Below are 57,026 nucleotides of genomic sequence, written 5' to 3' on the forward strand. Positions count from 1 at the left end.
TATCCTCGTTGTTAGCAACGTGGCGATACCGCTCACCTCAGCAAAACATCGCTATCACCGTGACAAAGCAAGGCGGTCCTCGGCGTGGGGATACGTCGAGATCGAGATTGGCGTTTTGAAAAGCCAATGCCTCGACCGCAGGATCGACGACAAACACAGGATGATTGCAGAGATCAATGCTTGGCAGCAGCAGAGAAACGCGCAAAGGGCACAAATCCAATGGATGTTCACCACCGAAAAAGCCCGTGAAAAACTCCACAAGGCCTATCCAGTCAAAGAGTCATAATCTCTGCGGAGGGGTACTAGGCCTGTGCGACGAGCACAACGGCATTGACGGTGGTGGTGTGGGATGGATCGGCGCAGATCGTCTCGACGCCCGCGTAGGCGGCGCCTTCCTTGGAAACAGTCGCTGGCTTGATCTTGCCGGTGGCAGCGACCGCGGAGAACGCCACATGGGCGATTTCGAGGGCCGAGCACATGCCAGAGCGCCGGTGCCGCAGTTGAAGACGACGGACGTTGCGCCATCGAATATCCGAAGGCTTCGATGCTCCCGACAGTGCGGCGCGGGTAATGACCGACTTGACGAATGCTCGCAACGCTGAAGCAAACCAGCTCTACGGCGCCGCTCGCGGGCAGGCCACACCGGTCGATATCTCGCCGGTGCTCGATACGATTGACCAGACGCTTTCTCCCGGCGTCACACGAACGGCATCTGATCCGAAATCCATCCGTATCGTTTCCGACGAAGGGGAATTCTTCGTCGCAGAGGACAATCAGATCATAGTCGATTGGGTAAATGGCGGGGGCATGATCGCCGATTATGTTGCGCCAATCGTTGTCCCTGAGATGGTTTCAGCGCGCCAATTCAAACTGCAGCTCCTCGCTGCAGGCCTTCTCGACCAGGTCGATGGATGGGTGAAAACGCAGGACCGATCGGTGCAGATCGCCTATGAATATTCCGGCTCGTTCGTCAAATCGTCGCCGATGATGCAGGAGGGCTTTCAGGCGATGGGCTTCACGCCCCAGCAGATCGACGACTTCTTCACCGGGGCGGCGAAGCTGTGACGTTCTGGAGCGGTCTTTAGTGAAATGGCCCCACCTCAAGGCAGTGAGGCAGGGCCGAGGAACCGGGTGTGGTTCATTGTGCGCGAGCAAATTTCCGGGGGGCGTTTTGCTCGCGCAACGGTCCGTTACCACACGATGAAACCAAACTGAATGCCGGTTGCTGCCGAAGCTATCCAAAAAAGGAAAAGACATCGTGGATCGCGCGAAATTCTTCGCCGCGGTGCGCCCACGGTCGTCAGTCGCGGATAGAGCAGTTCCAGCGATCTTCAACGGTTTCGCCTTCGGTCAACTCGCGATATTCAATGGCTGAGCCGTTGCTCGCTGATCGAGACCGCCATTGGGGGATACAAGTCCATCATCGGAAAACGTTTTGCGCGCAAGATCGTCTCCCGTGCAGCAGACCGAAGTCGCTATCGGCTGCGCCGTCCTCAACCGCATGCTTGCTTGCGCACGCCCGAAATCCGTCCGCCGTAGGGCAGCCACGCCATAGACAGCCGTTTCAAAGATCGCCATCCCCTCAAATCCCAATCCATGCACCAACGCCCCAAACACGGGATTGCATTCCGCGACGGGCCGACGAGATAATCTTTTCTTGCTGCCGCTAGCATTGTGTCACCTCCGCATTTAACCTTCGGATTTAGCAATGCTTAAGATTACCAGCAATGCGGTTGGCTACGTTGATCTGGGTCAACACCGCGGCGTGCTGCATGCTTGGGGAAGTGGGGCAGAGCGACGGTAGGTGCTCCAAACCTGCTGATTTAAGTTTGGCTGGTTTCGCGAGTGCCGCAGCATGGCGCACCGATCTCACTGTGTCGCCGACTTCCTGAACTCAAGAATGACAACCTATCTTGTTATCAGCCGAGCAGCCGGCTCTGCCGCTTTTATGCGGCTCCTAAATGCTACAGAGAACAAGCGGCACGAGAGACGCGTTCGCGTGCGCGCTCTAAGAACACAATATCGATTTCATCGTTGACAACCTGCTGGCAACGGAAATTACAAGATGTCCGCGAAATGCATAGTTGAGACGGCGGGAGCATCTCATTTGACGCGTCTGCACCGGGTTTGCGACACAGTTTTGTTGAGCAAACTCATTTTGTCTCAAGTTAAATAGCTGAAAAGCTGACAGGAAGTCTTTCGGTGTTTTTGGCACGAGCCTTGCAGCCCTGTAGCGAAACGGCGGGAGCTGCCGGCGAACATTCCTTTCTCGGCTAAATCCAGCGGACGGACCGGGGGCTACAAGAGCAACATGTCAGATATCTACCAGAGTACATTCTACCGGAGAAGGCATTGACCACAGGGTCAATCCCTTCCGCCATAGAGCGGATTATCCCGCGACTGAGGAGGACTTCTGATCCATAACGTCTTTAGCAATCCTCGACGCACACGGAAGCGAAGCAGTCGGTTCGAGGTCGGCATTGACACCGAATGTGTGCCCGAAATCCATATGCCCCAGCAAGAAGTGCGATTCACAGTGCTCAACAGTGGAAATAAGCTTGGGAATGCGAGCTCGTATCTGAACGGCAGCACGCCCTATTGGAGGACGAACCTTATTGTTTGTGCTGCCGGTTCGTTCACCACGACCGTTGCCATGACAATGTTACTTCCCTTCTTACCCCTATATATCCGGGAATTAGGCGTCAGCGACCAAGCATCCATAGCGCAGTTTTCGGGCGTGGCGTACGGCGTGACTTTCCTTGCGGCCGCACTGGTTGCCCCGCTCTGGGGAAGACTTGCCGACCGCTACGGTCGGAAGGCGATGATGGTTCGCGCAAGCTTGGGCGTGGTCGCAGCGATGGCCTTGATGGGTGTAGCTCAAGATGTATGGCAGTTGCTGGCTATGAGATTTTTAGCCGGTCTACTCGGAGGCTACTCGTCTGGATCATATGCTTTGGTAGCGACACAGGTTCCCAAAGACCGTATTGGCTGGGCGTTGGGGTTCTTGGCCACGGGGATTATGGGGGGCAACCTCGTCGGCCCGCTGATCGGCGGATTTCTACCAACATTAATCGGCATTCGAGAAACGTTCTTTTTGACTGCGGCATTAGTCTTCCTCACTTTTGTTGCCAGCGCATTTTTGATCAGAGAGAATTTCAATGCTCGAACGACAGAGCGTGAACACTCCAACAGTTGGTCGACGATCCCAAGCAGGAGGCCTGTCTTGGCAATGCTGGCGACGGGCTTGCTTCTGATGATCGCCAATCTGTCCATTGAACCAATAACAGCGATTTACATTTCGCAACTCGTCGAGCCAAATCGTCATGTTACCCTTTGGGCCGGTCTGGTCATTTCGGGTACAGCGTTTGGGAGTGTTCTTTCCGCCTCGCACCTTGGAAGACTAGCAGATCGCGTCGGGCACTGGAAAGTTATCGTTGTCGCAATGTGCATCGCTGCGGCACTCCTTCTGTCACAAGCTTTCGTTACGAACGTTTTGGAGTTGGTGGGGCTGCGAATATTGATGGGGCTCGTTTTAGGGGGCTTGCTACCTTGTATCGGCAGCGTGATACGCCACAGCGTCCCCGAGCAAGCCGTCGGCGCGATCCTCGGCTGGTCGACATCGGCGCAGCACGCGGGTCAAGTGCTCGGCCCGGCCATTGGCGGCGTATTAGCTGCTCATGCCGGTATACATTCAGTGTTCTTTTTTACGTCATTCCTAATGCTCGTCGGAGGTTTTATTGCTTGGAGCAATCGACCTTAAGAGACAGGGCTAAGGACCGCGAGCCCATTAGCCAATCTGCACGAATTGCAGCGAGCCAGCCCGCAGCGGCTTAGCCTTATGGCCTGTAGACGCCGGATTTGGCGTGGCGCCGAGCTTCGAGCAGTTCGTCACTCTACGGCCACTGCGATCACTGTCCGCGGTCCATTCCGCAATGTGACGGCGCAGTGCTGGGCTATATGCGCGGTCATCGCCCGTTCAGGCGATACAAGACGCTCGCCCTTTCATGTATGTTTCCTTGCAATACACGCGCCGTCTCGGACACCAATGTCCAGGCGAGGCGTCGCAATTCGGCTGCTCCGGAGGGAAAAATGCGCAAGGCAATTCTGGTGGTAAGCGCGGCGGCCGCTCTCGCATGCTCGGGCGCCGCATCGGCGCAGTCGCTCCCCCAGCCCGTTCAGGCGGCGATCGACGAGTCCAAGAAAGACTGCGGAGGGCCTGCCAAGCTTGAAAAGGGCTTCGTCAGCATCAAGGACATCAACGGCGATCAGGTTCCGGATTACATTCTTGATTACGCTCATTTGAAATGTGTCGGCATGCCTTCATCCTTTTGCGGTTCGGCTGGATGCGAGACGCAGATTTTCGTGGCCAAACCCAACAAAAGTTACAAATCCATCTTTGACGACTATGTGCAGGGCATAGGCTTTGTCGAGATCGCAGGGCGACCGGCGATCAAGCTTGCCCTGCATGGAAGTAGCTGCGGCCGCGCCGGGTCCGACACCTGCTATTCGACCCTGTACTGGAACGGCAGGGATTTCAAACCGGAGCAAGGAAAAAGCGATCAGCCTGCCACGGAAAAAGCGACGGCCGCGGGCGGTGACCTGGACGTCCAAATTCTGGAAGAGGGCGGAGACGGTCAGGTGGCAAACTGCTCGAGCAACATGGTTGCCGGACTAAAAGCCAACGGGGACGGCTTTCTCGCAATAAGGTCCGGGCCTGGCAGCCAGTACCGCCAGCTTGGCGAACTTCACAATGGCGATATGGTCATCGCCTTCCAGCAGCGCGGACAGTGGGCCGGTGTCGTCTACGGGAGCGAGACCCCCAATGTGAGATGCCATTCAACGAAAACGCACCCCCTGCCCTATAAGAACAAGGGCTGGGTCAACGCGAATTGGCTCAAACTCGTTGCCAACTGACCGGGCGTTGTGTTGGCATTCGTTCGCATCTGCCAAACATTGGGCGGCGCAAATATGGGCACAGGATGGTTCGCATTTACTGTATCCTGAAGCGTACGCGACAGTGCCGTATCGCTCTGAGGTAATTGCCTCTTTTGTTTTTGAAAATGTCGGGTCACCAATCCACTTCGTCGACACATTTTGACGACCAGTCGTTGTGGACGATGAATGGTCGGTTCTTCGGCAAAGGCCCCAGGCAAGCGCCGGAACTCGATCAGCCCGCCCCTCCCAACCGACGCCTGAATATACCGCAACTTGTCCCCGCCAGAGTGAGTACCTTCACGCTCTGCTGCGACTCATTGACATGGCGGGGCTCGCCCATTATGTTACATGTAACAATCACATTGGAGTTTGATCATGGCAAGCTCGGTCAACGAACGAGTTCAAAAGCGCCGTGAGACGTTGCGCGCCGCTGGGCTGCGTCCTGTGCAAATATGGGTTCCCGATACTCGTCGCCCTGGTTTTGCCGCCGAATGCCATCGTCAGTCCGTTCAGGTAGCCCTTGCCGATGCCGCCGATCCCAGTCTGCAAGACTTCCTTGACGCCGCTCTCGATGACCTGGACGACGAGGGTGAAGCGTGAGGCGCGGTGACATTGTGACCGTCGCAATCAGCGGTGATTTCGGCAAGCCGCGTCCAGCACTAATCATCCAGGCCGATCAGTTTGATGCAACTGGAACGATCACTGTCCTGCTGATCTCCAGCACACTGGTCGACGCGCCGCTCATTCGACCAACCATTCAGCCGACAGTGCAAAGCGGATTGCGAAAAGCCTCGCAAGTGATGGTGGACAAAGCCATGTCCGTGAAACGGGATAGAATTGGCACAACGATCGGTCGCCTGGAAGATGATGCGCTCCTGGCGGTCACAAGATCGCTCGCCGTTTTTTTAGGTGTTGCTTAAAGATGAACCCATCCGGGGTGCTGGTAGCCCGGCATAACTGCATCCGCGTCCCCGTGTACCACGCCGGAAAGTGCCTACCGGCGCTCGGATAGCTCCATCTGGCGGAGATCGTGGCCATCGAAGTACAGAAGATCGAAGGCGTAGAAAATCGCCTCCCCCGAACTCCGTTTACCGCCGCGACCGCCCAGCGCCTGCTGAAGGGCACGGAAGTCTGACCGTCTTACCTCATCAAGAACAACCGCCTCGCGATCGAGGATGGCGTTCCCACCGATCTCACCTGCTGCCGCGGCAATCGATGGAAAGCGATGTGTCCAATCATGGCACCACGCGTAAGGATGCGAACACGCTGCGGCTCGATATGGACGGCCAAGCGGGATCCGTCCCATTTGATCTCATAGACCCAATCGGCACCCTTCGGCGGCTTCGAGCAGTGCAAGGCATGGCTCGACCCGTTCCGGCATTGGGTCAAATGGAAAGCGTGGCTGGCCCTGCCGCTTCTCGCGCAGCGGACTAACCCCTATTCCTTCCGTTATCCAAGATTAAAGTTTGTGTTTAATAGCCTGGCTGAGGCGCTTTGCGCCCTCAACAAGAGTGGTGGGGTGGCCTGCGAAAGTTAGCCGCAGGAAAGAGCCTTCTGGGTCCGCAGGAAACCATGGGCGACCAGCGCCAACGATAACGTCGTTCCGGGCCAGGTCTGCAGCGAGTGCGACATCGCAGACGTGATCCGGCAAGCGTAGCCAAAGGTGCATGCCTCCGGTCGGGACCTGGAACGTCACGCAATCCCCAACTTCCTCGCGCAGCACCCCGACGAGGACATCGCGCCGCTCGATTAGGGCAGCGCGGACGGCCTTGAGATGAGGCTTCCATCTTGGCGCGGAGACAACGGCCAAAGCCGCCGCTTGCAAGGGACCGGAAACAAAAAAGTCTTGACTCGCGCGAGCCACCTTCAGCCGTGCCAGGGCAGCTCCCCTTGCGATAACGGCTGCGACCCTCAAACCGGGTGCAGCCGATTTGGCAAGGGACCTAATATAAACAACGTGTCCATGGCGATCAGCCGTCGCAAGCGGAGCCGGTGCGTTGCCTGCCAGATCGAGATCGCGCGCCCAGTCGTCCTCGATGATGAAGGCGCCCGCCTGCCTTTGCAGCAATGTCGAGGACAGCAGCTCGCCGCTCATTCGACATGACGACGCCCGAAGGATTGGAGAAGGTTGGTTGGCTGTAAAAGACCCGGGCCCCCGTCTGTTCGAAGGCGTCCTCCAGCAGTTCCGGTCGCACTCCGTTTTCGTCAATGGCTACGGGAATGACTTCAAGACCCGCCGCCCGGGCAGCCGACATAGCGCCAGTATAGGTCGGCGTCTCCACAAGAATGGGACGTCCAGGCGGCACAAGTGCCCGTAGCGTCGCAGTGATCGCCGCCTGTCCGCCGTTGCATATGATGACATCGTGGGGTGAGAACACGGCGCCGTTTCCGATCTCGCGCGCGAACCACGCCCGCAATGACTGAAGACCCTCGATCGGCAGTCTATCCCAAAGATCGACACGACCTGCGGCTCGACGGAGCGCGTGTGCCAAAAGGCCAGACGCCTGTAGATCAGGCGGCAGGTAGCCCATGCTCAAGATCAAGCCGTCGGCTGGTGGAAGCGTCAATGAAGTTTCCAAAAAACCACCGTCTCCCCGCGCAGCTCCAAGCGCGACAGATTGCCAAGATAGGTCGACAACCTCGGCGGGACTTGCGGGCCCCTCGCGAACGAAGGTTCCTTTGCCCGGGCGAGCCTCGATCAGGAGCCACCTCACTTCAACGGGAATCCGGGCCGCGCCTCCGTTGCGATGGCACGCGGTTCGAGTTTTTTGAGGATGCGATATCGGCCGGTCGCCTGGAGTTGCTGCACCATATCGTCCTCACTTAAAGCAGCTGACCGTTGGCGCTTGGCAGGCAATGAAGCAGCTGCCTTCGCGGAAGGTGTCTCACTTGAAACAAACAAATCGAACTGCTGCGTCACTCAGTCCCCGACGTTATCTTAGAACGAACTCTCCAGACTGCTGTCCGGCAAATCGGTTAGGCCATCTCCTCCAAAAAATCAGGAGAAAAAGCACAGGATAACGGCGATGTAGCTGATCTGACATGCGTCACAGCCCGACCGTAACGCCTCTCACACAATGATGCATGTTGGTCTACTCAGTGAGTCCAAGACAGGATCGCCGGTCCAGTCTTCATGTCTATGGCGTATTCGGATCACGAAAATTGCTCCGTTTTCCTCGATCTTGTAGACAATAGGATGGGCCTCGAACGGATGAATTCTAACGGTGGCGAAATCTCTTCCAGCTCACGTGCCATTCGCGGGTTGGCGGCAATGAGGTCAAGCACAGCGAACAAGTCATCATGATATCGCCTCGCCTGTGTGGATCCGAACATGCTTACACCTTGTTCGGCGATCGCAATGATGTCCTCTTCCGCCTCAACTGAAAGGCTAAAATTAAAATGCATTATCTGCTGCCGCGCATAGTATCCACACGCGCGACTGCCGCAACAAAGAAGGCGCCGAGCTTCGCACTTGACCGCAGGAGGCAATATCAATGACAGGCCGAGGGTTGGAATTCGCGTGATTTGATCGACAACGAGAAGCGTTTGCCAAAAACGCCTCCAGTCCCGATCAAGGTGTGGGTTCGATGACTTTATGCTGAGATGGAGTCATCTCTAGGGATTTCCCTGTATCGCCGCCGAGATCGCCTGGCAAATTACTGAACTCCGTCTCTCGCCCGCAGGTCGCATGGCGTCGAAGCGCTCGGCGATTGAACGATTTGAGCAAATTTTGCAGGTCGTCGACGAAGGTGAAGATGACCGGGATAATGATGAGGCTGAGCAGCGTTGATATCATCACGCCTCCGATCACCACAATGGCCATCGGCTGCCGGAAGCTGGAATCCCCACCCGACAGGCTGAGCGCGGCCGGCAGCATGCCCGAGGCCATGGCTATGGTGGTCATGACGATCGGCCGCGCCCGCTTGTGGCAGGCATCGACGAGCGCATCGAACCGGGACATGCCTCGGCGACGTGACATGATCGCATATTCGATGAGAAGGATGGAGTTCTTCGTCACAACGCCCATCAGCATGAGAAGGCCGATGACGGCAGGCATCGAGAAACTGGTGCCCGTCACCACCAGCGGCACCAGCGCGCCGCCGAGCGAGAGCGGCAGGGCCATCAGAAGCGTGAGCGGCTGCAGGAAATCGTGGAACAGCAGGACGAGCACCGCATAGATGCAGAACACACCGATCGCCATCGCAAGCGCGAAGCTCTGGAACAGCTCGGAGCTGCGCTGCAACTCGCCCTGTTCCACCAGCGTAACGCCTGGCGGCAGATGCTGGAGAGCCGGCAGCGCCTTCGCCTCGCGGTTGACATCGCCCAGAATGCGGCCGTTGAGTTCGACGGAAACGGTGACATTGCGCATGCGGTCGATACGGTCGATCTCCGAAGGGCTGCCGCCGATGCGGACATCGGCAATCGATCCGAGATCGACATTGCCATTGGTGCCGGCCACCCGCATGGTCTTGATATCATCCAGACTGGTGCGCGTTTCCGGCGAGAAGCGGACGACGATCGGGATCTGGCGTTGCGGCAGGTTGAGCTTCGGCAGGTCGGAGGAATATTCCCCATTTGTCGCCACGCGCACGGCGCTGGCGATCGCATTCGACGTTACCCCGAGCGCTGCGGCGCGCGCAAAGTCGGGCGTGATCTGAATTTCCGGCGCCTGCCTTGCGGCCGTTGATGTCACCGCACCGATGCCATGCAGCGTGCGCAACTGCTCCTCGAGCGCCGTGCTTGCGCTATCGAGCGCACTGGCATCGTCGCTGGCCAGAGTGAACTCGAGCTTGGTACCGTTGCCGATACCGACCGCCACACGCACTCCGGGGAGGACGGAGAGCGCCTGCCGGATATCGTTTTCGATCTCCGACTGCTTGCGGTCGCGCTCATCAATCGGCGTCAGCGTGGCGACGATCGCGGCAGACCCGACACTGCTCCTGGCGACCGTCGCACCACCGCCCGAGGATCCCGAGCCGATAGCCGCAAACACATGTGTCACGTCGGGAATCTCACTGAGAATATCTGCGGCCTTCCTGGTTGCGGCGTCGGTTTGCTCGACAGTGGCGCCGGGCTGCAGGGTGAGCGTGATCTGCGTCCGCGAGTCGTCAGCGGCTGGCAGGTATCCCGTTCTTAAGAGGGGGATAACGGAAAGCGAAACCGCAACGACGACGGCAGTCACGGCCACTGTTGTCTTCCGGTGATCGAGGGCAGCCTTCGCGAGCGCCATATAGGCGCGCATGATTCGGCCATCCTTCTGCTCCGACGGATGAGCCTTCATGAAATAGGCTGCCATCATGGGGGTAAGCAGACGCGCAACGACAAGCGAGGCAACGACGGCAACAGCGGCGGTGATGCCGAACTGACGGAACAGGAGGCCCGGTATGCCGCTCATGAATGCCGTCGGCAGGAAGACGGCGACCAGCGTGAAGGTGGTGGCGATGACGGCCAGCCCGATCTCGTTGGCCGCCTCCATCGCGGCATCGATCGGCCGCTTGCCCATCTGCAGGTGGCGGGCAATGTTTTCAATCTCGACGATGGCGTCGTCGACGAGAATACCTACCACAAGCGACAGCGCCAGCAAGGTGACGACGTTCAGACTGAAGCCCGCCAGGTACATGACCAGGAAGGTCGGTATGACCGACAAGGGCAGTGCCACAGCCGACAGGATCGTCGCGCGCCAGTCCCGAAGGAAGAGCCAGACAACCACGATCGCCAGGATCGCACCCTCATACAGTATGTGCATCGCGCCGTCATAATTGCCGAGAATTGACCCGATCAGGCTGTAGACTGCATGGATCTGCACATTGGGATGCGACGCTGCGAAATTTTTCATTGCCGTGTTAACGTCAGCCGAAACGCTGCTGTCGGAAAACCCGTTCGAACGCTTGATTTCGACGGCGATCACCGGCTTGCCGTCGAGATAGGCCATCGAGGTGCGCTCCGCGAAGCTGTCCTTGACCGAGGCGATGTCGTCGAGTCGGGCCTGCTGCCCGTTAGCGAGCGGTATAGTGAGCTCCCTCAGGGCCTCGACCGACTCTACGGCGCCGAGCGTGCGCAATGTCTGACGCGTGCCGCCGACTTCGCCAAGGCCGCCAGACTTGTCGGCTTGCACGGCCTTCAACTGCGCTGATACGGTCGCGGCGGTGACGCCGAACGACGCCATCGTCGAAGGATCGAGATCGACATGGACCTCGCGATCGATCCCGCCGATGCGGTTGACCTGGCCGACGCCCGGGACCGATAGCAGTGCCTTGGTCAGATCGTTATCGACAAACCAGGAGAGTTCGGTCTCGTTGAGAGCGGTCGAGCGGACGGCATAGGTGACAAGTGCGGAGCTTTGGACGGTGGCCTTCGTAATGATCGGCGTCGCCATCTGTGCCGGCAGATCGGCCTTGACGCTATCGACGGCATTGCGGACCTCATTGAGGGCCGTTTCGCTGTCTTTCTCCAGCTTGAAGGATACCTTGGTCGAGACGGTGCCGTCGGTGATCGTCGTGAGAATATGATCGAGATGGCTCAAGGAGGTGAGGCTATCCTCGATGGTGCGGGCAACCTCCGTCTCGAGCTGCGTCGGCGCAGCGCCGTCGAGCGTGGCGGTGACACTGATGGTCGGCAGGTCCATATCCGGAAAGTACTGAACCGCCAGCTGTTTGAATGCCCAAAGCCCACCAAATCCAAACATCACAAACAGCAATATCGCTGGTATGGGATTGCGGATCGAGAAGGCGGAGAAATTCATCAGTTCTTCTCCGCAATCTTCACGAGGTCATTGTCCGACAGAAAGGCACCGCCTGACGTCACGACCTTCGACGACCGATCGATGCCGAAGACGATCTCGACTTCACCATTGTTGCGGCGGCCGGTTTCGACGCGGACCCGTCGCACCCGCTTGTCCTCGCCGGCGGTGAAGACGTAGCTGATGCCATCCCGGAACACGATTGCGGTCTCGGGGACGGTGAGCGCCGGTGTGGTCTGCAACTCGATGCTGCCCGTGACGTAGAGGCCGGTCCGCGGACGAATGTCGGCGGGAAGCGCGACATAGACGATCGCCCGGCTGGTGTCGGTGCTGACCGAGGGTCCGACAAGCCGCACCTTGCCGGCAATGACGTGACCTTCCGGCCCGTTGATCCTAACGCTCAAGCCTTCCGAAATGCGCGGCAGATAACGCGCCGATACTTCGGCCTGCCATTCGACACGCTGCTGGCGCACCATGCGGAACAGCTCGGTGCCGGTGGAGACGACGGCGCCGAGATCGGCCGAACGCGAGGTTATGAGGCCATCGTCGGCGGCGGTGATAGTCGTCTGCGCAAGCTTGATCTTTTCACTGTCGAGCGCGGCTTCCTCGGATGTCAGGCTTGCCGTCGCCGTCTGCTCGTCGGCCAGATATCCAGTGATTTTCTCGTCGGCGAGGGCCCCCGAAGTGCTGAGCTGGCGTGCACGATCCGCATTCGCCTTGGCCTTTGTCAGATTTGCCTTGGCAGTCACGACAGCCGCCTCCTGCTTGCGAAGGTCCGCCAGCACGCTCTCCTGCGAAAGCCGGGCCAGCGTCTGCCCCTTCGTGACCACGGACCCGACATCCGCCAGGACGTCGGTGATGCGCAGGCCACTCGTTTCGGACGCGATGATTGCTTCCTGCCAGGGCTTCAACCAGCCGCTCGCGGGAACGGTCTCCGGCCAGTCCCGTATTGCCGGCGCCGTCAGAGAAACCGTCAGAGCGGGTGCGGCCGCCTGTTCAGCCATGCTATTGGCGCAGGGAAACTGGAGTGCTGCACAGACAAGAACGGCAGCGAGTAGAAGACACGGTTTTCTCAAATGGCAATTCCTCGCAGTTCACGGGTGTCCGCGCTCAACCGTGGCGTCAAAAATGTCGGCTGTTGTGGTGCAAAGTTGAAATGCCTGACGGTCTCGAAGGTGACAAAACTCAACTGTTCAAAACATCTTGGCGACACCAGTGATGTCGGGCTATTCCGCCGTCCAAAGCAGCAGTTTTTTGTCGGCGACTCCGTCAGAGATCGCCAATCAGCTGCTGGATTGAGCCAGGATTGGGCGCACTCGCCAACTATAACAAGACCACCTACGGCCGGGGAGAGGCTAGCGTTTTGAGGACACTGGCATCCGATTGGACCAGGGAAACACAGAGTCAACGTTGTCTTCGAGGCGGTGAATACCGCTAAATCGCCTCTTAAGGTTCGCGTGGGACAATAGAGCCTGTTGCGCCGACGTTTGCTGCGTCTGGTCATCCTATTGCGTATGCTGCTTCCTCGACAGCCCGGCCTACACGCATGCGGATGGCCTCGGAAATCACCTCCCCGTGGGCGAAGTCATTACGGGTGGCATAGATTGCGGTCGGCATCGCAAGCGCTTCAAAGAACCCGAACAGAGGGCGCAACTGATGCTCGACGACAAGCGAATGACGCTCGCCTCCGCCCGTCGCAGCGATGATGATAGGCTTGCCCCTCAGCGATGTTGGATCGAGCAAATCGAAATAGTGCTTGAATAGGCCGGTGTAACTGCCCTTGTAGGTGGGTGAGCCTACAACCAGGACGTCTGCCTCCAGCATTTGGTCTACGACCCCGCGTGCTTGAGCGCTGAGGTCGTCTAGCCGTTTGGCCGCCAATAGTGAAGGTCCAAGGTCATCGACATCGAAGGACTGCGCCACCGCTCGCGTTTTGATTGCCAATTGCCCGACGATATGGTCGACGAATGTGCGCGTCGTGGACGGTCGTGTTATGTTCCCCGAGAAGCCAAATATCTTCGTTTGCGGCATGTCGATCTCCAAATGCTCAGCAGTTATAAGTCATCTAAACTCTGTCATTCGTCCCTTACGGAAACGATGACCTATTCGACGGTGACTGATTTCGCCAGATTGCGCGGCTGATCGACGTCCGTGCCCGCAAACACGGCCGTATGATAGGCGAGTAGTTGGACCGGCAGCGAGAAGATCATCGGCGCAATGATCTCGTCCACATTTGGAAGAACGATTGTTTGCATCGTGTCGAGCTTCAAGGCGCGAGCGCCCTTCTCATCCGTGATCAAGATGATCCGTCCGCCGCGGGCCGCAACCTCCTGCATGTTGGAAGCGGTCTTATCGAAAAAGCGGTCGTGTGGTGCGATCACGATAACCGGCATGTTCTCATCGATGAGAGCAATTGGACCGTGTTTCAGTTCGCCGGCAGCATACCCTTGCGCGTGAATATAGGAAATCTCCTTTAGTTTCAGGGCGCCTTCCATGGCCAAAGGGAAGCTGGTTCCGCGGCCAAGATAGAGCACGGCGCGGCACTTTGCCAATTCACGCGACAGAAGTTCGATCCTGGGTTGGATGCTGTTGAGCACCTGCCCAATGACGCGCGGCATCTCGGCAAGCCGGGCGACCAGTGTCTGTTCCTCCTTCTCCGTAAGGGTGCCACGCGCCCTGCCGGCAGCAACCGCGAGCGCAGCCAATACGGCGAGTTGGCATGTAAAGGCCTTCGTAGACGCAACGCCGATCTCCGGTCCGGCGAGGATCGGGAACACAGTGTCGGACTCTCGTGCTATCGTCGATTCGGGCGTGTTGACGACTGCACCGGTCTTCAAGCCGTGCTCCTTGCAATAGCGTAGGCAAGCAAGTGTATCGGCCGTCTCGCCCGACTGTGAGATGAAGAGAGCTGCCACCTGTGGCGAGAACGGGATTTCGCGGTACCGAAATTCGGAGGCGACATCAATTTCGACCGGCAGACGTGCGTAGTGCTCGAACCAGTATTTGCCGATTAGTCCGGCCAAGTACGCAGTGCCGCAGGCGGAGATCGCCAAGCTTTGCACGTTGGTGAAGACGGTGTCGCGCCAAGCCGCGACCACCTGATTGTCGCTGAAGTTGATGTAATGGCCAAGGGTATCGGAGATGGCCTCCGGCTGGTCGTAAATCTCCTTCTCCATGAAATGGCGATAGTTGCCCTTGTCGATCATATGGGCCGTCACCACCGAGATCTGCCGCGGTCGGGTGGTGACCTTTCCGTCGATATCGAAGATACGGACGCCAGTCTTGTCGATGACCGCCCAATCGCCGTCGATCAGGTAGGTGATCTCGTTAGTGAAGGGCGCCAGCGCAATCGCGTCCGATCCGAGAAACATCTCGCCGCTTCCGTGACCGATCGCGAGCGGCGGGCCATTCCGGGCAGCCATGATGGTCGAAGGGTCCTCCTCGAAGAGCAGAGCCAGCGAGTAAGCGCCTCGGACGCGCTTCAGCATCGCATGCATAGCTTCGCGCCGGGCCATGCCGTCCCGGCGAAGTCTTGCCACGAGATGCGCGATGACCTCCGTGTCGGTGTCGGTTTGGAACTCGGTGCCGGCCGCGGTCAGCTCATCCTTCAATTCGGCGAAATTCTCGATTATCCCATTGTGGACGACTGCGATGCCGTCGCTAAAATGTGGGTGGGCATTGCGTTCCGTCGGCGCGCCATGGGTTGCCCAGCGCGTATGGCCAATGCCGATTGTGCCCGCCAGGGGCAGTTCTTTCAGCTTTGCTTCAAGGTTGAGGAGCTTGCCCTCACAGCGCCGGCGATGGAGCGCTCCACCGTCGATCGTCGCGACGCCTGCCGAATCGTAGCCACGATATTCAAGCCGTTTCAATGCGTCTATCAACCGGTCCGAAACCGGATGATGGCCGACAATACCCACAATCCCGCACATACATTCTCCGCGTTTTCGCATATCGGCCACAACGCACTCACCTAGTCCGTCAGTCTGGAGTGAGCGAAGCTGCTTCACTCCTTGATCGCCATGACGGCTATCATTCCGTCAGAACTCCGTGGCAAAACCGTCGTGCTGTCGCGCTAAGCCAAATTCAGCGCGTTCTAACGGCACTCGACTTATTGGAAAAATCGATTCTTTGGATCGCACCCATTTACGTCATGGATTATCGCCGCATCGGTTTTCACGCTGGGACGACGGGTGCCGCCTCGGACATAAACCGGCCGGTTTCCCAAGGCAGAGGTAACGTCCGTCATGATGCGCTCAGCAGCCATCATTGGTGCCAGGTATCTACGGAAACCTTGAAAGCGGGACGGTAGGTCCGCTCACACAGCCTTTTAGAAGTCACCTTCGAGCGTTCTTGTGGGAAAGCCTCCCTGGCAATAAATATCGTCTCGACCGCTCATCAAACTCGCACAAAGGATGACTTTTCGTGTCAATTTACTGTTGGAAGTTTATACGGGTTATCGCATTTGCACCTGCTGCTGCGATCATGCTGGCCGCGCATAGCATATCGGCGCAGGAATCGTTCACCACGGTGCAATGGCCAAACACGCCAACGGCACGGATTGAGGCGCTTGCGATTCTCCAGACCTTGAATGCAACTCTCCTGAGTAATGCTAGTGCCACTTTGACGCTCGACCGGTGGTGTGCCGGACACAATCTCGCACCGCAAGGTTCTAAGATCGTTGCACAGCGGGTACGCGGGAGAGACAAGCCCGTCAATAGCCGCATCCGAGAACTTCTGGCGGTCGGCCCCGACGAGCCCATCGCCTACCGACATGTCCGCCTCGTTTGCGGCAATCGCGTCCTTTCTGAGGCTGACAATTGGTATGTTCCGGCAAGGCTGACAATGGACATGAATAAAGCGTTGAATACGAGCGACGTTGCCTTTGGCAGAGCCGTCCAATCTCTTAAATTCACCCGCACAAATCTATCTTCCAATTTGCTGTGGTCCCCTCTTCCAGAAGGATGGGACGTGGAAAAGGAACTACCGACACCCGCAACGGGATCTCTTATACTACCGCCCTTTCTTCTCGAACATCATGCAGTGCTGAAGCTTCAGGACGGCACTCCGTTCAGTGCGCTGGTCGAAAGCTATACGAGCAATGTATTGGACTTCCCGCCTCCACCTCTGCTTACCCACTAAGTGCCCATTGGCGCTGCGACCAAAAGCGCAGCGCCCGGGATGGTATTTTCGATCGCGACCGTAAGACAGCGTCGCCGTTGCCGAAGCTCGTCGGGTGCGTTTGTACCCGGCGAGCTTGCAGCTGTCGGTATTATTCGGTGTTGTCGATGGCGATCCGCTTGACGTTGGCTCGCTCCTTCTCGGTCTTCGGCAGCGTCACCGTAAGAAGGCCGTTCTTGAACGTTGCGGCGACCTTACTCTCATCAAGCTGGCGACCCAAAGCCAGTCGCCGTTCGAAGCGTCCGTAATAACGCTCGCTGAACCCGCGATCCTTGTCCTCGGTATCGGACTTGTTTTCACCACGAAGCGTAAGCACGCCGTCTTTCAGCAGCAACTCGATATCCTCTGGATCGATGCCCGGAATTTCCGCTATCACTCGGATTTCGTCGTCATTCTCCTTGATCTCTACGTGCGGCCACTCGGCGCCAATCGGCGATGTGCCACCAAACAACGATGGCGGACCGAAACTGCGGAAGACTTCGTCGAACAGACGGTTGACATTGCGGTGAAGCGACAGGAACGGGTCTATGTCGTCGCCACGATAGACGTTCGGAACCTGGCTGTTGCCACGGCTCCATGGGATCAGGTCACGTACACTCATGACTATCATCCTTTCTTCGGTTTTTTTCTCCTGTCGTGCGATGACGTCCTTGGCGGTTCGGGAACAGCCGAGGAGTAAGCAGGTGCGCATCACGCTAGGCTTTGGCGCCCTCAATCTGCTTTGAAGCGGCTTTGGCAGTCTCGGCTTGGATGGCAATCCGACGCGACTTCATCTCCACAGGTGTTTCCTTCTTGAGATTGATGAGGAGTAGCCCGTTTTCGAGCTTTGCTCCTTCGACGATCACGTGATCAGCCAGCTCAAATCTGCGCACAAACGACCTTACGGGAAGGCCTTGATGCAGATACAGTGCTTCGTCGTCCTCGGACTTCGCGCCGTTCACCACGAGCATTTTTGCCTCGTGGGTGATCGTCAGTTCGCTTTCGGCAAAACCTGCCACCGCGATCGCGATGCGATACGTGTCTTCGCCGAGTTTTAGGATGTTGAAAGGCGGCCACTTGTCGGCGTTAACGCTGGCATTTTCGAGAAGATCGAATATGCGGTCGAAGCCGATGCTGGACCTATAGAAAGGGGTAAGATCGAGGTTTGTTCTCATAGCTACATCCTCCACGGAGCAACATAGATACGAGGAACGCCAAGAAGCTCGGCGCCCCTGACGTAGTCGACTCTTTTTGGCGTCGACGACAGATGAAATGGGTAGCTAGCGAGGTAGGGTCAAGAGGGCGCGCAAGACTTTTCGAGCGGGAGTGACTCAAACAATCACTATAAGTTCATACGGTTAGAAATCTAGACGTTCGAGAGCTTTGGAATCTCACCATCGTGTTAAAACCGCAAAAATCAAAACCGAGATAGGTTGGCGCGATGCCAAATGGATTACAGTTCGCGCGTCATTTTCATTCCGATGCCGCGCGTAGAAACTCATAAGAACCTCTTTGTCCATGCGCAGAAGGTCGTCACGTTCGATCTCTCGAACGATGGTAATCTGAAGTGAAATTCCTTTCGAACGCTCGGGAGAAGATGCCGTAGGGCGTCGAATCTCGCCAATATGGTCAAGGTTAAGCTCGGCCCCAAGGCGCAACGCGGTTATGATGCCCGCGTGTGGTAACACTCGGTCCACCCAAGGAGAACGGATGTCGCCACGGCGATAACTGCAGGTGTCTTGGCGCTTCGCCGTCAGAGGGCGCCCAGAGCAGCGATCATCTTCATAATGGCGTCCATTTGGACAGCACCCTTGATCGCATAGTTGCTGCCTGTAAAGCCCCACCAGTCCCAACAACCCCGGGGATTATACGGCCTCCGGAGTGACTTATTGACTTGCGGATACAGCACTATGATACCGTTGGTATCCGCCCAGTTATTCAGATAGAGCTTGGTATACCAATCGTCCCCAATCGATTGCTGCGATTGGCGGCAGCCATGGATGGAAACATGCAGTTTGCAGTTGGCCCTAGGCTTGCCGCAGCTGTCGGGGATAAAGACATGCCCCACATCCGCCATGCTCGACACCGGGTTGGCGGCCCCGTAGAGTTTCTGGTCGAACGCCCTCAACTTCCCAGTTGGTTTGGCGGCCGGCTGGTTAAGCTTGCCATAGATGAACTGCAAAATCGCGCCAGCCTGGTCGTAATTGTTGTCGTTGGCAGTATTTGGGGGATCGTTCACACATTCGTTGATGTACGGCGTTGCGTTGGTCGGGCACAAATTCCCGAAGACCTTCGAAACAAACGAGTGACCGGCAGGGTAATTGCTGACATAGGCGAGGTTTGAATCGGGAACTCGGGCCAATTTGAAAAACTGGACGCTAGCATCGACGGCACTTTGCTTGACGATCGTATCGGCCGTACCGCTGAAAATGTAAATCTTCTTTGATCCAAGGTTGGAAAGCGGGTCGATGGCGCCGATCCGCGAAGACGTTTCCGCCGCAGCGAACAACATCGCAGGATTTGGAGGAACGCGCGGCACTTGGCCCATGCAGATTCCCGTATAGGTGAGATTGCCCATAGCGCAAAAATAAGGTCCACCAGCGACAATGCCGGCTCCCATGAAACTTGATGAATACGCGACCTGCAACTGCGAGGCCATGAACGCTCCCGATGATAGGCCCGACACCGAGATCGCGTTGCGATCGATCTTCAGTTTTGGCAGCGCTTGGGTTTGTGCCACCCCGGTCAGCAGCAGCAGGCTGAAACTTGCGGTGACAATTCGTTTAACCAGGCTACAAAACCTGGTTTTCTTCCAATCCGGAAAAATCTTTGCGCTCATACCCTCATACCCCTTTGCGGGAATAGCTTTGGTCGCGCCCTTAAATTTGCGACCAGATTGTCAGAGGAGGCTTTTCGTGCCGCATGCGGTTCACTGCCCCTGCCGAAAGCCACAGATTCGATTGCAATTGTTGCCGCGCTGCTAAACATAGAAGATGCCCAACCTCGGATCGAATGTCGTGGTGCATTCCTCCACGACTGATTTCGTACAAATTTCATGCCACCAAAAACGGCATATCATCAAAATGTCGGGGCATGGCTCCTCGCCCGTGCGCCGCGTCGACGTATTCCGACAAAATCGTATGTCGCTCGCTTTTGGAGACGTGACGAATTGATTGGTTCGTTGACAGCCTGATCGGGGAGCCCTCAGCGATCATTGTGAGTGTGCTTTAACTGTGATGGAACTCCCGAGAATATGGTAAAGCTGGCATTTCTTTCGAAGTATGCCGGTCTGAACCGGAGAACCAAGGCGCCCAAAGGGCGTGGCTTGGTAGTGAATGGTGCTCGCCGCGGGTTTCTTTTATGAGCAAAAGGCGATGTTGAGCTGAAAATGCCGCCGCCGGGCTTGCATTTGTCGCATTTTGACGGTGTTTGTCGCTCCCATGATTCTGATCGGGTGTCAAAGCGGAGGCAAAATGGGCGTGCGGCAGCGGCTGGGGTTGAAGTTCAAGGATGAGATCGCGTTCCTGAAGGGCTGGAAGCGCGACCGCACAGCGGTAGGCGCCATAACGCCCACTTCCGTTGCGACGGCAAAGAAGATGGCAAGCGTTATCGATCCTTTCTCCAGCCTTCCTGTCCTTGAACTGGGTCCGGCAACCGGCGTAATCACAAAACAGATCCTGGCGCGCGGCGTTGGGCCCAAGGAGCTCTTGTCCATCGAGTATTCGCCCGAGTTCTGTCGGCATCTTCAGCAGGAGTTTCCCGAGGTCGACGTTCGATGTGGAGACGCCTTTGCGCTGGATCTCGTTCTGGGCGCTCAGCGAGGTGCAAAGTTCGACTGCGTCATCTCCGCTGTGCCCCTCCTTCATTTGCCGCCTTCAAAGCGATTGTCGCTGATCCTCGATCTTCTCGAACGGATTCCGACAGGGCGGCCCGTCGTCCAAATCACCTATGGATTGCTCTCTCCAGTCGTCGCGCTTCCCGCCGGATACGAGGTCCGTCATCTGGCTTTCATGATGCGCAACATTCCGCCGGCACAACTTTGGACCTACCGAAAGACGAGATGACCTCGGCCATCTCATAAACATTGATCGAAAAGTTTTGATCGCTGGGCTGATGACGAACGCGACCGATGTGGAAAGCGCTTGGGCGGCTTTCCAGACGCGCGCTGCCCTTCGTTCGACCAGCGCCCAGAGCGGGCCGAACGATCGAAGATCGAGGCCTCGCGGCGGCCAAGAAATGTCCGTCTCTATCTCATCGCGGACAATCGCTCCGGCAGTCACACCGCGCCGGCGGTTTGCTCAATGTCATCACGTTGATCGTGAAAATGGCGCTGACTGCCCAGCGCTTTCGGGAAAAAGGGCCGCCGTAAGAAGGGTGTTGCTCGCGCCGGGGATTGGATCCAGCGACTGCAACGGGCATTGCGCCAAAGCGCATTGCAAAGCCCGCCAAAGCGCCATCCAGATTGCAAAAGTCGATCTGTTGGGCACCAAAAGCGGCCTCATAGAAGTCGGCAACCTCTGTTCCCGGCCATCCTCTAAGCTAAGAACAAAGACATTCCGATGCTGATATCGTTGGCTATCTCAATCCTCTCTCATCAGGGGAATCACCGAGTTCAAATATGCCATAAGCCGGTCGATACGATGGCATCGCGCAGGCAGGCGGCCGATGAAATCCGCCCGGCATTTCGAGACCGCAGGCCGCAGATCGTGACCTGGTCGATGCAGTCGAGCGTCGTTGCGTGAGGCACCTCCCTAACCAGTCCAATCCCGCTCTCTGTTGATGGAGTCCTGGCCCGGTTCCGGATCTTCCACCCGCGAGCGGTCCGCTAGCCATGCTGCGGCCGCTTCCGCGTCGCGCAGCGGTGATCGCGCCCTCCCCGGGCGGGCCTTTTGTGGAGTGATCGAGCGGGAATTGGGCCGCTCCGAAGGAACCACTCACATGTCGCACGAATCTCTCACTCGCCCAGTCCCACGCTTTCCAGCTCTCCCGCAACCTGATGGTCCCGGTCACCCTCTTCTCCGTCGACGGCGGATAACGGCGTCCTGCCGTCCGACGCAATCGACGCCGATGAACGATCTTGAGATCGTCCATGAATACACGCCTTGGCATTGAGCCGGCGGCATGGCCTGCGGCGTGCCGCTAGCGAGCGGCAGGCCGCAAGGGAGGCTTCGCCGCGGTCGACCTTGCACGATTCACCAAATTGCCAGCCGCGCCCTTGCGTCCTTTGCTCTTCGCGGCCGCTGAAGTGGCCGATGAATAGAACTGACGAGCAGGAGGCGATCGCTTTCGCGATCGGAAGGAAAATGGAGAGAAGAGAAATAGAATCGCTTCGCGACAAGGTAAGCTGCGCCGCCGTGCTGGATAAGAACGGGTTTGCCATTGACGTCAAGGAAAGCACCCGGCGGGCGGTCAAGTACCGCCGCGGCAGTGAGATCATCATCGTGACGCATGGAGGGCGTGGATGGTTCGATCCGCTCAGCGATGCGAAAGGCGATATCTTTGGATTGGTCGAGCACCTTGACCGTGTTGGCTTTTCGGCATGCGTCGCAAAGGTCGCGGACCTCATAGGCTTCCATATTTCCAAGGCTGAGTGGCAGCCTGGCATTCCGGACGGCCAATCCGACCTTCCGCTTGGCGATCGCTGGCAGGCGCGCCGCCGCCCCTGGCGGGGTTCATCAACATGGCGGTACCTGCAGGACGTGCGTTGCCTGCCGACGGTTCTTTTATGCTCGGCGATCAAACGCAACCTTCTTCGCGAAGGTCCGCAAGGCACCATGTGGGCCGCCCATACGAACGAGGCAGGCGGTGTCACAGGCTGGGAGGCGCGCGGTCCGCAATACCGCGGGTTCGCCTCGGGAGGAACGAAGGTTCTCTTTCGTCTGGGGTCGCGTGCAGCGGTGCGACTGGCCGTCACGGAAGCTGCGATCGACGCGATGAGCCTTGCGGCAATCGAGGGCCTGCGAGACGGCACACTCTACCTCAGCACCGGCGGCGGCTGGTCGCCGACCACGGCCGCGGCACTCCGCAGGCTTGCGTCGGGCCCCAACGTCCAGCTTGTCGCTGCCACCGACGCCAACCCACAAGGCGAGATGTTTGCCGAGCGACTACGCGCACTTGCCGAGGAGGCGGGATGCGACTGGATGCGACTTCGCCCGTCACAAGAAGACTGGAACGAAGTTCAGAAGCTACGCCCGAAGCGGGGCAGCGAGAAACAGAAATTGGAGGAAGAAGCGAAAGAGGAAGAGGCGTGCCGCAGGCGAGCCGGCCGCGTCAAGGGAGGCTTCTCCCGGCTAAAGCCAGCCCTGGATGCGGGAGGTCGCGATGCCGGCGGCAGGAAACGGATCACGAAGGACTGAAGAAGATGGCAGGGTCGAGAGGACTGAGCCGCGCTTGGTCCGCCCGCGCAAGGAGCCGCAAATGGCCTCTTCCCTCCGCAAGTGTTTCAGGGCGTCGCAAGCCGCCAGCAGATGTTTCCCACGTTCGACCGCCACGTCCAGCGACCCGATCGTCGGGACCGTGACGCAACTCCGCTCTATGCAGGCGAATGGTTCGAAATCCCCGAGGCCGAGCACGATTACATGTTCGAGATCCTGCCGCCGCTCTGGATCCGCGGCTCGCTGTTCGCGATGCGGGAATTCCTCACCGGCTCGGTGACATACGTGTTCTTCGCGCTGCGCATCGACGAGGCGATCCGTTACTTCCACGGTTACTGCGACCTCTCCGACAAGGTGTACGACGAAGTCGCCGCCAAGCTGCCGGTCCAACTGCGCCACCTCCCCGCGCCGATCGCATCTGTGCGCGACCTGGTTGCGCGCGGCAGCGCCGATGCCGCGACGTATGGCGGTTACCGCAATCGACGGCTATCACTACACAACCCTGCTGCAGCGCACCGGCGCAACCCAGGAGCTCGATCTTGCCGTCACCATGACGCCGCTCGGCGCGGTTTCACGGCTCGAGCATGCGCTCGACGGTGTCGATGAGGCGCAGGAGCGCTATCGGTATCGCTTGCACGAGGCCGAGCGGCGGTCTTGTCTCCTATCGCTCGCGCGACGGCGGCATGTTCGCGTTCGCGGACGACCTTTCCGACAAGCGCCAACAGGTTCGGGAGGTCGATGAGGTCCTGGCGACCGCGGCGCGCGGGGAAACGGCGGGGACGTCTGACGCCGCTTGACGATCAAGCCCGTCTCGATGGGTCGTCCGTGGCGGTGCAGCACGCGCATAGCTGCATTGCACAATAAATGTTTTCCTTCCGATCAAAAATTAATCATAGTGCACACAGCTGATGCACATGGCGGATTTCCTCCCAGTGCCGCCGCAGCAGCTGTTCCCCTCTGGAGGTTTATTGACCTTCACGCTTCATGGGCCGCGGTTTTCGCTGGCCCATTTTTTTTGTTCAGGTCATCCGACGATTTATCCGCGCACGATCCTGACGCGACTCCCCTTGCCAGCAAACTGCGCGTGGTCCGATAGCATCTGACACTTTCGGGCTTGTGAGGCATGGGCCCCTTGTCCATCTTGTGGTCTTCGGTCCATTAGGACAGATTGGAGCTATCGAATGCCTGAAACACGTTCACCGCGACTTGCTGTACTAATTGACGCTGACAATGCGTCGGCCAAGATCGTTGACGGCTTATTCGAGGAAATAGCCAAAATCGGCGAGGCGAGCGTCCGACGCATATACGGTGACTTCGCAAACGCTCGCTCGAAAGCCTGGATCGACGTCCTTGCCAGGCACGCGATCATTCCGCAGCAGCAATTTGCCTACACGACCGGTAAAAATGCCTCTGATATCACACTTGTGATCGACGCCATGGACCTCCTCCACAGCGGGCGCTTCGACGGCTTTTGCCTTGTTTCCTCCGACAGCGATTTTACACGCCTCGCCTCTCGGATCCGTGAGCAAGGCATCGATGTGTTCGGTTTTGGCGAGCAGAAAACGCCCGAAAGCTTCCGCCAGGCGTGCCGGAGGTTTATCTACACTGAAAACCTCCTCTCTTCAGCGCCTACAAATGGTGGCGATGCTACTCAGGCAACTCCTTCGCTCCAGCCGCCAAGTGCAGCGGCGCCGATCATCAGAAAGGTCATCGCGCAGATGGAGAGTGAGGATGGTTGGGTGCCGCTCGGCGCAGTCGGAACGCAGCTTGCGAACCTCTCTTCAGACTTCGATCCCCGAACATATGGATTCAGGAAGCTCAGCGACCTCGTGAAGAAGACAAATGCGTTCGAGATAGACCATTCGGACAGCAGACCTCTGCGCATCCGCGTCAAACAACCTTCTGCCAAGAAAAGCGCCAAGTGACGTTTAGTACGGGTCTCCATCAGCACGTTTTGGTTCGCCGCATCCTCCAAGCTTTGTGGTGAGAGAGCAAGGGATAGGCGAATGGAAATGGAAGAAAAGATGGAGGAAGACTACTCGCAGATCGAGTAGCCGGGCGTCGCTGACGCTCAACCGCGCCGCTCGCAATGGCGGCCACTGGTCCTCGCAGGGCTGTCAGCTCCGCTCGTCCTTCGCGGCAGCGATGCTCGGCCGCAGTTGCACCCGGCTGCCCGCTCCGCGCTTCGGGTCGTGTCTTCGGAAGGAATGAAGACGCGAAGGACAGGCAGAGGCCTGTCCAATCCTCGAAAAGGAATATCCCATGCAATTGATGAAGGTCGATCCGCGTGCGTTAAAGGACGACCCCGACAACACGCGCCAGTCGAAGTCGACGCCCCAGGCCGACGCCCTGCTTGGCGACGATCAAGGCCGTCGGCGTGATCCAGCGCCGGTCATTTCCCGGAAGCCGGCGGCAACGGTTACATCATCGAAGCCGGTCACCGCCCCACCAGTGTGGCGATCGCCGCCGGTATCGAGGAAATCGACGTGGTCGTGGTCGCGGTGGCCAACGACAACGGCGCGATGCGCTCGATGACCGAGAATATAGCTTGTGCCTTAATCCCATCGATCAATGCGCGGCATCGAGCGGCTGGTCGCGCTCGGCTGGACCGAGGAGGCGGTCGCCGTAGCGCTTGCCTTTCCCGTCCGCCAGATCCGCAAGCTTCGTCTGCTCGCAAACCTCTTGCCCTCCATGCTCGATCAGATAGCCAAGGGCGATATGCCGAACGAGCAGCGGCTCAGAACGATTGCGGCCGCCTCGCACGACGAGCAAAAAGAGGTCTGGAAGGCCCACTAGCCGAAGAAAGGCGAACGGCGGCCTGGTGGCAGATCGCCAACGGTCTCACAAAGACCCGTATGTATGCACGTGATGCAAGCTTCGGCGACGATCTGCGCCAGGCCTATGGGATCGAGTGGGCGGAGGACCTGTTCGGCCCTGCCGATGAGGACAATCGCTATACCACCAATGTCGAAGAGTTGCTTGGCGCCCAGCAGGAATGGATGGCGAGCAACGTGCCGAAGAAGGGTACCATCGTCGAAGTCAACAATTGGGGCCAGCCGGACCTGCCGAAGAAAGCCGAACGCGTCTACGGCAAGCCAGGCAAAGGCGACTGTACCGCGATCGCGAGGGCAAGGTGCACAGCGTCCACTGCCGGATGCCGGAGGTCAGGAAGCCCACCGGTCAGACCGGCCCGGCAGCTGATGGGGCGGAGGAGGCCCGTAACAGCCGAGGCCGGCTGATCCGCAAGGAGGGCGAGCGCAGCCTCGGCGCCACCAGCCTTTCGTGGGAGCGCCTGTCGTTGATTTGAGGACGTCACCTTCCTCCCCATGCCGGATTGCCCTTCGTTTTGCTGCGGTCTGAACCGGCGGCCGTGCGCTTCCAGGCCGCTATCGCGCCGCGGAGCGGCCGGACCCCGCCGTCCTTCACGGAGCAGGCTTGCGTGCTTTATCGAGGACAGGTTGCCCTCTTCGCACGCAAACCGGCTCCGCTCGTCCAGGAGGGGCCGGACCTTGAGGCGCCCGTCTTTCCGCCGGTCCGGGGTGACCGCACCGAAGGGCAAGCCGGCATGGGGCCGGAGCCGCTTCGGACGACCTCGAAAGGAAACGACCATGGCCAAGTCCACTCCCTCATCCCGGCAATCCACGCGTGTCGTGCAACTGCGCAAAGGCGCCACCGTCGACATGGTTCGGCTGACTTGCCCCGACGCCATGCAGGCGCTGAAGATCGCCGAGAGTTTCGGAACCGCCGTCATCGACAGCGACGGCATCCGCGACCTGCACGAGCGGCTCGTCACGGAGACAGCCGACGCGCTCGGCGACGGCCTTGGCGACAAGGCCATGCAGATCCACCTGCAACGGATCGTCGGCGCCTACGTCGGCTCCGCCCATGGCGCCGGCCAGTTCTACAGCCGCGCGGTCACCGAGGCACGCGATGCCACGGCCAAGGCCGCCAACGATGCCCGGGACGAGGACCTCGACGGTCCCGTCGGCTATGACAGCGCCGCCCAGCGTAAGCGCGAATTTGCCGCCGACATGGGCATACAGGCCCATTCGCTCAGAATGGCGGCGGAAGGCGCCGTCGCCGCCTATGTCCAGGTGATCGGCGAGAGCTGGAAACCGTTCGACCGTCCCGTCGAACAACCGGGCCGCGCGCTCGACCGCAAGGCTGCCGAAGCGCAGATCTCCGCCTTCGACTAGCCACTTCCGGCGGGGTTCCGGCCCCGCCTTTTCCATCAACTCGAGCCGGCCGGTTCCATGGCGGGACCGGCCTGTTGTCGTTTTGCGAACCCGGCCAGCAAGGAAAAAGAAATGAAGCCGATGGCACGCCCGTCGCCGCCCGTTCCTTCGTCGGGTCTGCAGGAGCCGCCGGCGGATGCAACGGCTTCGCCGTCCTCCACTGCGTTGCGGCTGTTCCGGTGCATCCACCGGCTGATCTGCTCCTGCTTTCGCCCTCCGTAACGGGCGGCGACGGGCGCGGCCTTGAAACGGAGGTTTGGATATGAGCAAGACAGAAAATCAGCGGGGCGATCTCTACAGCCGCATCACCGACAGGATCATCGAAGACCTGGCGAAAGGCGTGCGGCCCTGGATGAAACCATGGAATTCGGCGAACACGGCAGGCCACATTACCCGCCCGCTGCGTTACAACGGGCAACCCTATTCTGGCGTCAACGTGCTGCTTTTATGGTCGGAGGGTATCACACGGGGTTATACGTCATCCACATGGATGACGTTCAAGCAGGCCCTGGAACTGAGCGGCGCAGTGCGCAAGGGCGAGACCGGCACGACCGTCGTCTTCGCAAGCCGATTCACCAAGTCCGAAACCGACGGGAACGGCGGCGAGGTCGAGCGGGAGATCCCTTTCCTGAAAGCCTACAGCGTCTTCAACGTCGAACAGATCGACGGACTTCCCGACCAGTATCATCACCGGCCGGCACCGGTTCTCGATCCGGTTGAACGGGTTGGGCATGCCGATCGGTTCTTCCGCGACACCGGCGCTGCAATCCGCCATGGCGGCAACCAGGCCTTCTTTGCGCCTGCCGCCGATCTCATCCAGATGCCACCATTTGAGAGCTTCAAGGATGCGGCAAGCTACTACGCGACTTTAAGCCACGAGGTCACGCACTGGACGGCGCCGGCCCACCGCCTCGCTCGCGACCTCAGCCGCTATGCCAAGGACAAATCCGAGCGAGCCCGCGAGGAACTGATAGCGGAGCTCGGTAGCTGCTTCCTTTGCGCCGATCTCGGGATTGTTCCCGAGCTCGAGCCCCGCCCCGATCACGCCTCCTACCTCGACTCCTGGCTTAAGGTCCTGACCGACGACAGACGGGCGATATTCCAGGCGTCGGCGCATGCGCAACGGGCCGTAGCGTTCCTGCATTCGCTGCAGCTCGCCGCAGCCGACGAGCGGCTCGTCGCGTGAAGACTTGTCAGCGCCGGTCGTTGGCCTCGCCAGCGGTCGGCAACTCTTGCCCGTCGGTCGGGGGGCGCGTCACGATCAGCCGCGAGGTCCAGTTTGCCCCAGATCGAGGTTGTCCGGTCGATCGGCTTGAGCTTCCGGGACGGCTTGATTTCGACGATAAACGGCTTTGTCTGCTGACGTATAGATCCTCAGGCGACGGTTCGCGAGGCGCCGCGATAGCGCGGAGCGGGCAATGCAACGCCCTCACGCTGGGTGGTTCTGCGAGGTTTGGGCTAGGCATGTGGACAAGACAGCGGACTGATCGTTGTAGCGTCCGGGCAGGCACCGGGGACGGGCTGCCATTGCCATATCCCTTCGAGCACTGCAGCAAGCCACGTCCTTCGCGGGCTCGATGAGGCATGTCTGATCGAAGACCGGCTTCGCCTCGATCGTCTTCCCGCAACGGCCTTGCGAAACTTTCTTCCGCTGAGCGCGATGCGCTCATTCCTCGCGGAGCAACAAAGCTTCTCCTGGCCGCCCGCCATTTCATTTCGGCCCTACGGGTGCGGACCGATCGTCCCCGATCCTTGCGACAGCCATCGAGGCCGCGATGGGCGCGGCCCGAGACAGCAAAGGAATACGACAATGGCAACCATCGGCACCTTCACCACCTCCGAAACCGGCTTCAACGGATCGATCCGCACGCTCGCCCTCAACGTCAAGGCCCGCATCGCCCGCATCGAAAACCCCTCCGACAAGGGCCCGCACTTCCGCATCTACGCAGGCAACGTCGAGCTGGGCGCGGCCTGGCAGAAGCGCTCCGAGCAGGACCGCGACTACCTCTCGGTCAAGCTCGACGATCCGAGCTTCCCTGCCCCGATCTACGCGACGCTCACAGAGGTCGAGGGCGAAGAGGGCTACCAGCTGATCTGGTCCCGCCCTAACCGGGACTGACACGCAGACGGCCCCGCTAAAGCGGGGCCGTCGATCTCTCGGTTAAAGGCCGGCTCAGCGGTCCGCAAACCCTTACGTGTTCAAGGCGTCCTTCAGAGCCTTGGCAGGCTGGAAGCCCAGCTTTCTTGCCGCAGCAACCTTGATCGCCGCACCGGTCGACGGATTGCGGCCTTCGCGCTCCGGGGTATGCTGTCGGGTAGGAACGACCCGTTGCCGGGCCGCTCCTCCCTAAGAACTGTACGTGCGAGTTTCCCAGCATACAGCTCAAGCCTCCGCCAAGCCCTGTTAGACCAGAGCCGCCAGTTCCTGTGCATCGGTATGAGATGTGGAATCACCGGGCCGATCCGTAACTTCCGACGGCAGACCGCGCCTTCCGGCGAAGTAGCTGTCCCACATGGGATCGAAAGGATTCGCTTCGGCGCGGATTTTGCAGTGGCGACGTATCGGTACGTCGGATGCGTGGATGAGGCGGATGAACTTGAAGTTTCCTGCCTTATCCTTCATCCCGGTGCGGAATACCCAGTCTCGTGTACCTTCCCGAGCGAAGTAACGATACTTCACCCAGCGAAGCGGCTTGTCCGGGTGTCTACGACAGGCCCACTGCCAGAGACATTTCCAGATGAGATGATCGACCTTGCGAAAGGTCTCCTTCGCCACCTGGTTGTGATGATAATTGGTCCATCCCCTTATGACCGGGTTTAGCGACATTATCAGATACTCCTGCTTCACATCGGCGGCACCCTTGGTGATAGTTCGGATCTTGCGCATAAACGCCACCACGTTCTTCTTGGCGGGTTTGATGTGGGTATGCCCATCATATCTGCGCACGTTCCAGCCGAGGAAGTCGAAACCTTCCTCGACCCGCACGATGCGAGTCTTTTCTTCAGACAGAGACAGGCCCCGTTCTGACAGAAATTCCTCGACCATAGATTTCGCCTCCTCCAGCACTTCTTTTGAAGCACCTGTGACGACGAAGTCATCGGCGTAACGTATCAAGTGGACCTTGGTCAGGCTGTTGCGACGTCTTGGGCCGTAGAAGTCCCGTAACATCTTTTCCATTCCGTCCAAGGCCATGTTGGCGAGCGTGGGCGAGATTATTCCCCCTTGCGGAGTTCCCGCTTTCGTCGCGTGCCAGTCACCGTCCTTTATGTAACCGGAGTCCAGCCACTTCCGGAGCACCACCTTGTCCATGGGGATGTTGGCGATGAGCCAGTCCTTGCTGATTTCGTCGAAGCAGCCAGCAATGTCCGCATCCAAGACCCATTCCGCCGTGCCGCGCCCGCGCAGCGCGATAAAGCACTGCCGGGCCGCATCACGGGTTGCTCGATACGGTCGAAAACCGTACGAATTAGGGTCTGCCGTCGTTTCCGCGACAGGTAGCAGAGCGAGCAGGTGAAGTGCCTGCATGGCCCTGTCCTTCATCGTCGGAATACCGAGCGGACGCAGTTTCTTGCTGTTTGCTTTCGGGATATATACCCGCCTCAACGGCAAAGGATGATACCCACGCCGTTTGAGCGACAATAATCCTCTGACGCACTTATCCGGTGTGTCCCAGATGATCCGGTCCACTCCGGGTGTTCTCTTTCCCTGATTTCCAGTAACCCGTTTCACCGCAAGCGCCTTGCCGCTGAACGAGTGGGTCAGCAGCCGTTGCAAGGCTTTCACCTTGCCCCAGCGACCTTCCTTAACTGCCTTCGCAATACGCATCTGCAGCCGTCGCACGTGTTGGTAAGCCTTGCGCCAGTCAATCTGGCCCCAGCTCGCCGCTTCGCGGGAGGCCGCACCAGTCACTGTTGTGACCGTCATTTGCCTGTCCTCCTGCCGAGGGTTCTGCACATTCTCTCGCGACGGGAGACCCGTCGGAAGTCTGCTCCCTTTCGGGCGGGGTGATGTTGGCGAGCCGCAACCCCTGTCCAAACCATTACAGTCCGGCGTTCGCTTTCTCCGACATCCTCTGCCCGCACCGCCAACAACTTTCCTTGCGGTCGGCCTGCCCATTGCCGGGCGACGATGCGGGTTTACCGTGTTTCACCTAAATAACGCGGGCGGGTTAGACCCTGCCTATCCGCCGGCGGTCCTTCGTCCGTGTGCCTCCAAAGTGAAGAGAAGCATCCGACCGCACACCTTTTGGTTCAAGCCTGTCAGCATCTTTGGCTTGTCAAATTTCACGACGTTTATCAGCAGTTCATTTGCATTGATCATACCACCCAGCCTAGCGCCCCATCCGCATTGATGCTCGCAGAAGATGCCTCAGCCTCACGACATCGGCATGGCCCGAAGGCCCGGCTACATTGTCCCGGCAGCTTCAAACCGGACCGTTACCAGTCCCGCATGTGCCGGTAGGCTACTGATGACGGAACATCAGGTTTGTCCCGGAATATAAATCCCGTACAAACAATTACTTAGGCGACTTTCACGTCGCACTCACCTTGAATTTCCCGAAGCCGGGAATGAACGTCTCGGCGCCGGAGGTGGCAGCGGCCGTGATCGCCGCAAATACAGCTTCGACGATCGCCTTTCCCTGCACCTTCGTCAGGCCGTGGTCTGACGCGATCTTGTCAGCGATTTCATTTGTCGTGGTCATCGATTTCTCCTCGTTTCAAGAAGGAAATCATTTCCACCGGAGCCGCAGCCTGTCACGCAAACACCTATCTGGAGGCCAGACAATCGACGGTTCTCCACAGAAAGTGCGGAATCACGACTCCTTATTCGGTTGCGATGGACCGAACCGCTTTGGCAACGACCTCCAGAGCGTGCACGTCGAGTTCAATGACCCCATCAGACTTCTCGCCGATCGTTTTCGGCTTTGCGCCGCTGTTGTCCCAGATCCAGGCCTTGTCGGCTTGTTCCAGAAACCAGGGAAATTGCTCAAGGGACCGTTGGTACCGCTGGCGGACTTTTTCGTCGGGTACCGGATGTCCGCCTTTGGCTACGCGCAACTTGATCCGCTCGATCGAGCGCTCGGGGCTATCGACGACGACATATAAGAACCAGACCGCGAATCCGAGCGCCTTCGCCGCTACCACGAGACGTCGATACTTCTCTGTCGACAGGACTGTTTCGACGCCGATTGTTTTGTGGACGTTGATCGACGCTTCAAGCCAAGACTCGATCCGTTGAACCGCGGTTAGGTTGGCTTCCAGCGGCGGTCTGGACTCGACTTTGCTGATTCTGGCAGCCAGTAGATCCGGATTTACGATCCAGACTGAGCGACCTTCCATTTCAAGGTCGGCATTCTCGTACACGCTGCTTTTCCCAGAGCCATTTGGCCCGGCGATGATCAGGAAGACTGGCTGCTCAATCTTCGATGGGAGCACGATCAAGGACGCCAGTTACAGCCTTGTTCTCGCGACGCGCCTTGGCGACATTCTTGCTGAACACGTAGCTCAGATCTTTTCCGAGCGTCTTGCTCTGCGCGTCGATCGTCCGAACAGTCAGAAACTGCCCGGTACCTGCGTCACGCACGCGTTTCTGCGTGACCGCGGTATCGCGTACGCCGACTTTGGCACTTCCAAATTTTTTGACGACGACTTTGGCCATGTCTGCTCCAACCTTTCCGCAAATATAGCAATCATTTTCCCACCCGAAAAGAGCCTGTTGGCTTTTGACTGGAGGGTGTGCGAGCCTTGCTATGAGAGCGAACGGCTTCACGTTGAAGGCGAAGCAGCCGAATCGCATTGCGAAATCTACCAGGCGTGGGCCGCCACTGTCATGTCCCTTTGTCTGGTTATTCGTGGCTCCAGGGGCGCCTCGATGGGGCACGTCTGACGCGGACCGGCTGCGCCTCGCTCGCTACCCGCAACGGCGCTTCGAAATTTTCATCACCAACCGGGACTGAGCCGGAAACGCCCCACCGTGAGGCGGGGCCGACTGGCCAGATAGGCAAGCCGACGACAGACATCGAGCCTGCCGCCGGCTTTTTCGGTGCGATACGGAACCGGAATATGTTCGGCGTCAAGATCCCGTTCTTCGTCGAGATCGAGATGTCCTTCGAGACCGACTGGAACAGGCGCCGATGAGGCCCGCTTCGGCGGGCCATTCTCATGTTGGCACGGAGGTGCGTGGACGATAGCCGCGCTTTCGTTTCTGCCGCAGCAGGTCGAGAAACAGTTCGACTGCTTCCTCTTCCCGCCCGAAATGGTGGACCATCATCTGACCCTTCGTGCCGATGCGGCCCCATTTCCGGAGCAGGCAGACATCCCCGAACAGGTTGGGCTCGATCGACATGGCGTAGTAGCGCGCCATGTTTCTGGCGGCGTCAGAGCGTTCGACATAAAGATGGTACGGTTGCGCGATCATGAGACAAGAATCGCCTATGCCGGGAATCGCGTCCAACGAGACTTATGAATCGGTCGGCAAGGATCGATTCATATCGCTGATGACCTGCGACCGGACACGATGGCCTTGCTCGAATTTGCCTGATGACGGTCCGTGCGGATGGCGACCATCGATAAGGAACTTAAACCAATTCCGCGGGATTTCCTTTCGAGGCTGGGCTTGGCACAATGAGCGTCTTCGACTGCCGCCGACATCAGATGATAGAGGTTTAATTTCAGGGAGCTTCGCTTTTTTTAGGCGTGCGCTGGCGCAGGTTTCTCACTTCGCCGGGATTTCACCTCCGAGAAGATCATAAATTTCGAAAATAGCATGAGGATGTCACATGAAAGGCTATCTTCCCTATGTCATCGGCGCATTGTTGGGCGCCATCGTCGCGGTCGCTGTGTCCATTCTCTTCGGCCTTGATGGGATGTTCCAGCTTGCGGTCTTGGCGCTGCTGCCGGTTCTGGGTGCTGCGCTGGTCGAGCGCTTTTACTATCGCGGGTCACGAGCGCGCTAACGTGACTATCAACAGATGGATATCGGGCCTCGGTCGTGCAAAGCCGACGGTTCTTGGGCGAGACGCCTGCGGCGCACGGCTCTATTCGCGATGCTCACGGTGCCCGAAAACGGTCTCCGCCCATCCAGGTGCGATCCTCTCGCAGCCCCTCACCCGCACCATCCATGTCTTGCGCCGTCCCAGCGCCGGGCAAGACCTTCATCGATGAGGCGGTCGCCGAGCGAGCGCCCTTCCCGTGTAACGGTCCGGAGTTTTCGGCCATACTTGTCCTCGTCCCGCAAGCCTACTGACAACGAGAACTTGCCGGCGTTCAGAAGCGCCAGCAGGCGCGCTTTCGCTGCCTCGCCCTTGATCCGTTCCGCCTCGCAGCGCGGTGGGCTGAGCTCCGGCGTGTCGATGTCAGCGATGCGGATTTTTTCTCCCCCAAACCAGAAAGTGTCGCCATCGACGACGCAGTTCATTCGCACGCTCTCGCCGCACAACGAAAACGTGGCCTGCGACGTATCCGTTGTCGGCGCCTTGGCCAAAGCTAAGATGCCAGAAAGATCGCCGGCGCCGGCAAACGCAAACCATCCGCCTGCTCCAATGATGATGGCTGAGATGACCGCCATCAGCGACTTGCGCGGGCCGTTCTGTCCAGTTCGGAATTTTCGCTGCGGCCGATATCGATCGCTCCCGCGGCCGGATTTGCGCCGCGGTCTCAACGGCACCACATTCGATTTCGCCACGTGCCTGTCCTCTGCTGTTCGCATCAATCTACGTCGAGCCCGGTTTCTTCTGTCTTTACGAACAAGCCGGCCTCAGATGGAGTTTAGGAGCGGGCGCAGTCGGTCCCGCCTCCCCGGTGTGGGCCACTATGTTGAGGCTCCTGCGGCTGCGCTTTTTCCCGCTCCTTGCACGACGAGAATTCCAGAAATCCCGCCCTTCGGCGGACGCCCACGCTGATTTCTCCGATACTCTTCATTGTTCTCGATCGGCCTTGCTCGCTGCGCTGCGCGCCGGCCGATCGGGCGAATTCTCTGCGGGGTTCGCTGCTTTCGAAAACGCTCTCGCGCCCACGCACCCCTTCATATCGTCACGCCGAAACCAGATCGCGCGTCCGCATCTGAGCGGCGCGTTTCCGGCGGTGAAGACGATCTGCTCGTCGGCCCGCATGCGCAGCACCTCGTGCGGCTGGATCAGCGGCCTGGCGGCGAGTTGCTTCGACCGCGTGCGCGACGATCCTTTCGATTGGACACTGCGGCTGACCTGATCGATCTCGACGGTCGTCATGCCGCAGCGGCGTGAGATGTAGTCGGCAGTCTCGGGATCGTTGATCGCGGCGAATGAAATCCAGCTTGCGCTCTCGAACCATTTGCTCGCCGCATCGCGGCCGCCATAGGTCTCGCGCATCTGGCCGATCGACTGGTAGATCATGGTCAGCGTGATTCCATACTTACGGCCGGCGTCGCGCGCGGTCTCCAGGATGCGCATGTAGCCGAGGCGCGCCACCTCATCGAGAAGGAACAGTGCCCTTCCCTGCATCTCTCCGTTGCGGTTGTAGATCGCGTTCAGAAACGCGCCGATGATGACGCGCGCCAGGCCCGCATGCGTCTCCAGCGTCTTGAGATCGATGTTGATGAAGACATCCGTCTTTCCGTCCGCCAGATCGCTCGTCGAAAAGGAAGTTCCCGAGACCAGCGCGGCGTAGTTCGGATAGGACAGCCAGTGCGTTTCCTTGACCGCGTTGGCATATACGCCCGAGAAGGTTTCCGGCGTCATGTTGACGAAGGCTGCGACATTCTCCTTGACGAAATCCGAATTCGAATCGTCGTAGATTTCATGCAGCCGCTGGCGCAGTTGGGGCTCTGGCTCGGACAGGTTCTTGCGTACTTGCCGGAGTGTCTGGTCGTTTTCCGTCGTGTGGCCTGAGAGGCAAACGTCGGCAATGAGAGCCGTCAGCAACTGCAAGGCCGAGGCGCGGAAGAAGTCGTCACGGACCCCACGCGCGCCACCGCTGTCGCTCATGATCCACGATGCGACGGAGGCGATATCCTCCTCTTTCGTTCCCCCGAACCGGCCGATCCAGTCGAGCGCGTTGAAGCCGATTTCCGAGTGTTTCGGATCGAGCACGAAGACGTCGCGGTTGGCGTCGCCACGGTGCTTCAACACCATTGGCGCAACCTCGTTCGAAGGATCGAGGACAACGAGCGCGCCACCCCACTTGAGCGCCGTCGGGATCGTGACCGATGTCGTCTTGAAGCCGCCGGATCCGGCGAACACGATGCCGTGCGACGAGCCGAACGAGCCGTCGAAGCAAAGCAGCGGCGACTTGCCGCCCGCTCCCCAGCTCGCGGCGCTGTCGGCGCGAAACGATGGTGCCGCGATGCTATCCCGGTCGACCCGGTAGCGCTCGCCGATGACGATGCCGCCGCTCTCGGCAAACAGCTTTTCGGCTTGCGATAGTTTCATCCAGTCGGCCTCGCCGTGCAGCGCCCGTTTCCCAACGATGCGCTTCGGTTCGGCCCTCGCGAATGTCGCGTTGCCGGCAATCGCCACACGCATGCCGAACAGCGCCGACATCAGCACGGCAGCAGCCCCGATCGCCGTCGCGGGATCGAGATAGTTGAAGACGGTTTTGCCGGCCGGGACTTGTTCGAGATACGCGGAGAGCCTCGATGCCTCGCGCAGGACCGCTAGGACGAGCGTCGCTGTCGCGCCCGTGACAACGCCCCATCCTGCCGTCCTGATCCGCGCGGAGCCTGCGCTCGCAAACAGAAAGATGATGCCGACGACGGACGCGGCGACATAGGGCAGAGCGATGCCGGCACGGCCGAGCATCTGCCGGGCGGCATCGCTCTTGCCGAAGTGGGATAGCCACAGTTCGGTCCCGGTCATGCCGATGGCCATCAGCATCATCAACGCGCATGGCGCTACGAACAGCAGGATCCTAGTCATCTCTCTCTCCGAACGCTTCAGCACCGAGTGCGGCGAGCCGTGAGCGCTCCTGTGCGTCTCCCTTCAGGCGCGCGGCGGCATCGATGAGGAGCCCGAGCAGCAGCGCGCGCTTCTCGTAGCGCAGCCCCGCCTTGATGATCAGGCCGCCGAGCTCGATCTTTTCGCGCGTGTCCTTCTTGCGGGCATCTGATGTCGTGGATCTTCGCATCCGCTCAAGCCTCGCCAGTCCTGCCCTCAGCCGTACCAGGCGGGTTCTGCGCGGCGGGCGCGCTGCCCTCGCCTGCGCCGCTTGCCCCCTTCCCTCCGGTCGAACGGACCTTGCCTCCGCGAAAGCGTTTCGCCAGATCCTCGAATGCTGCCTGCAGTTCACCCTCGTCGATCTCGATCTCACCGAGCCCGGCTTTAAGCGCGATCCGGCCGATGCGCTCGGCCTCCCGGGTCTCGGCGAGCTTCAATTGCTCCTGGAGCCTGGCGATTTCGTCGCGGATTTTCGAGGATGGTTTCTTCATGTCCGGATGTCTCCTTGGGTGCGAAAGCTTGTCTTTCGGACCCCATCTTCCGGATGTCGGTGCGGAACGCACTACTGTGAATCCTACAATCGCCAAGGGCGATGCTTTCGTGGATGATCCCGGCCGCTCGACAAGAGCGGCATCCGAAGGGCGCAATTATACGTCGCTGGCGCGACGTTCTTTTGAGAGCGCCTGGCGGAGCCGATCTCGCTGGCGAACATGTTGATTTTGCTCGGAATCGGGAGAGAATTCCGCCGTGGCCGTTCCTCATTTCTCCGTCAGCATCGTCGCCCGCGGCTCCGGCCGCAGCGCTGTGCTGTCGGCGGCCTATCGGCATTGCGCCAAGATGGAGTACGAGCGGGAGGCCCGCACGATCGACTACACCCGCAAGCAGGGCTTGCTGCACGAGGAGTTCGTCATCCCTGCCGATGCGCCGTCATGGCTGCGGACGATGATTGCCGACCGATCCGTCTCCGGCGCGTCGGAAGCGTTCTGGAACAGTGTCGAAATCTTCGAGAAACGCGTCGATGCCCAGCTTGCAAAGGATGTGACCGTTGCGCTGCCGATGGAGCTCTCAAGCGAGCAGAACATCGAACTGGTGCGGGATTTTATCGAGCGTCACATCACGTCGAAGGGCATGATCGCCGACTGGGTCTATCACGATGCACCCGGCAATCCGCATGTGCACCTGATGACGACGCTCCGGCCGCTGACCGAAGACGGGTTCGGCGCCAAGAAGGTTGCAGTGACCGGCCCTGGCGGCAAGCCAGTGCGCAACGATGCCGGCAAGATCGTCTACGAGCTCTGGGCCGGCAGCCTCGACGATTTCAATGCCTTTCGTGACGGCTGGTTCGCCTGTCAGAACCGGCACCTGGCGCGCGCCGGCCTCGATCTCCGCGTCGACGGCCATTCCTTCGAGAAGCAGGGGATCAATCTGACGCCAACCATCCACCTCGGTGTCGGCGCCAAGGCGATCGAGCGCAAGTCGGCGGAAGCCGAGCGGGCCCCTTCGCTGGAGCGGTTGGAGCTGCAGGAGGAGCGCCGGGCCGAAAACGCCCGCCGCATTCAGCGCCGTCCCGAGCTCGTGCTCGACCTGATCACGCGGGAGAAGAGCGTCTTCGACGAACGCGACGTTGCCAAGATCCTCCACCGCTACATAGACGACGCTGGCCTCTTCCAAAGTCTGATGGCAAGGATCCTGCAGAGCCCCGAAACGCTCCGGCTCGAACGCGAGCGGATCGAGTTTTCAGGCGGCCTACGCGTGCCGACGAAATACACGACGCGGGACCTCGTCCGGCTGGAAGCAGAGATGGCCAACCGGGCGATCTGGCTGGCTCAACGCTCTTCTCACGGCGTTGCGGACGCTGTGCGCGAAGCCACCTTCGCCCGCCACCTGCGCCTGGCGGACGAGCAGAAGACGGCGATCGCACATGTTACCGGCGGCGAGCGCATCGCTGCGGTGATCGGACGTGCAGGCGCCGGCAAGACGACGATGATGAAGGCGGCGCGCGAAGCCTGGGAAGCGGCCGGTTATCGCGTCGTCGGCGGGGCGCTTGCGGGCAAGGCCGCCGAGGGCCTGGAGAAGGAAGCCGGCATTCTCTCCCGCACGCTGTCATCATGGGAACTGCGCTGGAACCAAGGCCGCAATCAGCTGGACGACAAAACCGTATTCGTTCTCGACGAAGCGGGCATGGTGTCGTCGCGGCAGATGGCGCTGTTTGTCGAAGCGGCGACCAAGGCCGGCGCCAAACTCGTGCTTGTCGGAGATCCGGAACAGCTCCAGCCGATCGAAGCCGGCGCTGCCTTCCGCGCCATTGCCGACCGCATCGGCTATGGCGAACTCGAAAACATCTACCGCCAGCGTGAACAGTGGATGCGCGAGGCGTCGCTCGATCTGGCCCGCGGCAATATCGGCAGAGCCGTCGAAGCCTATCGCGCCCAGGGCCGCGTCAGCGGAGCCGATCTCAAGGCCGATGCCGTGCAGGCGCTGATTGCCGATTGGAACCGCGACTACGATCCGCAAAGGTCGAGCCTCATTCTTGCGCACTTGCGAAGAGACGTGCGCATGCTCAACGGCATGGCTCGCGCAAAGCTCGTCGAACGCGGTCTCGTCGCCGACGGTTTCGCCTTCCGGACCGAAGACGGGCACCGAAAATTCGCGGCCGGCGACCAGATCGTGTTCCTGAAGAACGAGGGCTCGCTCGGCGTCAAGAACGGTATGCTGGCGAAGGTCGTGGACGCGACGCCCGGGCGTATTGTCGCGGAAGTCGGAGACGGCGAACACCGCCGCCAGGTCACGGTCGAACAACGCTTCTACGCCAATCTCGATCACGGCTATGCCACCACGATCCATAAGAGCCAGGGTGCCACCGTCGATAGGGTGAAGGTGCTGGCTTCCCTCTCTCTCGACCGCCATCTCACTTACGTGGCCATGACCCGTCACCGAGAGGACTTCGGTCTCTACCACGGCCGCCGATCTTTCGCCAAGGCAGGCGGCCTGATCCCGATCCTGTCGCGCAGACAAGCCAAGGAAACGACGCTCGATTATGCGAGTGGCCGCTTCTACGCCCAAGCCCTTCGCTTCGCCGACGCCCGTGGCCTTCACCTCGTTAACGTCGCACGCACTGTCGTTCGCGACCGGATCGAATGGACCGTCCGGCAAAAGTCGAAGCTCGCCGCGCTTGGCGCTCGTCTGGCGGCAATCGCCCGCAGGCTTGGTCTGTCCGCCGGCGCGGCCAAGACCAGTCAATCGCACAGCATGCAGGAGGCAAAACCCATGGTATCGGGCATCACCACGTTCCCAAAATCGCTGGAACAGGTCGTCGAGGACCTGCTTGCAGCGGACGCCGGCTTGAAGAAGCAATGGGAGGAAGTCTCAGCGCGCTTCCATCTCGTCTACGCTCAGCCGGAAGACGCGTTCAAGGCTGTCAACGTCGATGCGATGCTGAGAAACGAAGCGGCGGCGAAATCGACGATCACCAAGATCGGTTCCGAGCCGGAGACCTTTGGTGCGCTGAAAGGCAAGACCGGGATCCTTGCCGGCCGCGCCGACAAGCAGGCCCATGAGAGGGCCGTCACCAATGCGCCGGCGCTTGCCCGAAACCTGGAACGCTATCTGCGGCAGCGCACGGAGGCGGAACACAAATATGACGCCGAGGAGCGCGCCGTCCGCATGAAGATCTCTCTCGACATCCCGGCGCTGTCGCCGGCGGCAAAGCAGACGCTCGAACGCGTCCGTGACGCCATCGATCGCAACGACCTTCCCGCAGGACTCGAAAACGCGCTCGCCGACAAAATGGTGAAAGCCGAACTCGAAGGTTTTGCGAGAGCCGTATCGGAACGTTTCGGGGAACGCACCTTCCTACCGCTCGCCGCCAAAGACATGACAGGTCAGACCTTCCAGTCGGTGACCTCGAGCATGTCTGCCGGGCAGAAGGCGGAAGTGCAATCGGCCTGGAGCACGATGCGAACGGTGCAGCAACTTTCCGCGCATGAGCGCACGACCGAGGCGTTGAAGCAGGCCGAGACGCTGCGGCAAACGAAGAGCCAGGGGCTCTCGCTCAAATGACGCGTCCGGGTCGAACACGCGAGCGAGCCATGGCGCAGCGAAAACAAGCTGCCGTCACTTCATCGGTTTCTGCTGCCGCCATCGCAGTGATCGGACTGGCCGGTCTATTAGGCAGCTATCGCATCAATCTTACGCCGAGCGAGCCACTTGGCCTCTGGCAGATTGTCCCGCTCGACCGTTCGCCTGGTGTGGACGACCTGGTGTTCATCTGCCCACCGGACACAGCCGCCATGCACGAAGCGAGGGCGCGCGGCTATCTCCGCTCCGGACTTTGCCCCGGTCATCTCGCGCCGCTCATCAAGTCGGTGGTCGCGGTCGCCGGCCAGCGCGTCGAGATCGCCAACGAGGTGACGGTCGATGGGCGCCTGGTTCGTGCTTCCACTGTCGCCGAAAAAGACGGAGAAGGTCGGCCGCTGACACGGTTTTCGGGCGGCGTGGTACCGGGCGGTGAGGTCTTCCTGCATTCGGCCTTCGCCGGCTCGTTCGACTCCCGTTATTTCGGGCCTGTGCCGACATCCGGCATTCTCGGTCTGGCGCGTGAGGTGCTGACCTATGCGCCATGACTGGGTTTGGCCAACGCTGCTTATCATCGCCTCGGTCGGCGTCGGATCGGTGGCATGGAGCGGCCACGTGCTGTTGTTGCCGGTGGCGCTCGGCTTTCCCGTCCTCTGGTCGCTGTCGAGAACGAAAAAGACGGCAACCTTGGTTTCCGCAGCATATTTCCTGTCGGCGTCGCGCGGCCTGCCGCAAGGCGTGGCCACCTTCTATGCTGCGGATATCTGGCCGGGCCTGCTGCTGTGGCTGGCTGCCTCGGCCAGCTTTGTCGCGGCGCATGCGCTCCTGTGGACGAAGGAGGTTGGCCTTCGTCCGGGCCGCTACGTCCTGGCGGCCGTACTGATGGTGGTTCCCCCTTTCGGCATTACCGGCTGGGCGCATCCCATCACGGCCGCAGGCGTGTTGTTTCCGGGATGGGGATGGTGGGGACTGGCCGTCACGACAGCCGGCTTGGCGGGCCTCGTTTCCCGCCTCTGCCCAACTGTCGCCATGGGCCTTATAGGCTTCTGGCTTTGGTCCGCCGCTTCGTGGACGGACCCGAAGCTACCGGAAGCCTGGCGGGGCGTCGATCTCGAATTGGGTGCGTCGGTCGGGCGGGACACCAGCATGGCCCGCCACCGTGATCTAATTGCAACGGTGCTTGAACGAGGGACCGACGGTGTTCGAACCGTCATCCTTCCTGAAAGTACGTTGGGCTTCTGGACGCCGACGGTCGAACGGCTTTGGATCCGCGCGCTATCAGGGCATGACACGACCGTTCTCGCGGGCGCGGCAGTCGTTAACGCGGCCGGATACGACAATGTGGTGGTTGCAATCTCCGCAGATAGCAGTCGGATCCTCTACCGGGAACGGATGCCGGTTCCGGGCTCGATGTGGCAGCCCTGGCAGCCGCTCTTCGGCGGCAACGCCGGAGCGCAAGCGCACATCTTTGCAAATCCTGTCGTCGCGCTCGGCTCCGGGCGGGTGGCGGTGCTGATCTGCTACGAGCAACTGCTCGTCTGGCCGGTCTTGCAATCGATGCTCGGCAGTCCGGACGTGATCGTTGCGGTCGGCAACGGCTGGTGGACCAAAGGCACGTCCATTGTCGCCATCCAGCGCGCCAGCACCGCCGCCTGGGCAAAGCTGTTTTCCAGGCCAGTCGTTTTTTCTTTCAACACCTGATGCCGAGGAGGTCCCATGCTCGACGCCGCCCTTATCAAAGACTGCGCCGACCCTTCACTGAAACCCGCGATCGTCGAGCAGTTCGTCGCGGCGGCGGGCTCTGCCGATCCCCTTGCGGTGACCGTGCGCTCGGGAGGGCGGTTGATCCTGGTGCCCAAGGCCAGATCACCCGACGAGGCGATGGACATCGTGCGCCAATATGCCGGCAACGCTGTCGTTCGTGTCGGTCTGACGCAGTTTCCAGCCGGTGTGGGCGTCAAGGACCTGGCCGATCTCAAAACGGATTTGGTCGATGCTTGCCAGAACCTGCGCAAGGGAACGGCGATGTTCGCCAAGGTCCTGCGCATTGTTGCCAAATGGTACGGCGATCCGAAGAGCGATGACGTCTTCCGCCAGATTTTCGAGGATGCGCTCTATGCGTGGAAAGCCGGCGAGTTCGAGGGCGTCGGTGTGTTTCAAGCGCAGGATCCAGGAGCCTCCATCGAATTGCCTCGGCAAAGCGAAGCGCGGTCCGTCGATGAACCGCCAGCCACCGCGACCACTCCCGAGATGCGGACGAAGGTGAATGAGGTTATTGGCCAAGCCGGAATTCGGATCGATCTTTCGAGGATCGGAGGCAAATAAGCACTCGAGTTTCTTACGTCGGAAACGGCGCGACGGATGGAACATCCCCGGCATGCATAATCATCCTCGTCGAAAAGTTGAAGGGCAATTCCAAAGTGCCAACGCCACAGGCGAAAAAGGGTACCGCGGAACGTTCGCCGGATGGCATGACCTTTTATGGCCGCATAGCAATTCCTCCAGAGCCTGTCGGACATTCGGGGTTGAGGACGCGCTGAGCATTGCGTCCTTGTTTGCCTTGTTTTCGGTTCCCAGCCCTGTACCCGTCATCTCAGTGGCTCAATTTTTGTCTCAGGCCGACGTTTCAGCAGTTCAGACGCCTCAACACCTAAGACCGTCGCCAGGCGATCGACAACGTCGATGCTTGCATTATAGACACTGCGCTCCAAAGAACTGATATAAGTTCGATCGATGCCTGCCTCAAACGCGAGCTCTTCTTGCGACAGGCCTTTGGCTTGACGCGCGGCTTTCAGATTCCGTGCAAACACCTCTCGAATCTCCATGCTGGAGAGAGCAGCGGCTTGCAGAGTATTTCTCCACGGAGTATTCTCTACAGCCGTATTCCGGATATGGAATGTTCATACGAATCAGGGTGATTAGGCGTTCACTGATGCCCTCTTCTTGCGAGCAATGAATTGTCGAGTTTGTAGCCACCCATCTTACTGAAGGATGGGATCTATTCTGCAAAGCGTATACGCTACCGGAAGGTCTCGATCCTTGCCGGGTCGCAAACGAGGTAAGAGGAGAAGCGGATGGACAACGAGGTCTCATTCGAGACAAGCGGCAAAAGAGAGTCTCGTTATAAAGCGATGCGAGAAGCCGATTTGAAAGCGTTAGCAATTTCTGCGATCCGCGAGCACCGCCGACTTCTAGCCGCGGATGAAGCTGTCTACGAAACGTGGACTCTTGCAACCGCCAACGCCTCGACTTCCAGGGACGTGCTCAAGAGCCTGCAAGATGAGTATCTCGATCGTCAAAAGAAGTCAGAAGCGCAGCAGGAAGAACTCTCGGAAATCGTCGATGCGCTTGGTTATGTTCCCGATGTGCCCTCCGAAAACAACGAATGATGGTTAAACCAAACCGCGGTCCTTCGCGATTGCCACGAGCTGAGGGATCGTCGCGGCATTCAGCTTTTTGCGTGCGCGATCGAAATGGTGTTGCACTGTTCGTTGGGTAATTCCCATTAAAATGGCAATCTCCCAAGCCTTTTTACCCTTTGCCGCCCACGTAAGACACATCGCTTCCTTTGGTGAAAGCAGCCGGCTGGGTGCGACGATCGTCGACGCAGCTATGATCTTCAGGCGATAGTGAATTGCCAACACCGCCTGAAGCGGGTTTAGTTGCTTTTGACATTTTGAAATATCAGCTTTATGCCCCGAGGACGCGAATGTCAGCATAATGATCGAGCCGAAACTGCCTTGAACGGGAACCGTCACCCCACTGCGAATGCCATGTTCTACCGCTTCATCCCGAAAACGATTGAACTCAGAGCTCCCACGAGACGGCCAGTCATCGATCGCCCAGGAAAACATCTCCATCCGGCGTTTGGCTTCCGTAACGACCGGATCCACCCGAGAATATTGGTTGCTTAGGTAAATTTTCTGCCATTTCTCGGGATAGGAACTGAGCGCGCGGGCGCTAAGGCCTTCCGTTTGCAGATATGCAAAGAATTGAAATCCGCACGAATGAACGAACCCTTTGAGCCCGCGTTTGATCATCCGTTCATCGTATGAGGCTTCAACCATGTCAATGAGAGCGCTTAAGGCTGGATCCACAGACCTGTCTCCTTTCTGTTGTACGTGAAGGCGCCCCCGCTCCTTCGGAAGTGATACAGATCTGCGCTCACCCGCGCAAACGTCTATTCACCTCTATTTCGCAATCAAACCTTCTGACCAAGAGATGAAGTTAAACAAAGATCTCTTCTGATGCTGTATCACTGACTGCTGTACGTAGAGGGGAAGACGATATCCTGATCGACCAAGACATTGAACTCGTATCCCGGCCGGATTTGGATTGTCGGCTGAACGTTCAAGTTTTTCGAGATCGTCTGCTCGGCAACGCGACCGAAGGTGTCCGCAAAATTCCGTCTGGCGGCATCGGAGGCCGTGTCCTGGGTGGCAAGCGTCGTGCTTTCGGGCATCGACATGTCGATGCCGGTTCCGAGTATCGCGACAAGTGCTGCCGAACTCCACGTGCGCCAGAGATGCCGATCGACCTTATCCTTGAACCCGCCATAACCTGCCCCATCGGTCCCAGCCATGCCGCCGATTTGCAGCGTCGAGCCATTCGGGAAGATCAGATCGGTCCAGACGACGAGCACGCGGTCCTGGCCAAAGGAAACCTTGGAATCGTAACGGCCGAACAACTTGGCTCCCTGCGGGATCAGGAGCCGGTAGCCGGTGGCGCTATCATAGACATTCTGGCTGATCTGCCCGATGATCCGGCCCGGAAGGTCTGAGTTGAGACCTGTGATCAACGTGGCTGGAATGACCGAGCCGCGCTTCAGCTCATACGGCGACATCTGCGGCACGACCTTATTCGGCAAATAGCCAAGATCCTTGATGTCCTGATTGAAGAAATCCTCCTTCGAACTTTGGGCATTCGGGTCGACGTTCTGGGCCGTCAGCCCGGATTTCGATGCGGCGGTGTAGAGATCAGAAGCATTGTTGGCTGTCGTCGTCGCAGTCTGACGACCGGCGTCTGTGGAACTTTTAGCGGCCTTCTCGACATCAGAAATATCCACCTTCAAAGGCGAGTCCAAAGCGGTTGCCCGCGCCTGCAGGTGAGCCATCCGCTGGCGCTGAGCTTCACGGATATATTGTTCATCCTGCTCCCGCTTTAGGCGGGCTCGCCATTCCTCCTCTGATTCGAGCTGCGGGCCTCTTTCTTGCCGTTCCGTAGGCCGGCGGTCTATAACAGGTGCTCCCTTCTCCACCTTCTGCTCGACGGTGGGTGTTGGCTGGAGCACTTCGCGCTCACCTGGCTCGCCGATGATGCCGTCACTGATGCCGCGCTTGAGCTGGTCACCGAAGTTCGTCGCCGGTGTATTCAAGTTGCTGTCGATATCGTAGCTCCAGTTGAAGGGAAGTCCTCGCCACGATAGGCCGATCACGACCACGCCGAAGAATAGCGCGATGAGGACGGTTGCGGTAATAATTGGCAGCCGATTGAGGCGGCGCATTCCTTTCGGATCGTCGGCTTGCTTTGAAGGGCCGAGCTGGAGCGATTGGATCATACCTTTCCCCTCAATTACGCTGCATGATGGAGAGCGGACTTGCCGGCGTCGCACCGGCGGCCGTTGCTTTGTATGCGCGGCCAAGGGTAATGGACGGTGTTGACAGCCGCGCGAGCACCTGATCTTGAGTGCCATCGATCGCGTAAGTGAGCTCGACCGGTTTCACGTCCTTTCCAACTTTGCCGTCGGTTAGAACGGTGTAGCCAGAGCCCTTGAGGGCCGCCTCGAGTGCCGCCGCAAACTCCGATGTGTCCCTTTCCATCTTGATTGTCGTCGACCTCACGGGACTGATCTGCTCGGCGAGCCGGCTTGCCATGTCGGCGGCGATGGCACTTGCGGCGGGCCCGGAGACCGGCGCGGCGTTTGACCTGGCGTCAGACCCATCCCCAGCAGTTTGGCATGCGGTGAGAAAGCCGCTGATGATGATGACGAGAAGCTTGTGCATAGCTTAGCCTCCTCGCCGAATGGTAATCTTCTGCTGGCGCCAGCCGACGCCGGAGACGAGGATCGCCTCGTCGACGGCATAATCGACGATCATCAAGTCGTTCTTCATTCGGTAATTGACGATGCGGCTCTGGCCGCCGTGGATCACGACCAGCACCGGTGCATCCTGACCTGAGATCGACTTCGAAAACTGGATGTAGGTTTTCACGCCATCCGAATAGACCCGCGTCGGCTTCCAAGGTGCCGAGCCACTCACGGAATATGAGAAGTTCAGTTTGTCGGGTGCCGCCCCGGGAATGCCGCCGGTCTCGAGCCGGGAATTGATGTCGGCGAGCTTGGTCGAGACGTCCTCCGGATATTCGAAGCCGACGCGTGCCATGTACTGGCTCGGATGTGACTTGAGCTGGATGTAATAGGTGCGTCGCGACGTCGTGACCACCATCGAGGTGACAAGACCTACTTCCGACGGCTTGACGATCAGATGGATCGCTTGGCCGCCGATTGCACCGGAGGTGGCAGGCTCCACCTTCCAGCGAACAGTATCTCCAACGAGAACATCGCGGACGATCTCGCCGCTCTGGAGTTCGATATCGCAGACCTGCAAGGGCGAGCAGACAACGGACGGCTGGGTTTCGCCGAAGAGAAAGGTGACCTTGCCATCGGAGCCTGCCGTCACCAGTCCGGGCGCGACGCGCCATTTCCTGGAAATGGTCGTGCCATTCACCTCATTTGCCGTCATGGTCTGCGCCTCAGCGCCGCCCACAAAGACGAGTCCCGCCAAGCAGCCGGTGGCTGCAATTAGTGCTGTTCTGTGCATGTCAAATCCCCTGCCCTCAAAGCTGTGCCGTCCAGTCAAAATCCCTAACGTAGAGGCCGATCGGATTGAGGCGGATGGTCGCCTCGTCCTGCGGCGCGGTAAGCGCAACCGTCGCGATTCCGCGGAACCGGCGCGTCCCGGTTTCCTTGCCCTTCCGGTCCCGTTCGTATTCGGTCCAGTCGATCTGATAAGTCTGATTGGAGAGCGCCACTATGTTGTTGACCTCGATGGCGATCGTCGACGACTTCGCCTTTTCGAACGGCGAATTGCTGCGGAACCAGTCATTGATCTTCTGGGTCGAGGGATCGGAAGCTCGCAGAAGCGCATAGGTTCGATCGATATATTGCTTTTGCACTACGGCATCCGGTGTGACGCTGCGGAAGCTCGTTACGAAGTTGCCAAGCGTGGCGCGCACCACCCGCACATCCGCGTATTCGATCTGCTCGGGGAACCCTGAGGTGACCGAGGTGCCGAGCTTGTCGACCTGGACGATATAAGGCACCAGCTTCACCTGCGTGCTTAGGTATATCGCGTACCCGAAGCCGATCACGGCCATGGTCAGACCCAGTATGCCGACGATGCGCCATGCGGCCGCGGCCTGCACATAGGAGCCGTATCGCTCATTCCATTCCTGGCGCGCGGCAAGATACGGGTTTTCGGGAGCGCGTTTCGCTGCCATCGATCGATCACTTTCTGATTGCTATTAGTCTTTAAGTTCGGGAAGTGGCTTTGGTCCGCTGTGCCCACTGCGCGCCTGATCCAGCTTGGCGTTAGCAAGGCCTAGGATAGACCCGGCGTAGGCACCGGGAGAGCCGATGGCCTTCTCCTTGGTAGCCGAGCCCGCCGCTTTTCCTGCCGAGCCGATCCCTGCGCCGAAACCCCGCAGCATTGCGCCTGCGACGGATGACCCCGCGGCGCGCGCGGTTTGAGCCGCCGCAAATCCCGCCCCGGCAGCGCCCGCCGCGAGGAACCCTGCTCCTGTCGCAAACGATGCGGCCTGACCACCGTGCCTTATTGCCTCCATTCCGCCCGAGACGGACGCGCCCTGAACAACACCCTGCATGATGTTCGGGACGTAGATGGCGATAATGAAGACCACGACAGCGATACCAGCGATCGCAAGCGCAGTCTGGAACTGGTCGCCAATGTCGGGCTGGTCTGCCAACCCGATCAGCACCTCTGATCCGATACGCGAGATCATGACGAGCGCCATGAGTTTCATTCCGACCGAGAAGGCGTAGACCAAATATCGGACCGCGAAATCCTTTGTATAGGACGAGCCGCCAAGCCCCAGCATGATCATACCGGCAAGAAGGCCGATATACATCTCAACCATGACCGACACGAAAATCGCGGCGACAAGCGAGAATGAGATGACGACGACGACCATTGCAAAAGCAGCCGAGATCGCCAACGCGTTGTCCTCAAAAAGACCGAACTGTATCTTTTCCGACATCTTCGTTGCGACGGCGAGTCCAGCATTGAAGACGTCTGCTGGGGAGGCCGTGCCGCCTCCAGCCCCAATCTCAAACAAACTATCCACCACTGCCTTCGCAAAGGCCGGCCCCTGTCCCAAAACGAAGGCAAAAAAGCCGACGAATATGATCCGCCGGACAAGCTCGGCAAACCAGCTGTCTAGCGAAGCTGCCTGCAATGCGAGCCAGACGGCGGCGATGCCAATCTCGATTGTCGCGAGGATCCAGAACAAGGATTTCGCCGCATCCATGACAGTAGTTTCCCACCCCTTTGCGGCCGTGGTGATCTGGCTCTGTAATGAGGTCAGCACTGAACCTTCTTGGGCGACTGCCGGCTGTGCTGCCAGCATGCAGAAGGTGGCAATCACCATCGCGGTGCGGAGCCGCCGAAGACATATTGTTGTCATGTGCTTACCACTCGACTTTCATCTTTTCGCCGCCGGAGGTGGAAGGGGCAGTCCCGCTGAAGAATTTCTCACGCCGCGCCTGCGCAAGGTCCTTGTCGGTCTGTTCGGTCTGGAGCCAGGTGCCCATCATCGTCATTTGCTGCGAGACGAGGCCGCGAAGCTTCTGAATCTGGGCGACCTGTTGCGCGGCGATCTCATGCCCGACCTGCAGGGCTTTCATCTGCCCGTCGGCGGTCTCGGACATGGACCGCAGCGAGGACATCGTGCCTTCCTCGCTATCGAATTGCTCGGCCGTCAGACTCGCCGCCTTCAGCGTGCTGGCGATCGTGTCCCGGTTCGTATCGGACCAGGACTGATAGGTGGTAGAAAACGACGAATTGTCTGGCAGGTTGGTTTTAAGGCTTGAGTAGCTCTGAAAACGTTGTTGCAACACATCATCCGCATTGCCCATGGAAAACGAGATGCTCTGGCCCTGGTCGACGATGCTGCGCAGCTGGTTGAGATCGCTTTCGACCTGCCCCCACATATGCGACGGAAGCGTCGCCGTGTTCTGGAGGAGGTTTTGGTAGATATTCAGCTGCGTTTCGATCTGTTGTGCGAGCTGGCTGATCTGGGTGAGCTGGTTCTGGATCTGCTCGCCGGACTTCCCGACCAAAGCGACCAGCTCGCCATTATTGAGGACCTGCGTCCACTCGGTGGCGGCACCCGTGGCAGTTCCAGCATTTGCGGGCACGACAGTGCCGGCCATCAATGCGACAGCCGCCAGGCCAGTGAGCAATTTATTCGAGGTTGAGCAGCGCTGCGGCATCCTGAACTCCTCTCGTTCGTAGCCAGTGGATCGGCCAGTCGCGGCCGTGTTTGGAACTGAGCGTGCGGATGCGCTTCAGGTCTTCCTTGCCGGATGCGCCAACGAAACTGAGCGCCACGGGGCCGAGCGACATGTCGAAGAGCCGCCTGCCTTCGGACGTTGCGACGTAATATTCTCGCTTAGGAATCGCATTCGAAACGATCTCGATCTGTCTCTCGTTGAAGCCAATCCGCTCATAGAACTCGCGGGTCCCAGGCTCACTTGCGGCGCCGTTCGGCAGGCAAATTTTCGTGGGGCAGGATTCCTTCAACACGTCGATGATGCCGGAACGCTCAGCATCGGAAATGGATTGCGTGGCCAATACCACCGCGCAGTTCGCCTTGCGCAGCACCTTCAGCCACTCTCGGATCTTGCTCCTGAAGACCGGATGGCCGAGCATCAGCCAGGCTTCGTCTAGGACGATGAGGCTCGGTGAGCCATCGAGGCGCTTTTCGATGCGGCGGAACAGATAGGTGAGAACAGGTACGAGGTTCCGCTCGCCCATGTTCATCAACTCTTCGATCTCAAAGGTCTGGAATGAGCCAAGCAACAGTCCGTCTTTCTCAGCATCGAGAAGCTGGCCCATGGGACCATCGACGGTGTAGTGATGGAGCGCGTCCTTGATCTCGCGCATCTGTACGCCGCTTACAAAGTCCGAGAGAGATCGGCCCGCTGCACTGGCCATCAAGCCAATCTGGCGAGAGACCGCATTGCGGTGGTCCGGGGTGATGGTCACGCCCTGCAGCGCGATCAACATCTCGATCCATTCCGCGGCCCATGCGCGATCACTGTCGCTGGAGAGGTCCGACAGCGGGCAGAAGGCCAGCGCCTTCGCCTCTTCTTGAGCGTCGCCACCGATCTCATAGTGATCACCTCCGGTGGCAAGGGTCAGCGGAAGGAGAGAGTTCCCCTTGTCAAAGGCGAAGATCTGGGCGCGTTCATAGCGCCGGAACTGCGCGGCGATTAGTGCAAGCAGCGTCGACTTGCCCGAACCGGTCGGCCCAAAAATGAGTGTGTGACCGACGTCGTCGACATGTAGGTTCAGCCGGAACGGCGTCGACCCGCTCGCCACCTGCATCAGTGGCGGTGAATTCGGCGGGTAGAACGGGCACGGCGCGACAGGGGAGCCCGACCAGACAGAGTTGAGCGGAATGAGATCGGCAAGGTTGCTGGTATTGATCAGCGGTTCGCGGATGTTGCAATACCAATTGCCCGGTAGGCTGCCGAGGTAGGCATCGGTGGCGTTGAGCGTTTCGATGCGCGCCCCGAAGCCCTCCGCCTGAATAAGTCTGCGGATGGACTCTGCCTTTTCCTGCAGTCCTTCACGATCGTGATCGAAGAGAACGATGACGGGCGTGTAATAGCCGTATGCGACCAACTGCGACGAAGCCTGGGCGATAGCCTCTTCTGTCTCGGCGACCATGTTCATGGCGTCCTGATCAAGCGAACGGCTCTGCGTCTGAAAAAGCTGGTCGAAGAATGGGCGCACCTTCTGCTGCCATTTCTTGCGGGTCCGCTCCAGTTTTTGTCTGGCCTCCTGCGCGTCGAGAAAAATGAAGCGCGACGACCAGCGGTAGGTTAGCGGCATGAGATCGAGGCTGTTGAGGATCCCCGGCCAGCTCTCGGCCGGCAGGCCGTCGATCGCGACGACACCGAGGAAGCGGCTTTCAACCTTTGAGGTCAGCCCATGTTCAAGCTCGGCGGTCGCGATCCAGTCGAGAAACATGGGCACATCCGGCAGCCGGATCGGATGGTTGTCACCAGTGATGCAGAAGCGAACGAATTGGAGCAGTTCGTCGTAGCGGGCAACCCGCGCCCCTCCCCTCTCGAGAGCCTCCCGCGTTTCCATGCGACGGATCGAAAGCGTATTGGCGAAATACTGCTCGATCTCGCGGACCGCGTTCTTGAAAATGAACAGCACCGTGTCGGCATAGGTCTTCTTGCGGCTCACCTCGTCCGAGTAGATGTATTTGCTGAGCGCCGTTTTTTTGGATTCGAGCGGCCGATAGGTCAGGATCAGCGCGTGTTTACTCTCGAAATGCCCCTGTTCGCGGGCGAAATGCGCCCGCCGCTCGGCGTCGATCGCGCGAGTTACAGGATCGGGAAAGTGACAACGATTATCCGACGGATAGTCGAATGTCGGGATGCGAACTGCCTCGACCTGGATCATCCAGCCGCTCCCGAGCCGCGAGAGGATTGTATTGATATGGCGCGACAGTTCGTTGCGATCGAGGGCCGTGGCGCTCTCTGAATCTGGTCCCGCAAAATACCAGGCGGCCATCAGGCTTCCGTCTTTCAACAGGAGAACACCATTGTCGACGAGGCCGGCATAGGGGACGAGATCAGCAAAGGATGGGTCGGGGGCCCGGAAGCGTTTGAGAGCGACCATGCGTTCCTCTCAATACCGGCGCCACGGCGAGGAGGTCGCCTTGTAGTAATGCTTGTACGAGATATGGCGGACATAGACCTGTCGCATGAGCGGATCGGCCTTTGCCATCATTCTCAAGAGCCCGACGATGACAATCCAGACGCCAACGCCGAAGAGCGCCGAATAGATCGTAAGAACGACGAAGATGAGGATGACTGCGGCCAAGCCGGTGATCAGCACCAGTTCCCGGTCCGCGCCCACCAGAAGGTTCGGGCGCGACAGCGCGCGGTGGATGCGGTTCCGCTGCAGACCGGACGCGGACTCAGCCATTTGTCACTCCTGCGCCTTGGAAGCCGTCCGAGGCGACCAGCTCCCTCGTCAGGCCAATTGAAGCTCCAGTCGCGCCGAACAGGCCCACAATGGTCGTGGCACCGAGCAGAATGCCGGCGACGAGAACCACGTATACAAGTCGCCGCGCGAAGTCGTTCAACTCCCCACCAAATATGAGCATGCCGCCGGCTATGGCGACAGCCGCAAGTGCGATGTATCCTGCGACAGGTCCGGTGATCGACTCTTGAATCTGCTGCAGTGGTCCTTCCCAGGGCAGTCCGCCACCGCCCGAACTGGCGAGTGCCGGATCAAGCGAAGCGAGAACTGTCGTTAGGACAGAGAATGTGACCTTGGCGAGCGAAGGCTTACGCGACATGACGGGCCTCCTCTTCCTCATCGAGTTGGTCTGAACCGATCTGGTATTGGCCCTCCGCGAACCGTTCGATGTGGATGACGTCTCGAACCCGTCGCCCGCGCGGTGTCCGTTCAATGGAGATGATGAGGTCGACTGCCTCACCGATAACCTCGTGCATCGGCTGCTGGCTTGCTTCTGCGGTCAATTGTTCAAAGCGGCGGAGGGCCGACATGGCGGTGTTCGAGTGAATTGTCGCAACGCCTCCGGGATGACCGGTGTTCCACGCCTTCAGCAGAGTCAACGCGGCACCGTCGCGGACTTCGCCGACGACAATCCTGTCGGGGCGCAGTCGCATCGTGCTCTTCAGCAATCGTGACATATCAACGGTATCGCTGGTATGCAGAAGAACGGCGTTCTCGGCCGAACAATGAATTTCGGCGGTATCTTCGAGGATCACCAAACGGTCTTCGGGGGCGAATTTGACGATCTCATCGATCAACGCGTTCGCAAGCGTCGTTTTGCCAGAACCGGCGCCCCCGGATACGATGATGTTTCGCCTTTTGGAAATCGCCTTTCGGATCATTAAGGCGTGGCATCCCGTCAGCGCGCCTGACCGCACATATTCTTCCAGCGGAATTAGGCGTGGGGCACGGCGGCGGATCGTAAAGGCTGGCTTGGCGACCGCTGGTGGTAAAAGGCCTTCGAAGCGGTGCCCACCTATCGGGAGCTCGCCGGAGATGATCGGTTGCTTCGTGTCTACCTGGGACTGAAGGAAATGCGCCACAATTCCGATCACCGTTTCCGCGGCGACGGGGGACATTTCGCCGGCCGCCGCAACGCCGTGAGCGAGGCGCTCAATAAAGAGCTTTCCGTCCGGATTGAGCATTATTTCGATCACATCCACGTCTTCCAATGCGGCGCACAGCTTATGGCCGAGCGCGTCTTGAAGTTTGCAGACAAGCCGGTGGTGAGAGCGGAGCTGGTTCATGGATTTCTCCTTTTCCGCTGCCCATCTGGGGAGATGAATTCAGAACGGTAACTGGATGGACGAAGCCTCAGGAATGTCTCGGCGTTCACCGGTAAGGTGCCCGCGACGGCAATTGTCTTGCCAATGTTCTTTGGTTCGCCCAATCGCGATAGGTGCCACCCAACGCGTGCAAGGATCCGCTCGAATCGAAGATCGGTCACCGTGACGAGCTCCGTGTACCCATTTGCGATGCACCATTCGATGATGCCTGCGAACATGGTCAAAGTGGCCTCGTGGACGAGGCCTCCTCCGCGAAGATCGACCAAGGTTGTGTCCACGCAAAAACGGGAGCTTTCGATCATACTTGGATGGGCGTTTAGGTGTCCATGCGTTAGCAGTGACGAAAAGACATGGGTCACCATCGTCGGACCCATGGCCGGCAGGAGTCTAGCGCATCCTGCCACACGAGCGCTGTCCGATACGGCGAGTATGTAAGTCGGCTGGAGAGCGTCGAAGACGTCCGCTTCCCGGCCGTCAAGAACACCGACCTCCCAACCCAACCGATTTGAAAACACTTGAGCTCGAAGTCGATGATGTGCTTCGAGAAGGTGCTGTGCAGGAAGCCCATGTCTGGTCGATATCGCAACAACCTTCATACTGATCTCCGTCGCTTAAATTTATCGACAAAGATCAGCACGGATTAGAATGGCTGGGCAGTTGTAGAATCCTACAAGGTATTTTGGTGAGTCGCGCGCGGTTTTGGGCGACAACGCGCTGATCTGATCTCGCGTGTTATTCCCTTAGTTGTAGGAATCACCAGTGAACAAATATGCAACGAACGTTGTGACTCGGAGCGGTAACAGATTGGATTTGCAAGGGAAATACAGATGGCGGCGTTAACCATAGGTCAAGGGGCGTCCCGGCTATTAACAGTTTATTAGCCGCATTTTCCTTGCCGGCCCGCGAGAATCGGACATAATAACGGTTCAGTGGCAATATCGGGCCGAAAACCGTTATCTGAAAGATTTCTGACAATGAACGCTAATTCGATGGCTTCGCTTAAGATGCCGATGCACTTTGAAGATCAAATCCTAGAACAGGGTGATTTGATCTCGAAAAAGCTGCACCTACTTAGCGTACAACGATTCCCGCCCAACGCGAAAAAGACATTGCGAAGCTTCTCGCTGGCGGAGGTCGCGACCTATGTCGGCGTATCGCAGAGCACATTGAAAAAGCTGCATCTGGACGGAAAGGGCCCCTCCCCTCAAACATCGTCCTCCGGTCGTCGCTCCTACACCGCCGAACAGATGTTGGAACTGCGTCAATATCTGGATACGCACGGTCGATCCGACAACCGCATGTATGTTCCCCACCGGCGCGGCGGTGAAAAGCTGCAGGTGCTTGCTGTAGTCAACTTCAAAGGGGGCTCGGGGAAAACCACGACCGCCGCGCATTTAGCGCAGTACCTGGCATTGACGGGGCATCGCGTCCTTGCCGTAGACCTCGACCCTCAAGCATCCCTTTCGTCTCTGCACGGCTTCCAACCGGAGCTCGATCAGATCGCGTCCATCTATGATGCCATTCGCTATGATGGTGCGAGAAAGCCGATCTCGGAGATCATCCAGACCACTAATTTTCCTGGATTGGACATTGTCCCTGCAAACCTCGATTTGCAGGAGTATGAATATGACACGCCGCTTGCGATGTCTGATAAGTCTTCTAATGAAGGCAAAACGTTTTTCACCCGCATATCGCGGGCTTTGGCTGAGGTCGACGATCGTTATGATGTCGTCGTCGTCGACTGTCCACCGCAGCTCGGATATTTGACGCTGACCGCACTGACCGCAGCTACAAGTGTTCTGATAACAATCCATCCGCAGATGCTCGACGTGATGTCGATGGGTCAGTTCCTTCTGATGCTTGGTGGAATCCTAAAGCCGATCCGTGCCGCTGGTGCGGAAGTGAACCTCTCCTGGTACAGATACTTGATTACGCGCTACGAGCCGACCGATGTTCCGCAAGCCCAGATGGTCG

Annotated in this window: 54 protein-coding genes and 7 pseudogenes (1 of these 61 running past the window's edge); 25 read left to right on the forward strand and 36 right to left on the reverse strand. The window is 59.1% G+C overall.

Annotated features, from left to right (window positions below; all coding sequences use genetic code 11):
- Nucleotides 1–286: pseudogene (locus tag GGD50_RS23230) on the forward strand (hypothetical protein); the annotation flags it as partial.
- Between the two features lie 16 nt (nt 287–302).
- Here GGD50_RS23230 and GGD50_RS23235 read toward each other — a convergent pair.
- Nucleotides 303–479, reverse strand: coding sequence for a hypothetical protein (locus GGD50_RS23235; RefSeq protein WP_154660805.1), 177 nt, complete (start codon nt 477–479; stop codon nt 303–305).
- 91 nt (nt 480–570) lie between these two features.
- Here GGD50_RS23235 and GGD50_RS32820 point away from each other — a divergent pair, with 91 nt between their 5' ends.
- From GGD50_RS32820 to GGD50_RS23265, 6 genes and pseudogenes are all read left to right on the forward strand, one after another.
- Entirely contained in the window at nt 571–1,065 is a 495-nt protein-coding gene (locus GGD50_RS32820) for a hypothetical protein (protein WP_240535447.1), read from the forward strand.
- 318 nt (nt 1,066–1,383) lie between these two features.
- A pseudogene (locus GGD50_RS23245) lies at nt 1,384–1,555 on the forward strand (IS5/IS1182 family transposase); the annotation flags it as partial.
- Between the two features lie 954 nt (nt 1,556–2,509).
- Entirely contained in the window at nt 2,510–3,760 is a 1,251-nt protein-coding gene (locus GGD50_RS23250) for an MFS transporter (RefSeq protein WP_004119727.1), read from the forward strand.
- A 329-nt stretch (nt 3,761–4,089) separates the two neighbouring features.
- Nucleotides 4,090–4,914, forward strand: coding sequence for an SH3 domain-containing protein (locus GGD50_RS23255; RefSeq protein ID WP_240535448.1), 825 nt, complete (start codon nt 4,090–4,092; stop codon nt 4,912–4,914).
- Nucleotides 4,915–5,310: 396 nt separating this feature from the next.
- Nucleotides 5,311–5,535 (forward strand): antitoxin MazE family protein, encoded by a 225-nt coding sequence (locus GGD50_RS23260; RefSeq protein WP_004119731.1) that lies wholly within the window; start codon nt 5,311–5,313, stop codon nt 5,533–5,535.
- The gene (locus GGD50_RS23265; protein WP_004119734.1) at nt 5,532–5,855 is read left to right on the forward strand and encodes a type II toxin-antitoxin system PemK/MazF family toxin; all 324 of its coding nucleotides are present in this window, start codon (nt 5,532–5,534) and stop codon (nt 5,853–5,855) included. Before GGD50_RS23260 ends, GGD50_RS23265 begins: the two co-directional genes overlap by 4 nt.
- Nucleotides 5,856–5,932: 77 nt before the next feature.
- Here GGD50_RS23265 and GGD50_RS23270 read toward each other — a convergent pair.
- The 9 genes and pseudogenes from GGD50_RS23270 to glmS form a co-directional block, all read right to left on the reverse strand.
- Nucleotides 5,933–6,316, reverse strand: a pseudogene (locus GGD50_RS23270) (ATP-dependent DNA ligase); the annotation flags it as partial.
- Nucleotides 6,317–6,394: 78 nt separating this feature from the next.
- Complete coding sequence (locus GGD50_RS33530) at nt 6,395–7,003, reverse strand: aminotransferase class I/II-fold pyridoxal phosphate-dependent enzyme (protein ID WP_376766902.1); 609 nt, start codon at nt 7,001–7,003, stop codon at nt 6,395–6,397.
- Nucleotides 6,906–7,502 (reverse strand): aminotransferase class I/II-fold pyridoxal phosphate-dependent enzyme, encoded by a 597-nt coding sequence (locus tag GGD50_RS32825; protein ID WP_092576572.1) that lies wholly within the window; start codon nt 7,500–7,502, stop codon nt 6,906–6,908. The genes GGD50_RS33530 and GGD50_RS32825 overlap by 98 nt, the downstream gene beginning before the upstream one ends.
- Before the next feature lie 143 nt (nt 7,503–7,645).
- Nucleotides 7,646–7,855, reverse strand: a complete 210-nt coding sequence (locus tag GGD50_RS23280) for a hypothetical protein (RefSeq protein WP_135488292.1) — start codon at nt 7,853–7,855, stop codon at nt 7,646–7,648.
- A gap of 150 nt (nt 7,856–8,005) precedes the next feature.
- Nucleotides 8,006–8,340: pseudogene (locus tag GGD50_RS23285) on the reverse strand (type II toxin-antitoxin system RelE/ParE family toxin).
- Nucleotides 8,341–8,506: 166 nt separating this feature from the next.
- Nucleotides 8,507–11,677, reverse strand: coding sequence for an efflux RND transporter permease subunit (locus GGD50_RS23290; RefSeq protein ID WP_004119743.1), 3,171 nt, complete (start codon nt 11,675–11,677; stop codon nt 8,507–8,509).
- Complete coding sequence (locus tag GGD50_RS23295; protein ID WP_004119747.1) at nt 11,677–12,750, reverse strand: efflux RND transporter periplasmic adaptor subunit; 1,074 nt, start codon at nt 12,748–12,750, stop codon at nt 11,677–11,679. The genes GGD50_RS23290 and GGD50_RS23295 overlap by 1 nt, the downstream gene beginning before the upstream one ends.
- 424 nt (nt 12,751–13,174) lie before the next feature.
- Complete coding sequence (gene msuE, locus GGD50_RS23300) at nt 13,175–13,705, reverse strand: FMN reductase (RefSeq protein WP_004119752.1); 531 nt, start codon at nt 13,703–13,705, stop codon at nt 13,175–13,177.
- 71 nt (nt 13,706–13,776) lie between these two features.
- Nucleotides 13,777–15,603, reverse strand: coding sequence for a glutamine--fructose-6-phosphate transaminase (isomerizing) (gene glmS / locus GGD50_RS23305; RefSeq protein ID WP_004119766.1), 1,827 nt, complete (start codon nt 15,601–15,603; stop codon nt 13,777–13,779).
- A 493-nt stretch (nt 15,604–16,096) separates the two neighbouring features.
- On the opposite strand from glmS, the gene GGD50_RS23310 reads away from it, so the two are divergent.
- Nucleotides 16,097–16,813, forward strand: a complete 717-nt coding sequence (locus GGD50_RS23310) for a hypothetical protein (protein WP_004119769.1) — start codon at nt 16,097–16,099, stop codon at nt 16,811–16,813.
- Nucleotides 16,814–16,943: 130 nt separating this feature from the next.
- Here GGD50_RS23310 and GGD50_RS23315 read toward each other — a convergent pair whose 3' ends face one another.
- The 3 genes from GGD50_RS23315 to GGD50_RS23325 form a co-directional block, all read right to left on the reverse strand.
- Entirely contained in the window at nt 16,944–17,453 is a 510-nt protein-coding gene (locus GGD50_RS23315) for an Hsp20/alpha crystallin family protein (protein WP_004119772.1), read from the reverse strand.
- Nucleotides 17,454–17,547: 94 nt separating this feature from the next.
- Nucleotides 17,548–18,006, reverse strand: coding sequence for an Hsp20 family protein (locus GGD50_RS23320; RefSeq protein WP_004119775.1), 459 nt, complete (start codon nt 18,004–18,006; stop codon nt 17,548–17,550).
- A 578-nt stretch (nt 18,007–18,584) separates the two neighbouring features.
- The gene (locus GGD50_RS23325; RefSeq protein WP_004119777.1) at nt 18,585–19,670 is read right to left on the reverse strand and encodes an extracellular catalytic domain type 2 short-chain-length polyhydroxyalkanoate depolymerase; all 1,086 of its coding nucleotides are present in this window, start codon (nt 19,668–19,670) and stop codon (nt 18,585–18,587) included.
- Between the two features lie 634 nt (nt 19,671–20,304).
- Here GGD50_RS23325 and pmtA point away from each other — a divergent pair.
- The 9 genes and pseudogenes from pmtA (at nt 20,305) to GGD50_RS23370 (ending at nt 29,559) form a co-directional block, all read left to right on the forward strand.
- Nucleotides 20,305–20,895: a phospholipid N-methyltransferase PmtA gene (gene pmtA / locus GGD50_RS23330; protein WP_004119780.1), complete on the forward strand. Its 591-nt coding sequence runs from the start codon at nt 20,305–20,307 to the stop codon at nt 20,893–20,895.
- Nucleotides 20,896–22,083: 1,188 nt separating this feature from the next.
- Nucleotides 22,084–23,187 carry a DUF3991 and toprim domain-containing protein gene (locus tag GGD50_RS23335; protein ID WP_240535449.1) on the forward strand — a complete coding sequence of 368 codons (1,104 nt, stop codon included), beginning with the start codon at nt 22,084–22,086 and terminating at the stop codon, nt 23,185–23,187.
- 111 nt (nt 23,188–23,298) lie between these two features.
- The gene (locus GGD50_RS23340) at nt 23,299–23,811 is read left to right on the forward strand and encodes a DUF1419 domain-containing protein (RefSeq protein ID WP_210305302.1); all 513 of its coding nucleotides are present in this window, start codon (nt 23,299–23,301) and stop codon (nt 23,809–23,811) included.
- On the forward strand, nt 23,808–24,002 hold the full coding sequence (locus GGD50_RS23345; protein ID WP_028755183.1) for a hypothetical protein: 195 nt from the start codon (nt 23,808–23,810) through the stop codon (nt 24,000–24,002). Before GGD50_RS23340 ends, GGD50_RS23345 begins: the two co-directional genes overlap by 4 nt.
- A gap of 384 nt (nt 24,003–24,386) precedes the next feature.
- Nucleotides 24,387–25,130, forward strand: coding sequence for an NYN domain-containing protein (locus GGD50_RS23350; RefSeq protein WP_004119790.1), 744 nt, complete (start codon nt 24,387–24,389; stop codon nt 25,128–25,130).
- 337 nt (nt 25,131–25,467) lie between these two features.
- Nucleotides 25,468–26,431, forward strand: a pseudogene (locus tag GGD50_RS23355) (ParB N-terminal domain-containing protein); the annotation flags it as partial.
- 382 nt (nt 26,432–26,813) lie between these two features.
- A complete protein-coding gene (locus GGD50_RS23360) occupies nt 26,814–27,401 on the forward strand; it encodes a hypothetical protein (RefSeq protein ID WP_004119792.1) in 588 nt (195 codons plus the stop codon).
- A gap of 301 nt (nt 27,402–27,702) precedes the next feature.
- Complete coding sequence (locus GGD50_RS23365; RefSeq protein ID WP_028755179.1) at nt 27,703–28,626, forward strand: ArdC family protein; 924 nt, start codon at nt 27,703–27,705, stop codon at nt 28,624–28,626.
- 624 nt (nt 28,627–29,250) lie between these two features.
- On the forward strand, nt 29,251–29,559 hold the full coding sequence (locus tag GGD50_RS23370) for a DUF736 domain-containing protein (protein WP_004119799.1): 309 nt from the start codon (nt 29,251–29,253) through the stop codon (nt 29,557–29,559).
- 72 nt (nt 29,560–29,631) lie between these two features.
- Here GGD50_RS23370 and GGD50_RS23375 read toward each other — a convergent pair.
- The 5 genes and pseudogenes from GGD50_RS23375 to GGD50_RS23395 form a co-directional block, all read right to left on the reverse strand.
- Nucleotides 29,632–29,751, reverse strand: a pseudogene (locus GGD50_RS23375) (HU family DNA-binding protein); the annotation flags it as partial.
- 93 nt (nt 29,752–29,844) lie between these two features.
- Nucleotides 29,845–31,365, reverse strand: a complete 1,521-nt coding sequence (ltrA, locus tag GGD50_RS23380) for a group II intron reverse transcriptase/maturase (RefSeq protein WP_004119807.1) — start codon at nt 31,363–31,365, stop codon at nt 29,845–29,847.
- 610 nt (nt 31,366–31,975) lie between these two features.
- Nucleotides 31,976–32,143, reverse strand: a pseudogene (locus GGD50_RS23385) (HU family DNA-binding protein); the annotation flags it as partial.
- A gap of 121 nt (nt 32,144–32,264) precedes the next feature.
- The gene (locus tag GGD50_RS23390) at nt 32,265–32,876 is read right to left on the reverse strand and encodes an ATPase (protein WP_028755140.1); all 612 of its coding nucleotides are present in this window, start codon (nt 32,874–32,876) and stop codon (nt 32,265–32,267) included.
- Complete coding sequence (locus GGD50_RS23395; protein ID WP_004119810.1) at nt 32,857–33,099, reverse strand: hypothetical protein; 243 nt, start codon at nt 33,097–33,099, stop codon at nt 32,857–32,859. The genes GGD50_RS23390 and GGD50_RS23395 overlap by 20 nt, the downstream gene beginning before the upstream one ends.
- Nucleotides 33,100–33,278: 179 nt before the next feature.
- On the opposite strand from GGD50_RS23395, the gene GGD50_RS23400 reads away from it, so the two are divergent.
- Complete coding sequence (locus tag GGD50_RS23400) at nt 33,279–33,578, forward strand: hypothetical protein (RefSeq protein ID WP_004119811.1); 300 nt, start codon at nt 33,279–33,281, stop codon at nt 33,576–33,578.
- A 22-nt stretch (nt 33,579–33,600) separates the two neighbouring features.
- Here the strand turns inward: GGD50_RS23400 and GGD50_RS23405 are convergent, their stop codons facing one another.
- Entirely contained in the window at nt 33,601–33,858 is a 258-nt protein-coding gene (locus GGD50_RS23405; protein WP_004119812.1) for a WGR domain-containing protein, read from the reverse strand.
- Between the two features lie 361 nt (nt 33,859–34,219).
- Here GGD50_RS23405 and GGD50_RS23410 point away from each other — a divergent pair, with 361 nt between their 5' ends.
- The gene (locus GGD50_RS23410) at nt 34,220–34,396 is read left to right on the forward strand and encodes a hypothetical protein (protein ID WP_015342042.1); all 177 of its coding nucleotides are present in this window, start codon (nt 34,220–34,222) and stop codon (nt 34,394–34,396) included.
- Nucleotides 34,397–34,545: 149 nt separating this feature from the next.
- Here the strand turns inward: GGD50_RS23410 and GGD50_RS23415 are convergent, their stop codons facing one another.
- From GGD50_RS23415 to traC, 4 genes are all read right to left on the reverse strand, one after another.
- Nucleotides 34,546–35,124, reverse strand: a complete 579-nt coding sequence (locus GGD50_RS23415) for a thermonuclease family protein (protein WP_004119813.1) — start codon at nt 35,122–35,124, stop codon at nt 34,546–34,548.
- 232 nt (nt 35,125–35,356) lie between these two features.
- Nucleotides 35,357–37,333 (reverse strand): Ti-type conjugative transfer system protein TraG, encoded by a 1,977-nt coding sequence (traG, locus tag GGD50_RS23420; RefSeq protein ID WP_004119814.1) that lies wholly within the window; start codon nt 37,331–37,333, stop codon nt 35,357–35,359.
- Nucleotides 37,326–37,541, reverse strand: coding sequence for a type IV conjugative transfer system coupling protein TraD (gene traD, locus GGD50_RS23425; RefSeq protein ID WP_004119826.1), 216 nt, complete (start codon nt 37,539–37,541; stop codon nt 37,326–37,328). Before traD ends, traG begins: the two co-directional genes overlap by 8 nt.
- 4 nt (nt 37,542–37,545) lie before the next feature.
- Nucleotides 37,546–37,842, reverse strand: a complete 297-nt coding sequence (gene traC / locus GGD50_RS23430; protein WP_004119828.1) for a conjugal transfer protein TraC — start codon at nt 37,840–37,842, stop codon at nt 37,546–37,548.
- A 256-nt stretch (nt 37,843–38,098) separates the two neighbouring features.
- Between traC and traA the strand changes: the two genes are divergently transcribed.
- Genes traA through GGD50_RS23450 form a run of 4 tightly spaced genes read left to right on the forward strand, consistent with a single transcriptional unit; the run spans nt 38,099 to nt 43,750 of the window.
- Nucleotides 38,099–41,410, forward strand: a complete 3,312-nt coding sequence (gene traA / locus GGD50_RS23435; RefSeq protein WP_004119830.1) for a Ti-type conjugative transfer relaxase TraA — start codon at nt 38,099–38,101, stop codon at nt 41,408–41,410.
- Entirely contained in the window at nt 41,407–41,973 is a 567-nt protein-coding gene (traF, locus tag GGD50_RS23440; protein WP_004119831.1) for a conjugative transfer signal peptidase TraF, read from the forward strand. The genes traA and traF overlap by 4 nt, the downstream gene beginning before the upstream one ends.
- The gene (locus GGD50_RS23445; RefSeq protein ID WP_004119833.1) at nt 41,963–43,126 is read left to right on the forward strand and encodes a conjugal transfer protein TraB; all 1,164 of its coding nucleotides are present in this window, start codon (nt 41,963–41,965) and stop codon (nt 43,124–43,126) included. Before traF ends, GGD50_RS23445 begins: the two co-directional genes overlap by 11 nt.
- Nucleotides 43,127–43,141: 15 nt before the next feature.
- Entirely contained in the window at nt 43,142–43,750 is a 609-nt protein-coding gene (locus GGD50_RS23450; protein WP_004119835.1) for a TraH family protein, read from the forward strand.
- Between the two features lie 263 nt (nt 43,751–44,013).
- Here GGD50_RS23450 and GGD50_RS23455 read toward each other — a convergent pair whose 3' ends face one another.
- On the reverse strand, nt 44,014–44,250 hold the full coding sequence (locus tag GGD50_RS23455) for a helix-turn-helix domain-containing protein (protein WP_004119837.1): 237 nt from the start codon (nt 44,248–44,250) through the stop codon (nt 44,014–44,016).
- A gap of 249 nt (nt 44,251–44,499) precedes the next feature.
- Between GGD50_RS23455 and GGD50_RS23460 the strand changes: the two genes are divergently transcribed.
- Nucleotides 44,500–44,814: a transcriptional repressor TraM gene (locus GGD50_RS23460; protein ID WP_004119838.1), complete on the forward strand. Its 315-nt coding sequence runs from the start codon at nt 44,500–44,502 to the stop codon at nt 44,812–44,814.
- Between the two features lie 3 nt (nt 44,815–44,817).
- On the opposite strand, the gene GGD50_RS23465 is transcribed toward GGD50_RS23460, so the two are convergent.
- The 12 genes from GGD50_RS23465 to traI all read right to left on the reverse strand — a co-directional run bounded on the left by GGD50_RS23465 (nt 44,818) and on the right by traI (nt 55,648).
- Entirely contained in the window at nt 44,818–45,522 is a 705-nt protein-coding gene (locus GGD50_RS23465) for an autoinducer binding domain-containing protein (protein ID WP_004119842.1), read from the reverse strand.
- 158 nt (nt 45,523–45,680) lie between these two features.
- A complete protein-coding gene (gene trbI, locus GGD50_RS23470; RefSeq protein ID WP_004119844.1) occupies nt 45,681–46,982 on the reverse strand; it encodes an IncP-type conjugal transfer protein TrbI in 1,302 nt (433 codons plus the stop codon).
- 10 nt (nt 46,983–46,992) lie between these two features.
- On the reverse strand, nt 46,993–47,427 hold the full coding sequence (gene trbH, locus GGD50_RS23475) for a conjugal transfer protein TrbH (RefSeq protein ID WP_004119847.1): 435 nt from the start codon (nt 47,425–47,427) through the stop codon (nt 46,993–46,995).
- Nucleotides 47,428–47,430: 3 nt separating this feature from the next.
- Nucleotides 47,431–48,243, reverse strand: a complete 813-nt coding sequence (gene trbG / locus GGD50_RS23480) for a P-type conjugative transfer protein TrbG (protein ID WP_004119849.1) — start codon at nt 48,241–48,243, stop codon at nt 47,431–47,433.
- A 16-nt stretch (nt 48,244–48,259) separates the two neighbouring features.
- Complete coding sequence (locus GGD50_RS23485) at nt 48,260–48,922, reverse strand: conjugal transfer protein TrbF (protein WP_004119850.1); 663 nt, start codon at nt 48,920–48,922, stop codon at nt 48,260–48,262.
- A gap of 24 nt (nt 48,923–48,946) precedes the next feature.
- The gene (gene trbL / locus GGD50_RS23490) at nt 48,947–50,125 is read right to left on the reverse strand and encodes a P-type conjugative transfer protein TrbL (RefSeq protein WP_004119851.1); all 1,179 of its coding nucleotides are present in this window, start codon (nt 50,123–50,125) and stop codon (nt 48,947–48,949) included.
- Nucleotides 50,126–50,129: 4 nt separating this feature from the next.
- Nucleotides 50,130–50,933 (reverse strand): P-type conjugative transfer protein TrbJ, encoded by an 804-nt coding sequence (gene trbJ / locus GGD50_RS23495; RefSeq protein ID WP_004119852.1) that lies wholly within the window; start codon nt 50,931–50,933, stop codon nt 50,130–50,132.
- On the reverse strand, nt 50,905–53,361 hold the full coding sequence (locus tag GGD50_RS23500; RefSeq protein WP_004119853.1) for a conjugal transfer protein TrbE: 2,457 nt from the start codon (nt 53,359–53,361) through the stop codon (nt 50,905–50,907). The genes trbJ and GGD50_RS23500 overlap by 29 nt, the downstream gene beginning before the upstream one ends.
- 9 nt (nt 53,362–53,370) lie before the next feature.
- Nucleotides 53,371–53,670 (reverse strand): conjugal transfer protein TrbD, encoded by a 300-nt coding sequence (locus GGD50_RS23505; RefSeq protein WP_004119854.1) that lies wholly within the window; start codon nt 53,668–53,670, stop codon nt 53,371–53,373.
- Nucleotides 53,663–54,046, reverse strand: a complete 384-nt coding sequence (locus tag GGD50_RS23510; protein WP_004119857.1) for a TrbC/VirB2 family protein — start codon at nt 54,044–54,046, stop codon at nt 53,663–53,665. Before GGD50_RS23510 ends, GGD50_RS23505 begins: the two co-directional genes overlap by 8 nt.
- The gene (gene trbB / locus GGD50_RS23515; RefSeq protein WP_004119858.1) at nt 54,036–55,013 is read right to left on the reverse strand and encodes a P-type conjugative transfer ATPase TrbB; all 978 of its coding nucleotides are present in this window, start codon (nt 55,011–55,013) and stop codon (nt 54,036–54,038) included. Before trbB ends, GGD50_RS23510 begins: the two co-directional genes overlap by 11 nt.
- Nucleotides 55,010–55,648 carry an acyl-homoserine-lactone synthase gene (gene traI / locus GGD50_RS23520; RefSeq protein WP_004119859.1) on the reverse strand — a complete coding sequence of 213 codons (639 nt, stop codon included), beginning with the start codon at nt 55,646–55,648 and terminating at the stop codon, nt 55,010–55,012. The genes trbB and traI overlap by 4 nt, the downstream gene beginning before the upstream one ends.
- Before the next feature lie 378 nt (nt 55,649–56,026).
- On the opposite strand from traI, the gene repA reads away from it, so the two are divergent.
- Nucleotides 56,027–57,026, forward strand: partial view of a plasmid partitioning protein RepA gene (repA, locus tag GGD50_RS23525; RefSeq protein ID WP_028755142.1) — the 5' portion only. It continues 221 nt past the right edge of the window; the window shows 1,000 of its 1,221 coding nt (coding positions 1–1,000); its start codon is at nt 56,027–56,029; its stop codon lies off the right edge, out of view.

Origin of the sequence: Martinezella paranaensis, assembly GCF_014200235.1 — a bacterium.
GTDB lineage: Bacteria > Pseudomonadota > Alphaproteobacteria > Rhizobiales > Rhizobiaceae > Rhizobium > Rhizobium paranaense.

Coding starts and splice junctions, on each gene's coding strand:
- GGD50_RS23235 (WP_154660805.1), bottom strand. CDS start 479: ATGTGCTCGGCCCTCGAAATCGCCCATGTGGCGTTCTCCGCGGTCGCT.
- GGD50_RS32820 (WP_240535447.1), top strand. CDS start 571: ATGACCGACTTGACGAATGCTCGCAACGCTGAAGCAAACCAGCTCTAC.
- GGD50_RS23250 (WP_004119727.1), top strand. CDS start 2,510: ATGCCCCAGCAAGAAGTGCGATTCACAGTGCTCAACAGTGGAAATAAG.
- GGD50_RS23255 (WP_240535448.1), top strand. CDS start 4,090: ATGCGCAAGGCAATTCTGGTGGTAAGCGCGGCGGCCGCTCTCGCATGC.
- GGD50_RS23260 (WP_004119731.1), top strand. CDS start 5,311: ATGGCAAGCTCGGTCAACGAACGAGTTCAAAAGCGCCGTGAGACGTTG.
- GGD50_RS23290 (WP_004119743.1), bottom strand. CDS start 11,677: ATGAATTTCTCCGCCTTCTCGATCCGCAATCCCATACCAGCGATATTG.
- msuE (WP_004119752.1), bottom strand. CDS start 13,705: ATGCCGCAAACGAAGATATTTGGCTTCTCGGGGAACATAACACGACCG.
- glmS (WP_004119766.1), bottom strand. CDS start 15,603: ATGTGCGGGATTGTGGGTATTGTCGGCCATCATCCGGTTTCGGACCGG.
- GGD50_RS23315 (WP_004119772.1), bottom strand. CDS start 17,453: ATGAGTGTACGTGACCTGATCCCATGGAGCCGTGGCAACAGCCAGGTT.
- GGD50_RS23320 (WP_004119775.1), bottom strand. CDS start 18,006: ATGAGAACAAACCTCGATCTTACCCCTTTCTATAGGTCCAGCATCGGC.
- GGD50_RS23325 (WP_004119777.1), bottom strand. CDS start 19,670: ATGAGCGCAAAGATTTTTCCGGATTGGAAGAAAACCAGGTTTTGTAGC.
- pmtA (WP_004119780.1), top strand. CDS start 20,305: ATGGGCGTGCGGCAGCGGCTGGGGTTGAAGTTCAAGGATGAGATCGCG.
- GGD50_RS23335 (WP_240535449.1), top strand. CDS start 22,084: ATGAATAGAACTGACGAGCAGGAGGCGATCGCTTTCGCGATCGGAAGG.
- GGD50_RS23340 (WP_210305302.1), top strand. CDS start 23,299: ATGTTTCCCACGTTCGACCGCCACGTCCAGCGACCCGATCGTCGGGAC.
- GGD50_RS23345 (WP_028755183.1), top strand. CDS start 23,808: ATGAGGCGCAGGAGCGCTATCGGTATCGCTTGCACGAGGCCGAGCGGC.
- GGD50_RS23350 (WP_004119790.1), top strand. CDS start 24,387: ATGCCTGAAACACGTTCACCGCGACTTGCTGTACTAATTGACGCTGAC.
- GGD50_RS23360 (WP_004119792.1), top strand. CDS start 26,814: ATGGCCAAGTCCACTCCCTCATCCCGGCAATCCACGCGTGTCGTGCAA.
- GGD50_RS23365 (WP_028755179.1), top strand. CDS start 27,703: ATGAGCAAGACAGAAAATCAGCGGGGCGATCTCTACAGCCGCATCACC.
- GGD50_RS23370 (WP_004119799.1), top strand. CDS start 29,251: ATGGCAACCATCGGCACCTTCACCACCTCCGAAACCGGCTTCAACGGA.
- ltrA (WP_004119807.1), bottom strand. CDS start 31,365: ATGACGGTCACAACAGTGACTGGTGCGGCCTCCCGCGAAGCGGCGAGC.
- GGD50_RS23395 (WP_004119810.1), bottom strand. CDS start 33,099: ATGGCCAAAGTCGTCGTCAAAAAATTTGGAAGTGCCAAAGTCGGCGTA.
- GGD50_RS23405 (WP_004119812.1), bottom strand. CDS start 33,858: ATGATCGCGCAACCGTACCATCTTTATGTCGAACGCTCTGACGCCGCC.
- GGD50_RS23410 (WP_015342042.1), top strand. CDS start 34,220: ATGAAAGGCTATCTTCCCTATGTCATCGGCGCATTGTTGGGCGCCATC.
- traG (WP_004119814.1), bottom strand. CDS start 37,333: ATGACTAGGATCCTGCTGTTCGTAGCGCCATGCGCGTTGATGATGCTG.
- traD (WP_004119826.1), bottom strand. CDS start 37,541: ATGCGAAGATCCACGACATCAGATGCCCGCAAGAAGGACACGCGCGAA.
- traC (WP_004119828.1), bottom strand. CDS start 37,842: ATGAAGAAACCATCCTCGAAAATCCGCGACGAAATCGCCAGGCTCCAG.
- traF (WP_004119831.1), top strand. CDS start 41,407: ATGACGCGTCCGGGTCGAACACGCGAGCGAGCCATGGCGCAGCGAAAA.
- GGD50_RS23445 (WP_004119833.1), top strand. CDS start 41,963: ATGCGCCATGACTGGGTTTGGCCAACGCTGCTTATCATCGCCTCGGTC.
- GGD50_RS23450 (WP_004119835.1), top strand. CDS start 43,142: ATGCTCGACGCCGCCCTTATCAAAGACTGCGCCGACCCTTCACTGAAA.
- GGD50_RS23455 (WP_004119837.1), bottom strand. CDS start 44,250: ATGGAGATTCGAGAGGTGTTTGCACGGAATCTGAAAGCCGCGCGTCAA.
- GGD50_RS23460 (WP_004119838.1), top strand. CDS start 44,500: ATGGACAACGAGGTCTCATTCGAGACAAGCGGCAAAAGAGAGTCTCGT.
- trbI (WP_004119844.1), bottom strand. CDS start 46,982: ATGATCCAATCGCTCCAGCTCGGCCCTTCAAAGCAAGCCGACGATCCG.
- trbH (WP_004119847.1), bottom strand. CDS start 47,427: ATGCACAAGCTTCTCGTCATCATCATCAGCGGCTTTCTCACCGCATGC.
- trbG (WP_004119849.1), bottom strand. CDS start 48,243: ATGCACAGAACAGCACTAATTGCAGCCACCGGCTGCTTGGCGGGACTC.
- GGD50_RS23485 (WP_004119850.1), bottom strand. CDS start 48,922: ATGGCAGCGAAACGCGCTCCCGAAAACCCGTATCTTGCCGCGCGCCAG.
- trbL (WP_004119851.1), bottom strand. CDS start 50,125: ATGACAACAATATGTCTTCGGCGGCTCCGCACCGCGATGGTGATTGCC.
- trbJ (WP_004119852.1), bottom strand. CDS start 50,933: ATGCCGCAGCGCTGCTCAACCTCGAATAAATTGCTCACTGGCCTGGCG.
- GGD50_RS23500 (WP_004119853.1), bottom strand. CDS start 53,361: ATGGTCGCTCTCAAACGCTTCCGGGCCCCCGACCCATCCTTTGCTGAT.
- GGD50_RS23505 (WP_004119854.1), bottom strand. CDS start 53,670: ATGGCTGAGTCCGCGTCCGGTCTGCAGCGGAACCGCATCCACCGCGCG.
- GGD50_RS23510 (WP_004119857.1), bottom strand. CDS start 54,046: ATGTCGCGTAAGCCTTCGCTCGCCAAGGTCACATTCTCTGTCCTAACG.
- trbB (WP_004119858.1), bottom strand. CDS start 55,013: ATGAACCAGCTCCGCTCTCACCACCGGCTTGTCTGCAAACTTCAAGAC.
- traI (WP_004119859.1), bottom strand. CDS start 55,648: ATGAAGGTTGTTGCGATATCGACCAGACATGGGCTTCCTGCACAGCAC.